At 63.1% G+C, this 56,521-nt stretch carries 51 protein-coding genes (2 of these 51 only partly in view); 18 read left to right on the top strand and 33 right to left on the bottom strand.

Features of this window, described 5'->3' with window-relative positions:
• Positions 1-367 carry the 3' portion of an MDR family MFS transporter gene (locus tag NKJ18_RS20055; RefSeq protein ID WP_023673505.1) on the top strand. The gene continues 1,118 nt to the left of window position 1, outside the view, so only the last 367 of its 1,485 coding nucleotides appear in the window; its start codon lies off the left edge, out of view; it ends in the stop codon at positions 365-367.
• A gap of 20 nt (positions 368-387) precedes the next feature.
• On the opposite strand, the gene NKJ18_RS20050 is transcribed toward NKJ18_RS20055, so the two are convergent.
• The 3 genes from NKJ18_RS20050 to NKJ18_RS20040 form a co-directional block, all read right to left on the bottom strand.
• The gene (locus NKJ18_RS20050; protein WP_023748746.1) at positions 388-1,419 is read right to left on the bottom strand and encodes an NAD(P)/FAD-dependent oxidoreductase; all 1,032 of its coding nucleotides are present in this window, start codon (positions 1,417-1,419) and stop codon (positions 388-390) included.
• 104 nt (positions 1,420-1,523) lie between these two features.
• The gene (locus NKJ18_RS20045) at positions 1,524-1,844 is read right to left on the bottom strand and encodes a 2Fe-2S iron-sulfur cluster-binding protein (protein ID WP_023673507.1); all 321 of its coding nucleotides are present in this window, start codon (positions 1,842-1,844) and stop codon (positions 1,524-1,526) included.
• A 157-nt stretch (positions 1,845-2,001) separates the two neighbouring features.
• Positions 2,002-2,340, bottom strand: coding sequence for an Hpt domain-containing protein (locus NKJ18_RS20040; protein WP_023700815.1), 339 nt, complete (start codon positions 2,338-2,340; stop codon positions 2,002-2,004).
• A 313-nt stretch (positions 2,341-2,653) separates the two neighbouring features.
• Between NKJ18_RS20040 and NKJ18_RS20035 the strand changes: the two genes are divergently transcribed.
• Positions 2,654-8,863, top strand: coding sequence for a kinesin (locus NKJ18_RS20035; RefSeq protein WP_352759351.1), 6,210 nt, complete (start codon positions 2,654-2,656; stop codon positions 8,861-8,863).
• Positions 8,864-9,178: 315 nt separating this feature from the next.
• Here NKJ18_RS20035 and NKJ18_RS20030 read toward each other — a convergent pair whose 3' ends face one another.
• Genes NKJ18_RS20030 through NKJ18_RS20015 form a run of 4 tightly spaced genes read right to left on the bottom strand, consistent with a single transcriptional unit; the run spans position 9,179 to position 13,253 of the window.
• Entirely contained in the window at positions 9,179-9,820 is a 642-nt protein-coding gene (locus NKJ18_RS20030) for an ABC-type transport auxiliary lipoprotein family protein (RefSeq protein ID WP_352759348.1), read from the bottom strand.
• A 37-nt stretch (positions 9,821-9,857) separates the two neighbouring features.
• On the bottom strand, positions 9,858-11,231 hold the full coding sequence (locus NKJ18_RS20025) for an MlaD family protein (protein ID WP_023690141.1): 1,374 nt from the start codon (positions 11,229-11,231) through the stop codon (positions 9,858-9,860).
• A 14-nt stretch (positions 11,232-11,245) separates the two neighbouring features.
• Positions 11,246-12,064: an ABC transporter ATP-binding protein gene (locus tag NKJ18_RS20020; protein ID WP_023706510.1), complete on the bottom strand. Its 819-nt coding sequence runs from the start codon at positions 12,062-12,064 to the stop codon at positions 11,246-11,248.
• A gap of 1 nt (position 12,065) precedes the next feature.
• Positions 12,066-13,253, bottom strand: coding sequence for an MlaE family ABC transporter permease (locus NKJ18_RS20015; protein ID WP_023708615.1), 1,188 nt, complete (start codon positions 13,251-13,253; stop codon positions 12,066-12,068).
• Positions 13,254-13,330: 77 nt separating this feature from the next.
• Between NKJ18_RS20015 and dgcA the strand changes: the two genes are divergently transcribed.
• Positions 13,331-14,314, top strand: a complete 984-nt coding sequence (gene dgcA, locus NKJ18_RS20010) for an N-acetyl-D-Glu racemase DgcA (protein WP_352759345.1) — start codon at positions 13,331-13,333, stop codon at positions 14,312-14,314.
• Here the strand turns inward: dgcA and NKJ18_RS20005 are convergent.
• Both NKJ18_RS20005 and NKJ18_RS20000 read right to left on the bottom strand, forming a co-directional pair.
• Positions 14,285-15,499 (bottom strand): MFS transporter, encoded by a 1,215-nt coding sequence (locus NKJ18_RS20005; RefSeq protein ID WP_352759342.1) that lies wholly within the window; start codon positions 15,497-15,499, stop codon positions 14,285-14,287. The genes dgcA and NKJ18_RS20005 overlap by 30 nt on opposite strands.
• 104 nt (positions 15,500-15,603) lie before the next feature.
• Complete coding sequence (locus tag NKJ18_RS20000; protein ID WP_023669040.1) at positions 15,604-16,419, bottom strand: UDP-2,3-diacylglucosamine diphosphatase; 816 nt, start codon at positions 16,417-16,419, stop codon at positions 15,604-15,606.
• A 120-nt stretch (positions 16,420-16,539) separates the two neighbouring features.
• Here NKJ18_RS20000 and NKJ18_RS19995 point away from each other — a divergent pair, with 120 nt between their 5' ends.
• Together NKJ18_RS19995 and NKJ18_RS19990 are read left to right on the top strand one after the other, a co-directional pair.
• Complete coding sequence (locus NKJ18_RS19995; RefSeq protein WP_031214781.1) at positions 16,540-17,319, top strand: SDR family oxidoreductase; 780 nt, start codon at positions 16,540-16,542, stop codon at positions 17,317-17,319.
• Positions 17,320-17,478: 159 nt separating this feature from the next.
• A complete protein-coding gene (locus NKJ18_RS19990; protein WP_023694169.1) occupies positions 17,479-19,803 on the top strand; it encodes an NADP-dependent malic enzyme in 2,325 nt (774 codons plus the stop codon).
• Between the two features lie 5 nt (positions 19,804-19,808).
• Here NKJ18_RS19990 and NKJ18_RS19985 read toward each other — a convergent pair whose 3' ends face one another.
• Entirely contained in the window at positions 19,809-20,429 is a 621-nt protein-coding gene (locus tag NKJ18_RS19985; RefSeq protein WP_352759339.1) for a DUF1287 domain-containing protein, read from the bottom strand.
• A 203-nt stretch (positions 20,430-20,632) separates the two neighbouring features.
• Here NKJ18_RS19985 and NKJ18_RS19980 point away from each other — a divergent pair, with 203 nt between their 5' ends.
• A complete protein-coding gene (locus tag NKJ18_RS19980; RefSeq protein ID WP_023690148.1) occupies positions 20,633-21,829 on the top strand; it encodes a DUF2865 domain-containing protein in 1,197 nt (398 codons plus the stop codon).
• Here NKJ18_RS19980 and gltX read toward each other — a convergent pair.
• The gene (gltX, locus tag NKJ18_RS19975; RefSeq protein WP_023690149.1) at positions 21,747-23,120 is read right to left on the bottom strand and encodes a glutamate--tRNA ligase; all 1,374 of its coding nucleotides are present in this window, start codon (positions 23,118-23,120) and stop codon (positions 21,747-21,749) included. The two genes, NKJ18_RS19980 and gltX, sit on opposite strands and share 83 nt — an antisense overlap.
• A gap of 730 nt (positions 23,121-23,850) precedes the next feature.
• On the opposite strand from gltX, the gene NKJ18_RS19970 reads away from it, so the two are divergent.
• The 3 genes from NKJ18_RS19970 (at position 23,851) to NKJ18_RS19960 (ending at position 28,943) form a co-directional block, all read left to right on the top strand.
• Positions 23,851-27,615 carry a vitamin B12-dependent ribonucleotide reductase gene (locus NKJ18_RS19970; protein WP_352759336.1) on the top strand — a complete coding sequence of 1,255 codons (3,765 nt, stop codon included), beginning with the start codon at positions 23,851-23,853 and terminating at the stop codon, positions 27,613-27,615.
• Positions 27,616-27,915: 300 nt separating this feature from the next.
• The gene (locus tag NKJ18_RS19965; protein ID WP_023736542.1) at positions 27,916-28,644 is read left to right on the top strand and encodes a hypothetical protein; all 729 of its coding nucleotides are present in this window, start codon (positions 27,916-27,918) and stop codon (positions 28,642-28,644) included.
• Positions 28,645-28,736: 92 nt separating this feature from the next.
• On the top strand, positions 28,737-28,943 hold the full coding sequence (locus NKJ18_RS19960) for a type II toxin-antitoxin system HicB family antitoxin (protein WP_023736541.1): 207 nt from the start codon (positions 28,737-28,739) through the stop codon (positions 28,941-28,943).
• A 23-nt stretch (positions 28,944-28,966) separates the two neighbouring features.
• Here the strand turns inward: NKJ18_RS19960 and NKJ18_RS19955 are convergent, their stop codons facing one another.
• The 3 genes from NKJ18_RS19955 to NKJ18_RS19945 are packed head-to-tail and all read right to left on the bottom strand — an operon-like array spanning position 28,967 to position 31,098.
• On the bottom strand, positions 28,967-29,572 hold the full coding sequence (locus NKJ18_RS19955; RefSeq protein WP_245260295.1) for a hypothetical protein: 606 nt from the start codon (positions 29,570-29,572) through the stop codon (positions 28,967-28,969).
• A 4-nt stretch (positions 29,573-29,576) separates the two neighbouring features.
• The gene (locus tag NKJ18_RS19950) at positions 29,577-30,113 is read right to left on the bottom strand and encodes a hypothetical protein (RefSeq protein ID WP_245274479.1); all 537 of its coding nucleotides are present in this window, start codon (positions 30,111-30,113) and stop codon (positions 29,577-29,579) included.
• 13 nt (positions 30,114-30,126) lie between these two features.
• Entirely contained in the window at positions 30,127-31,098 is a 972-nt protein-coding gene (locus tag NKJ18_RS19945; protein ID WP_352518826.1) for a DUF3592 domain-containing protein, read from the bottom strand.
• A 163-nt stretch (positions 31,099-31,261) separates the two neighbouring features.
• Here NKJ18_RS19945 and NKJ18_RS19940 point away from each other — a divergent pair, with 163 nt between their 5' ends.
• A complete protein-coding gene (locus NKJ18_RS19940; RefSeq protein WP_352759362.1) occupies positions 31,262-32,203 on the top strand; it encodes a phosphoribosylaminoimidazolesuccinocarboxamide synthase in 942 nt (313 codons plus the stop codon).
• A gap of 20 nt (positions 32,204-32,223) precedes the next feature.
• Here NKJ18_RS19940 and NKJ18_RS19935 read toward each other — a convergent pair whose 3' ends face one another.
• From NKJ18_RS19935 to NKJ18_RS19925, 3 genes are read right to left on the bottom strand one after another with little or no spacing between them, the layout of a single operon-like run.
• Complete coding sequence (locus NKJ18_RS19935; RefSeq protein WP_352759333.1) at positions 32,224-33,108, bottom strand: DMT family transporter; 885 nt, start codon at positions 33,106-33,108, stop codon at positions 32,224-32,226.
• Positions 33,105-33,713, bottom strand: coding sequence for a class I SAM-dependent DNA methyltransferase (locus NKJ18_RS19930; protein ID WP_352759330.1), 609 nt, complete (start codon positions 33,711-33,713; stop codon positions 33,105-33,107). The genes NKJ18_RS19935 and NKJ18_RS19930 overlap by 4 nt, the downstream gene beginning before the upstream one ends.
• A gap of 28 nt (positions 33,714-33,741) precedes the next feature.
• Positions 33,742-33,915 carry a hypothetical protein gene (locus NKJ18_RS19925; protein ID WP_352759328.1) on the bottom strand — a complete coding sequence of 58 codons (174 nt, stop codon included), beginning with the start codon at positions 33,913-33,915 and terminating at the stop codon, positions 33,742-33,744.
• 104 nt (positions 33,916-34,019) lie between these two features.
• On the opposite strand from NKJ18_RS19925, the gene NKJ18_RS19920 reads away from it, so the two are divergent.
• Positions 34,020-34,979 carry a LysR family transcriptional regulator gene (locus NKJ18_RS19920; RefSeq protein WP_352759326.1) on the top strand — a complete coding sequence of 320 codons (960 nt, stop codon included), beginning with the start codon at positions 34,020-34,022 and terminating at the stop codon, positions 34,977-34,979.
• Here NKJ18_RS19920 and NKJ18_RS19915 read toward each other — a convergent pair.
• The 6 genes from NKJ18_RS19915 to NKJ18_RS19890 form a co-directional block, all read right to left on the bottom strand.
• On the bottom strand, positions 34,969-35,475 hold the full coding sequence (locus NKJ18_RS19915) for a DUF2314 domain-containing protein (RefSeq protein WP_023669056.1): 507 nt from the start codon (positions 35,473-35,475) through the stop codon (positions 34,969-34,971). The two genes, NKJ18_RS19920 and NKJ18_RS19915, sit on opposite strands and share 11 nt — an antisense overlap.
• Positions 35,476-35,627: 152 nt before the next feature.
• A complete protein-coding gene (locus tag NKJ18_RS19910; RefSeq protein WP_352759324.1) occupies positions 35,628-36,692 on the bottom strand; it encodes a glycoside hydrolase family 25 protein in 1,065 nt (354 codons plus the stop codon).
• Between the two features lie 355 nt (positions 36,693-37,047).
• On the bottom strand, positions 37,048-37,245 hold the full coding sequence (locus NKJ18_RS19905; protein ID WP_023711466.1) for a hypothetical protein: 198 nt from the start codon (positions 37,243-37,245) through the stop codon (positions 37,048-37,050).
• 116 nt (positions 37,246-37,361) lie between these two features.
• Entirely contained in the window at positions 37,362-37,760 is a 399-nt protein-coding gene (locus NKJ18_RS19900; protein ID WP_023684918.1) for a GFA family protein, read from the bottom strand.
• 187 nt (positions 37,761-37,947) lie between these two features.
• On the bottom strand, positions 37,948-38,904 hold the full coding sequence (locus tag NKJ18_RS19895) for an alpha/beta fold hydrolase (protein WP_023756447.1): 957 nt from the start codon (positions 38,902-38,904) through the stop codon (positions 37,948-37,950).
• Between the two features lie 114 nt (positions 38,905-39,018).
• Positions 39,019-39,267: a ParB N-terminal domain-containing protein gene (locus NKJ18_RS19890; protein ID WP_023669061.1), complete on the bottom strand. Its 249-nt coding sequence runs from the start codon at positions 39,265-39,267 to the stop codon at positions 39,019-39,021.
• A gap of 169 nt (positions 39,268-39,436) precedes the next feature.
• On the opposite strand from NKJ18_RS19890, the gene NKJ18_RS19885 reads away from it, so the two are divergent.
• The 5 genes from NKJ18_RS19885 (at position 39,437) to NKJ18_RS19865 (ending at position 45,121) form a co-directional block, all read left to right on the top strand.
• A complete protein-coding gene (locus NKJ18_RS19885; protein ID WP_352759321.1) occupies positions 39,437-41,068 on the top strand; it encodes a N,N-dimethylformamidase beta subunit family domain-containing protein in 1,632 nt (543 codons plus the stop codon).
• Position 41,069: 1 nt separating this feature from the next.
• Entirely contained in the window at positions 41,070-42,443 is a 1,374-nt protein-coding gene (locus NKJ18_RS19880; protein WP_023825097.1) for an aminotransferase family protein, read from the top strand.
• A 10-nt stretch (positions 42,444-42,453) separates the two neighbouring features.
• Complete coding sequence (kce, locus tag NKJ18_RS19875; RefSeq protein ID WP_023816557.1) at positions 42,454-43,383, top strand: 3,5-dioxohexanoate:acetyl-CoA acetone transferase; 930 nt, start codon at positions 42,454-42,456, stop codon at positions 43,381-43,383.
• Positions 43,384-43,592: 209 nt separating this feature from the next.
• Positions 43,593-44,096: a GNAT family N-acetyltransferase gene (locus NKJ18_RS19870; RefSeq protein ID WP_031196820.1), complete on the top strand. Its 504-nt coding sequence runs from the start codon at positions 43,593-43,595 to the stop codon at positions 44,094-44,096.
• Positions 44,093-45,121, top strand: a complete 1,029-nt coding sequence (locus NKJ18_RS19865; protein WP_023748579.1) for a histone deacetylase family protein — start codon at positions 44,093-44,095, stop codon at positions 45,119-45,121. The genes NKJ18_RS19870 and NKJ18_RS19865 overlap by 4 nt, the downstream gene beginning before the upstream one ends.
• 4 nt (positions 45,122-45,125) lie before the next feature.
• Here the strand turns inward: NKJ18_RS19865 and NKJ18_RS19860 are convergent, their stop codons facing one another.
• From NKJ18_RS19860 to NKJ18_RS19850, 3 genes are all read right to left on the bottom strand, one after another.
• Positions 45,126-46,388 carry a cysteine desulfurase-like protein gene (locus NKJ18_RS19860; RefSeq protein WP_352759319.1) on the bottom strand — a complete coding sequence of 421 codons (1,263 nt, stop codon included), beginning with the start codon at positions 46,386-46,388 and terminating at the stop codon, positions 45,126-45,128.
• A 52-nt stretch (positions 46,389-46,440) separates the two neighbouring features.
• The gene (locus NKJ18_RS19855) at positions 46,441-47,508 is read right to left on the bottom strand and encodes an aldo/keto reductase (RefSeq protein ID WP_023745986.1); all 1,068 of its coding nucleotides are present in this window, start codon (positions 47,506-47,508) and stop codon (positions 46,441-46,443) included.
• Positions 47,509-47,627: 119 nt separating this feature from the next.
• Positions 47,628-48,170 carry a hypothetical protein gene (locus tag NKJ18_RS19850; protein ID WP_023706484.1) on the bottom strand — a complete coding sequence of 181 codons (543 nt, stop codon included), beginning with the start codon at positions 48,168-48,170 and terminating at the stop codon, positions 47,628-47,630.
• Between the two features lie 330 nt (positions 48,171-48,500).
• On the opposite strand from NKJ18_RS19850, the gene NKJ18_RS19845 reads away from it, so the two are divergent.
• Positions 48,501-48,665: a hypothetical protein gene (locus NKJ18_RS19845; protein WP_023690170.1), complete on the top strand. Its 165-nt coding sequence runs from the start codon at positions 48,501-48,503 to the stop codon at positions 48,663-48,665.
• A 75-nt stretch (positions 48,666-48,740) separates the two neighbouring features.
• Here NKJ18_RS19845 and NKJ18_RS19840 read toward each other — a convergent pair whose 3' ends face one another.
• Positions 48,741-49,247 (bottom strand): DUF1993 domain-containing protein, encoded by a 507-nt coding sequence (locus tag NKJ18_RS19840; RefSeq protein ID WP_023690171.1) that lies wholly within the window; start codon positions 49,245-49,247, stop codon positions 48,741-48,743.
• A gap of 124 nt (positions 49,248-49,371) precedes the next feature.
• Here NKJ18_RS19840 and NKJ18_RS19835 point away from each other — a divergent pair, with 124 nt between their 5' ends.
• Positions 49,372-50,430 carry a DUF1176 domain-containing protein gene (locus NKJ18_RS19835; RefSeq protein WP_352759316.1) on the top strand — a complete coding sequence of 353 codons (1,059 nt, stop codon included), beginning with the start codon at positions 49,372-49,374 and terminating at the stop codon, positions 50,428-50,430.
• Positions 50,431-50,466: 36 nt separating this feature from the next.
• Here NKJ18_RS19835 and NKJ18_RS19830 read toward each other — a convergent pair whose 3' ends face one another.
• The 6 genes from NKJ18_RS19830 to NKJ18_RS19805 form a co-directional block, all read right to left on the bottom strand.
• Positions 50,467-51,672: an epoxide hydrolase family protein gene (locus NKJ18_RS19830; RefSeq protein ID WP_352759314.1), complete on the bottom strand. Its 1,206-nt coding sequence runs from the start codon at positions 51,670-51,672 to the stop codon at positions 50,467-50,469.
• Positions 51,673-51,746: 74 nt separating this feature from the next.
• Positions 51,747-52,586 (bottom strand): alpha/beta hydrolase, encoded by an 840-nt coding sequence (locus NKJ18_RS19825; RefSeq protein WP_023711475.1) that lies wholly within the window; start codon positions 52,584-52,586, stop codon positions 51,747-51,749.
• A gap of 146 nt (positions 52,587-52,732) precedes the next feature.
• Positions 52,733-54,343 (bottom strand): NTP transferase domain-containing protein, encoded by a 1,611-nt coding sequence (locus tag NKJ18_RS19820; RefSeq protein WP_023694139.1) that lies wholly within the window; start codon positions 54,341-54,343, stop codon positions 52,733-52,735.
• Positions 54,340-55,044 (bottom strand): XdhC family protein, encoded by a 705-nt coding sequence (locus NKJ18_RS19815; RefSeq protein WP_023669076.1) that lies wholly within the window; start codon positions 55,042-55,044, stop codon positions 54,340-54,342. The genes NKJ18_RS19820 and NKJ18_RS19815 overlap by 4 nt, the downstream gene beginning before the upstream one ends.
• A gap of 2 nt (positions 55,045-55,046) precedes the next feature.
• Positions 55,047-55,385: an XdhC family protein gene (locus tag NKJ18_RS19810; protein WP_023690176.1), complete on the bottom strand. Its 339-nt coding sequence runs from the start codon at positions 55,383-55,385 to the stop codon at positions 55,047-55,049.
• A gap of 57 nt (positions 55,386-55,442) precedes the next feature.
• A protein-coding gene (locus NKJ18_RS19805) for a vWA domain-containing protein (protein WP_023690177.1) crosses the window boundary here: on the bottom strand, positions 55,443-56,521 show its 3' portion. The gene runs 187 nt beyond the window's last position; the window shows 1,079 of its 1,266 coding nt (coding positions 188-1,266); its start codon lies off the right edge, out of view — the gene reads right to left on this strand; it ends in the stop codon at positions 55,443-55,445.

The raw sequence follows: 56,521 nt of genomic DNA, 5'->3' as shown, positions 1-56,521 counted from the left end.
CGAGCTCTTGACCATCTGCATCGGCCTTGGAAGCGGCACCACTTTCCCGGTCGCCACCGTATCGGTGCAGAACGCCGTCGACCGCGCGCATCTCGGCGTTGCCACCGGCGTGCTGACCTTCCTGCGTTCGCTGGGCAGCGCGCTCGGCGTCGCCATGCTCGGCGCCGTCGCGCTCGGCTATGGCCTGCCGCTTGCCGGCGAAGGCGCGCCGGCTGCCGGACAGATCGTCTCGGCGACGCCCTTCATGATGATCTTCCTTGCCGCGGCCGTCACGCTCGTGCTGGCGCTGATGACGCTGGCGCTGATGCCGGAGAAGTCACTGCGCGGCCGCGACGACGCCGAGGCGCCAGTCGTTCTGGTGGAGTGATCCGGAAAGCCCTGTAGGACCTACTCCACGACGCCGAGCTTCTTCTGCAGGCTGGTCGACGACGTCGTGTACTGGAAGACGATGCGCTCACCGGGGCTGATGATGCGCTTGGCGGCCTGCGCCATCAGCGCCACCTCGTGAAAACCCGACAGGATCAGCTTCAGCTTGCCTGGGTACCAGTTGATGTCGCCGACGGCAAAGATGCCTGGCACCGAAGTCTGGAATTTCTCGGTATCGACCGGAATGAGGTTCTCATGAAGGTTGAGCCCCCATTCGGCGATCGGGCCGAGCTTCATGGTCAGGCCGAAGAACGGCAGCATGCGCGTGCACGGCACCTCGATGTCGCCGTCAGGCCCGCCCTTGATGGTAGCAGAGGCCAGCTCGCCGTCGGCGCCGGTCAGGCCGCTCACCTGGCCGACCCGGAACTCCAGCTGCTTCATCTCCTGCATGGCATACATCTTGTTGACGCTGTCGGGCGCCGCCCTGAATTCCGCGCGCCGGTGGACCAGTGTCACGCTTTTTGCCACCGGCTGCAGGTTCAGCGTCCAGTCGAGTGCGGAATCGCCGCCACCGACGATGACGAGGTCGTGGCCGCGGAATTCCTCCATACGGCGCACCGAATAGAAGACGCTCCTGCCCTCATAGGCCTCGATGCCGGGAATGGGCGGCCGCTTGGGCTGGAACGAGCCGCCACCGGCGGCGATCACCACCACCTTGGCTTCGAACACCTCGTTCTCGTCGGTGGTGACCCGAAATGAGCCGTCGTCCAGCTTTTCCAGGCTGGAGACCATGCGGTTGAAGGTAAAATCCGGCTTGAACGGTTGAATTTGCTCGAGCAGTTTGTCGACCAGCCCTTGCGCCGAGATCGAGGGCCAGCCTGGAATGTCGTAGATCGGCTTTTCCGGATAGAGTTCGGCGCATTGGCCGCCGGGCCGGTCGAGGATATCGATCAGATGGCACTTCATGTCGAAGAGGCCGAGTTCGAACACGGCGAACAGGCCGACCGGCCCCGCCCCGACAATGAGTGCGTCCGTCTTGATTATATCGGTCATGCCAGGCGAGCCTCATTGTCAAACTGGGCCGAAACTGGCGCGAGACTGCATGAGCATTGGCCCGCTGCCAAGCGGCGGCGGGAAAAATCAGATGCTACGGGAGATCAACCCTGGCGAGCCGGCACGCGCACGACGAGGCCGTCAAGCGCGTCGCGCACCTTGATCTGGCAGGACAGGCGCGAGTTCGGCTGGACGTCATAGGCAAAGTCCAGCATGTCCTCTTCCATCGCCTCCGGCTCGCCGACCTCGGCCGTCCAGGCTTCGTCGACATAGACATGGCAGGTCGCGCAGGCGCAGGCGCCGCCGCATTCTGCCTCGATGCCCGGCACCGCGCTACGGATCGCATTCTCCATGACGGTCGAGCCGTTTTCGGCCTCGACATCGAAAGGAGTGCCGTCATGGGCAATGAAGGTCAGCTTGGTCATTTGTCACCTGAAGGGAGTCCCAGCCGAGATAATCACTCCGCCGGACAAGTCAACTGCCGCGCGAAAGCGCCGCTTTGTGACGTTTTTTCGGAAAGCTGGCCAAAGCACGCCCTGGCCCCGTCGATTCATCCCGGTGGCCGCTGCCGAGCGGCAGCCATTACCGGCTGATGGCGGCGATGAAATCGCGCACTTCCTCGATCAGGGTGCCGAGGCGCTTGAGGATGCGCGCATCTTCCGGCTGCTGTTCGATCGAGGTGGCGCAGTCGGCGATGGCAAAGGCGCCGACCCCGCGCGCCGAACCTTTCAGCCCATGCGCCAGAAGCAGTCGCTCCCTGATGTCGGCATCGACTATTCTGTCGCGGACGGAAAGCGCCTGCTGTACGAACAGTGCCAATACCTCCTGTTCGAGGGCGCGATCGCCCATTGTCTGACGGGCCAGATGGGCCAGATCCACTGGGCGCGAACGGGCCGGTCCCGACGCATCGCCGCCCGGCATTGAGAAGGCAATGCCGCTTTCACCGCGTACCAATTTGAAACTCCTTGTGCCGATCGCCGAAAAAACTAGGCGATTTCCGTCGCCAACGCGTTAATGAATGGGCTGGAAAATTGTTGCCGCTGAGGCGGTTAGATCACGTTGTCGTTAACCTTATATTTAAAGTTTTACGTATCTCGCGGAATGCATGTTTTCTTTACCCCTGTGTGTCATTACGATACGAAGGTCCATTTTCAGCCTCCTGCGTGGGATAAGACGAGCCAGAATCAGGCAAAAATAAGAAGTCCCTCGGCAGCTAGTACAGGGTAGCGAAGGCATGGCGAAGAAACCAACGACGACCAGAACTCTCGACAGCGACGTAGCCAGGGAACTCGAAAAGGCGCTAGACCTCGATCTCAGCGGAGACGGCAGCGGCGATCTCGATATCGCGGCGTCGATGGAAGATCTGGAAGCGCAGATATCGCAGGCCGCGGACGAACTGGCGCGCGAAGGCCGCCCCCAGAAGCCCGCTCCCGCTCAAAACGCGTCCGTCCAACAAAACCAGAGTGCGAAGCCGGCAGCCAAGCCCGCCGAGCTGCGCCCGGTCGAATCGCGCAACAGCGCCCAGCCAGCCGGCTTCAAGCCGGCAAACGATGACCGCCAAAAAGATTACAAGACGCTGCTGCACAGCCTCAACCGGCGCGCGTCGAGCACGATCTATTGGGTCGTGGCGTTCGTGTCGCTGGCCTGGATCGCCGGCGCCGGCGGCCTTGCCAATCTGCTGTTTGGCCCCAGCATCTGGAAAATTCGTACATTCGATCAAATCCTGGCCCGCCCTGAACTGATCGGCCTGGCGATCGCGGCAATCATACCGGTCGTCCTGTTTTGGGCCTTCGCGGCGATGATCCGCCGCGCGCAGGAAATGCGCATTGCCGCGCAGTCGATGACGGAGGTGGCTTTCCGCTTGGCGGAGCCGGAAAACCTCGCCCAGGATCGCGTGATGATGATCGGCCAGGCCGTTCGCCGTGAAGTGGCGGCGATGGGCGAAGGCATCGAGCGCACGCTGGCGCGCGCCGTCGAGCTCGAAACGCTGGTCCACAGCGAGGTCAACCAGATCGAACGCTCCTATTCGGAGAATGAATCGCGCATCCGGTCGCTGGTCGACGGGCTGGGCAGCGAGCGCGAAGCCGTCGTCACTCATGCCGAGCGCGTGCGCGCCTCGATCACCGGCGCGCATGAAACGCTGAAGGACGAGATCGGCGCCGCCTCCGACATTATTCGCGACTCTATCCTCAACGCGTCGACCAAGCTGTCGATGACGATCACCAATTCCGGCGACACGCTGATTGACCGCATCAATGAAAGCTCGATGTCGATCTTCGATTCCGTCGAAACCCGGCTGGATTCAATCACCGACAGGCTGTCGACATCGGGCGAAGCCTTTGCTTCGCTGCTCGACACCCGCATCGCCAAGCTGACGGACACCACAGACGGCCTGACCCGGTCGCTGACCGACCTGCTCGACGACCGCACCACAGGCATGGTGTCGCTGCTCGGCGGCGCCGCCCGCACCCTGAGCTCGGAATTCGAGTCCAGCCTGAACGGCATCGAGCGGACACTGGCCGAGCGCGGCCAGGCGCTGATCAGCGAATTTCAGACCCGCGCCGAAGCACTCGATACCGGCACGCAGAAGCTCAACGCCGCGCTCGAGGCGCGCGCCCGCCAGATCAACGAAACGCTGGTCGAGCGCGCCCGCGAGATCGCCCACACCTTTGCCGAGAGCAAGGATCATTTGTCGGCCATGATCGATCAGGGCAAGACCCAGATCGGCGCCGACATGGCCGACATCGTCTCGTCGACCTCGTCGATGCTCGAAGCCCGCGCCAGCGATTTCGCCGGCCGCATGGAAGCCGCCCGCCATGTCGTGTCGCGCTCATTCGACACCGACATCCAGCGGCTTGCCGATGCCCGTGTCGGCATCGAGGACGCCGTCGAAACCCACAGCCGCAAGCTGTCCGAAAGCCGCGAACGCATGGCGGCTGCCATGCAGGCGGACCTGGCGAAGTTCGCCGAGGGCCGCGCCGGCATCGATGCGGCCGTAACGAACCAGGTGCAGAAGCTGGCCGAAGGCCGCAACCTGATCTCGCGCGCCCTGGAAGAGGATCTGCGCAAGGTCAACGAGTCGCGCGCCGCCATCGACGCGTCGCTGGGCAGCCATCTCGAGCGGCTTGAAGAAGGCCGCAACCGGCTCAACCAGGCTTTGCATGAAGACTCCGGAAAACTTGTGCAAGCCCGTACGATCATTGACGAAATGGTCGCCGGACATGTCGGTAAACTGGCCGAAGGCCGCAACATTCTGTCGCGCGCCCTGGAAGCCGATCTCGGCAAGCTCGCCGACAGCCGCGCCTCCATTGACGGGCTGGTCGCCGGCCAGGTTGAAAAGATCGCCGAAGGCCGCGCCATCCTGACCAAGGCGCTCGAAAATGACATTATCGGCATCAAGGGCGTGATCGAGAACCACTCGGCGAAACTGGCCGAGGACCGCACCGAACTCAGCAAGGCGCTGGAGAACGACCTGTCCGGCATCAGAGGCCTGCTCTCCGACCATTCGAGCCGGCTTGCCGACGATCGTGGCCTGTTGTCACAGACGCTCGAGGCCGACCTCGCCAAGCTCGCCGAGAGCCGGTCGAGCATCGACGGGCTGGTCGCCGGCCAGGTCGAGAAGCTGGCCGAGGGCCGCGATATCCTCAAGCGCGCGCTCGAAGCCGACCTCAACACCATCAAGGGCGCCATCGCGGGTCATTCCGACAAGGTGGCGGAAGAGCGCGGTCAGCTTTCCAAGGCACTGGAGGCCGATCTGCAGAATGTGAACAGCCTGATCGCCGACCACTCGAACCGGCTTGTTCAGGATCGTTCGACGCTATCCCAGGCGCTTAAGGATGACCTTCAGAATGTGAACAGCCTGATCACCGACCACTCGAGCCGGCTTGTCCAGGATCGTTCGACGCTATCCCAGGCGCTTCAGGACGATTTGCACAATGTCAGCGGCATCATGGCCGATCATCAAAACAGGCTCGTCCAGGACCGTTCGGCGCTCTCAAAGGCACTGGAAGACGACATCGCCAAGCTGGCGGAGAGCCGCTCCAACATCGATGGGCTGGTCGCCGGACAGGTCGAGAAGCTCGCCGAGGGCCGAGACATCCTCACACGGGCGCTCGAAGCCGATCTCAATGCGATCAGGAGCGCCATTGCCGACCAGTCGCAGAAGCTGAGCGAAAACCGTGGCGAGTTCGCACGGGTGTTGGAAGCGGATTTGGAAAATGTCAACAGCCTGATCGAGGGTCACAGCGACAAGCTCGTCCGGGATCGCGCGACGCTGTCGAAGGCTCTCGAGGACGACCTCGCCAAGCTGGCCGAGAGCCGGTCGAGCATCGACGGACTGGTCGCAGGCCAGGTCGAGAAGCTGGCCGAGGGCCGAGACATCCTGAAACGTGCGCTGGAAGCCGACCTGCAGAAGCTGTCGGCAAGCCGCGGTGAGGTTGACGACATCATCGCCGGCCATGTCGGCAAGCTGGCCGAAGGCCGCAACATGTTGACCCAGGCGCTGGAAGACGATCTGGCAAAGCTCGCCGACATACGCAAGGACGTCGACCGCTCTCTGTCGGGCCATATCGACCAGATTGCCGGCAGAAGCACCGATATCTCGGCGGCAATCGCTGCCGATGTCGAGAAAATCGAGCAGGCCTTCAGCAAGCAGACCGGCATCATCGAAGAGCGCGCCGGAACCATGGAGCGCGCGTTGTCGGTGGGTGTCGACAATGTCCGCAGCGTGCTTGAAAAGAGCGCCGTCTTCGTTGCCGGCGCGCTCCGCGAGAAGGTGATGGAAGTCACCAGCGCGCTGCACGAACAGGCCGGTGCTGCCTTCAGTGATGCCGACCGCAAGATCGCCGAGCGTGCCGAGCAGACCTCGGCCGCCCTTTTGGCCCGGGCCGAGGACATCGCCCGCACCTTCGAGGACGCGGATCGCCGTCTGCACGCACGTGCCGAGGACACATCGAGCGCCCTGCTTGCTCGCGCCGAGGATACGACGAATGCTTTGCTTGCTCGCGCCGAAGACACAACGAGCGTGCTGCTTGCCCGGCATGACGAGACGTCGAACTCGCTGCTCGCCCGCGCCGAAGAAACGGCTGGACGGCTGGCTGCCCGCGCCGGCGAGATCGCCGGCACGTTCGACGCCGCCGACCAGAAGCTGGTCGCCCGCGCGGTCGAGACGGCGCAGTCGCTGGCCGACCGCGCCGGCGACATCCTGCGTAACTTCGAGGGCGCCGACCAGCGGCTGAGCATGCGCATCGGCGAATCCGCCGAAGCGCTGGCCGCCCGCGCCTCCGACCTTGGCCGCATCTTCGACGCCGCCGACCAACAGCTGATCTCGCGCATCGCCGAGGGTTCGGACGCGCTGTCAGCCCGCGCCACCGAGATCAGCCGCATCTTCGACGAGGCCGATCACCGCCTGGTGTCGCGCATCGCCGACTCCACTTCGACGATCGGCGAGCATGCCGACAACATCGTTGGCGCCTTCGCCAGCACCGAGCAGCGTGTTGCCGAACGTGCACGCCAGACCGGCCAGGAACTTGCCGTCCACGCCCGCGAGATGGAGCAGGCTCTTGCCGGGGCCGACGAGCGGCTGGCCGCGAGCGTTGCGTCCGCAGCTTCGCGCGTCGAGGAACAGGTCGCCAGCGTCGAGAACCGCCTTCTTTATACGACGGAGACAATGGGCCAGAAGCTCAACGAGCAGGTTTCCAGCGCAGAAGCTCAACTGATCTCGCGCGCCAACACGATTGCGGAGACTTTTACCGCGGTCGGCCAGCACATCGGCCAGAGCACCAACGACGCTGCCAAGACCATCGGCACCAATACCCGCGAGCTCAATACGATGCTGGCGGCGCGTTCGGCCGAGATGGCGAAGATCCTGGACGAAACCGCGCGGCCGCTGGTGGAGCGCTTCGCCCAGGGCGGCTCGGAACTGCAAAAGAGCATGGAAGAGGTCACCGAACGCGCGACCGAGAAGCTGCGCAGCGAAAATGCCGCCCTCGTCAACGCGCTCGCCAGCCGCACCGCCGAAACGCTGTCGGCCGTCGAAGGCGCGCGCTCGTCGCTCGCCGATAGCGTCGCCGACCTCATCGGCCGCATGAGCGTCTCCAGCTCGCAGCTTGGTGAGCTGATCGAACAGGCGGCGATCAACCTCGGCCAGGTTGACGAACGTCTGAGCGGCAGCACGCAAAGCTTCGCGGCAACCACCGAAAAGGCGGCGCAGACCTTCGCCAGCTCGGCACGCCTGGTCGATTCGAACACGACGCGGCTTACCGAACTGTCGTCGTCGACCCTGCGCGAAGTGGCCTCGATCGCCACCAAGTTCGACGAGCACAGCCGCTTGCTGTCCTCGGCTTCGGATCTGTTGAGCTCGGCGCAGAGCAATCTGGAGCACACTCTTGAGCGGCAATCGTCGCTCGAAGATCTCGCCGTCGGCCTGGTCAAGAAGTCGGAAGACCTCGAGAAGGTGATGCGTTCGTTCGAAAACCTTGTCGGCCAGACGATGCAGAATGCCGAAGGTAAGACGCTGGAATCAGCCGACAAGATCCGCATCGCCATAACGGAAGTGGTCGATTCGGCAACCAGCCGGTTCGCCGATGCGACCGAGGAGATGCGGCGCACCGCAAGCTCGATCAAGAGCGAGCTCGACCTCACCCGCGCCGAGCTCAAGAAGGGCGTCATCGAAATGCCGGAAGAGGCCAAGGAATCGACCTCGGCGATCCGCCGTGCAGTTGCCGAGCAGATCAACGCGCTCAAGGAACTTTCGGATATCGTTGCGAAATCGGGACGTGGCGGCGACAATGCCGAACCGCGCGCCCTGCGCCCGGCGCCTCAGGCGCCAGTGCAGCGCCCGGCCGAGCCGGTACGCCGCCCGCCGCCGGCGCCACAGCCGGAACGCCCTGCTCCGCAGGCGCCGCTCGGCGGCCTGCGTGGCACGCTCGATATCGAACGCCCCGCCGAAGCACCGCGCCAGCGCGACGCCAACGCCCGCACGCCGCAAGGCGGCTGGGTGCGCGATCTCCTGACCGGAGCATCGCGCGAGGAGGAAGTCGCCACGCCGGCAGCGCCCGCGGAAGCACCGCGCGCGGCTCCCGCCCAGCGCTCGCCCCTGCATGTCATGGAGTCGCTCAACTCGCTCTCGGTCGATATCGCCCGGGCGATCGACCACGACGCCTCTATCGAGCTGTGGAACCGCTACCGGCGCGGCGAGCGTGACGTGTTCACGCGCCGCCTCTACACGCTCAAGGGCCAGCAGACCTTTGACGAAATCCGCCGCAAATATCAGGCCGAGGCGGAGTTCCGCGCCGCCGTCGACCGCTACTGCGACGATTTCGAGAAGCTGCTCAAGGACGTCTCGCGCAACGACCGCGACAACATCATGGCGCAGACCTACCTGACGTCGGACACCGGCAAGGTCTACACCATGCTGGCCCATGCGAGCGGCCGTTTGCACTGATTGAGGCGACACCACAGACACAGAAAAGGCGGGAAGTTCCCGCCTTTTCTTTGTGCAAAATCGTCGGTCTGCGCTGCCCCTCATCCGCCTGCCGGCACCTTCTCCCGTATAGCGACGGGGTGAAGGGAGATGGCATCAGCCTCGCCGCCATACTGCGACGGTGACAATTGGCGAAATCATTGGCGATGGCGTTCTTTCTCCCGTCACTATACGGGGAGAAATGCCCGGCAGCGCAATGAGGGTCAGCGCGGACCTGCGATGTTTGGTCGAGTGCTGGCTTAACGCGACGAACGATCGTTCGAAGCCTCGACCGGCTCAGATAACCGAATCCGTCCAGCCCACGATATCCTTCGCCGCCTCGCCGAAGGCGCTGTCGAGCGCGCTGACATAGGCCGGATTGCCGCCGCCCGAGACGGGAGCGGATGCGGTGAAGCTCTTCGAGGCGCGCACCTCGCCGTTGCGGTCGTTCAGGATGCGCACGAAGAGATTGACCTCGGCATGCTCGCCACCATTGACGCGGACTTCGAAGGAGCGGATCTCGACGATCACCTGGTAGTCGATCGCCAGCCCCTCGCCCGGCTTGCCGACGCCGGCAAAGCTTCCGGAGCGCTGGAAGGTTTCGGCGAGCCTCGCCTGCACGATCAGCGGCAGCCGGTCGGCCCATTGCGCGCCCTTGAGATACTGGATCGAGCGATCTGACGGCTTGATGACGATGTTCTGGCTGTCCAGCGCCTTGAGCGCGGATGGCTGGGCGATCAGGATCTGGCGGCGGCTGTGGCCATGGGCGTCGATCGACGGGGCGGACAGCTCGAACGTATCGAGTGGCGCCGGCTTGCCTCCCAATGCCGCGCAACCAGCCAGCGTCAGGCCAAGCAAAACGACTGCCGATCTATACCCACCCAACCCGAACGTCACGCGTGATCCCCACTGTCCCCGGATCGTATGATGAATCCGCATCCGCGGTCCATGTAATTGCTGCGGGCGGGCACGGAAGTCAACGCCGTGCCCTGCCGTCGAACTGCCGGACCTCGCCGTCGCCGCCCGACAGGATGCGCTGCGGGTTGCGGCTGAGATCGGTCACCGCCTCTTCGATGCGGCTGATCGAACGCCGGCTGTCCTGGACCAGCGCCTCGACATTCGACAGGCCCTGGCCGGAGAAGCGCGCAATATTGTCGGTGATCGTGCCAAGCCGGGCGTTCAGCGTGTCGGCGACCTGCTTGAACGACTTCAGCGTGTCCCTGGCATCGGCCATGACGCCGTCGGCCTGGCCCGAACCGAGCAGCGTATCGACCCTTTTCAGGATGCCGTCGACGCGCACCGAGGCATCGTTGAGGCGCGACGCAAGCTGTTTGGCGTCCTTGATCGTCTCGTCGATGTCGTCGGCCCGGTCGGCGAACTTGTCGGTCACCTTGGCGATGTCGGCGGCGGCCTTGTTGGCATTTTCGCTGGCCTTCTGAATGTTGGCGAGCGCCACGCGCACCTGCGCCGGATCGATGCCGTCGAGCACATTGTCGACCTTTGCCAGCGTGCCTTGCGTGCGCGTGGCGAAATCGTTGACCGAGCCGACCGCGGTATCGACGTTCTTGATCACGCCGTCGAGCTGTCCGCTGGTCTCCTTCAGATTGGCGGTGACGGCGTCCACATTGGCGACGATGCTCTTGATCTTGTCCTTGTCGACGGCATTGAGCAGGCCTTCGGCAGCCTTCAGCGTGCCGTCGAGCTTGCCGGAAACACCCTTCAGCTCATCCGACAGCGCGCTGACGGCGGTCAGGAACTTGTCGATGCCGTCGGCATTCCTGGCCAGCGCATCGGAAAATGTCTGGGCGTTCTTGACGGTCTGGGTCAGCGGCCCGCGCACATCCCTGGTGAAACCTTCTAGGTCGGAAAGCACCTTGTCGGCGCGGGTGAAGATGTTCTGCGCCGTCTGCAGCAGGTTGGTGACCGCTGACGGATTGGCGATGATCTCGGCCGTCCTGCCTTCCTTTGCCGCCTCTTCCAGCAGGTTCGGTTCCTTGGGATCGGCGCCCTTCAATTCGATGTTGACCTGGCCGGCAAGGCTGGCGATGCCGATATCGGCCTGCGTCGATTTGGTGAGCGGCGTTGTCTGGTCGATCTCGGTCGTAGCAATGGCGGCATTGGGGTCATTGCGGTCGAAATAGACGCGCTTGACCACCCCGACCTTGACGCCGTTGAACAGCACCAGACTGCCGGGGCCGAGGCCGGAGGCCGAACCCTGAATGCGCACGCGCAGCTCCGCCGTCTCGCCGCGATCACCGATCTGGGCGGTCCAATAGACGAACCCGAACGCCGCCAGGATCGCAGCCAGGGTGAAAATGCCGACAATTACGTAGTTGGCTCTGGTTTCCATTGCCCCACTTATGTCTATGCGCGCGCGGCAAGATCAAGTTGCCGAGCGCGTTTTCCGCGGAAATAGGATTTGACCCACGGTTCTTCGCTTTTCAGCATGTCGTCGATCGTGCCTTCGACCAGGATTTTCTTGTTGCCGAGCACCGCCACGCGGTCGCAAGCGGTAAACAGCGTGTCGAGATCGTGCGTCACCATATAGACCGTCAGATCCATCGTATCGCGCAACTTCACCACCAATTCGTCGAATTCGGACGCGCTGATCGGGTCGAGGCCGGACGTCGGCTCGTCGAGGAAGACGATGTCGGGGTCGAGCGCCAGCGCCCGCGCCAGGGCGGCGCGCTTGATCATGCCGCCCGAAAGCTCCGAGGGAAATTTTTGCGCGGCGTCCGGCGGCAGGCCGACCAGTTCGATCTTGAGCAAGGCCAGCTCGTCCATCAGTTTCTTCGGCAGATCGAGATATTCGCGCATCGGCACCTGCACGTTTTCCTGCACGGTCAACGCCGAAAACAGGGCGCCGTGCTGGAAAAGCACGCCAAGGCGCATGTCGATGCGCAACCGCTCGATGTCGCTGGCCTTTTCGAGGTCGAGACCAAACAGCTTAATCGTGCCGGACTGCTTGTGCAGCAGGCCGAGAATCGTGCGCAGCAGCACCGATTTGCCGGCGCCCGAGGCGCCGACGAAACCGAGGATTTCGCCGCGCTTGATGTCGAGCGCCAGTTTGTCGAGGATCAGCTTGTCGTCCAAGGCAACGGTGATGTCGCGCACCGACAGCACGATATCGCTTTCGCCCGTTCCCTGCACAGCCTTGGTCGCCTTTGAGTTTCTGCGCATCATGTCAGAACTCGATCGACGCGTAGAAGATGGCGAAAAGGCCATCGAGGATGATGACGACGAAGATCGACTTCACCACCGAGGCAGTGACGTGCAGACCCAGCGATTCGGCGCTGCCGCCGACCTTCATGCCTTCTACGGAAGCAATGGTGCCGATGATCATGGCCATGAACGGCGCCTTGATCAGCCCGGCGAAGATGGTGCTGATATCGATTGCCCCGCGCAGCCGGTCGATGAAGGCCGTCGGCGCAATACCGGAATAAAGCCAGGCGGCTAGGATGCCGCCGCCAAGGGCGGCAAAATTGGCGACGATGGTGAGACAGGGCAGCGCGATCACCAGCGCCACCAGGCGCGGAAACACCAGCACGCCGATCGGGTTGAGGCCGATGACCTTCAGCGCATCGACCTCCTCGCGCATCTTCATCGAGCCTATCTCGGCGGTGATGGCGCTGCCGGAACGGCCGGCGATCATGATGGCGGTCATCAGCACACCGAGCTCGCGCAGGATCAGCACGCCGACCAGATCGACAACGAAAATGTTGGCGCCGAAATAGTTGAGCTGGTAGGCGCCCTGCTGGGCGACGATGGCGCCGACGATGGCCGACATCAGCACCACCACGGGGATGGCGCCGACCCCCATGCGATCGATCTGGTTGAAGATCGCCGCAGGGTTGATGGCATGGCCGCGCCCGAGCTTCATCTGGGCGCCGCCGATGGTGGCGCCGAGGATGTTCATCGAGGCGAGGAAATCGTCGCGCATCTCATAGATGCGGCGGCCGACCGCCTCCAGCCCGCGGAGGATGATGTTGGGGCGCCGGACGCCGCGCGATTCGGGCTCGCGCCGGACAGCTTCGCCAACGGCGCCGAGCAGGATCGAGGCGACATCGCTTTGCCCCTGCATCTTGATCTCGACACCCTTCTTTTCGAAGACACTGACCAGGCGATCGATCAGCCAGGCTCCGGCGGTGTCCATCTTCTCGATGTGGGAAAGATCCAAAGCGAGCGTCTGGAAGCCTTTGCGCTGCTCGATCTTGCGCATCTCGGCGTCGATCAGCGCCACTGTCGTCGTCGTCCAGATGCCGGAGAAAGCGCAGCCGAGGACGCCGCCCTCCTCGCCGACCGCAACGCGGGGCTGGTGGTCGGCCTCCTTGGCGGCGTTGCCGCTTGCGTCGCGTTTGCCGATGGTCAACATGGCGTCCTGTTTAGCCTGACGGGTCGTACCTGTCGATTTGCCGACGACGCGTTGTCGCATAGCCGGAGCAGAAAATTATGGCGCGTGTCATTTCGGTTGAGGCCGAGCGTTTTCCCATTGCCGGCACCTTCACCATCTCGCGCGGGTCGAAGACCGAAGCCGAAGTCATTACCTGCACGATCAGCGATGGGGACAATCGCGGATGGGGCGAATGCGTCCCCTACAAGCGCTATGGCGAGACCATGGAGGGGGTGCGCGACGCCATCAAGGCCATGCGCCGGCAGATGGAAGGCGGCATCAGCCGCAAGGACCTGCTCGATGCGATGCCGGCGGGTGCTGCCCGCAACGCCATCGATTGCGCCTTGTGGGACCTGGAGGCGAAGATCAGCGGCGTTGCGGTCGCGGACGCCATCCACGCTGTGCCCTTGTCGGCGCTGGAGACGGCCTACACGCTGTCGCTGGGCGAGCCGGAGACAATGGCGGCGCAAGCCCGCGCCAATGCCGGGCGGCCGCTGCTCAAGGTCAAGATCGGCGGCGACAACGACTTGGCCCGCATCCGCGCCGTGACCGAAGCGGCGCCCGACAGCCGCATCATCCTCGACGCCAATGAAGGCTGGACCGATGCCAACATCATCGAGAATCTCGCTTTCGCCGCCGAACATGGCATAGCCCTGATCGAACAGCCGCTTCCCGCCGGCCATGATGCCATCCTGCGCCACATCGCGCATCCGGTGCCGATCTGCGCAGACGAAAGCGTCCACGAGGCGAAGGACCTCGAAGCGCTTGTCGGCCTCTATGACGCCGTCAACATCAAGCTCGACAAATCCGGCGGCCTGACCGCCGCCCTTACCCTTCGCAACCGCGCCCGGGAGCTGGGGTTCGGCGTGATGGTCGGCTGCATGGTCGGCACGTCGCTGGCGATGGCGCCGGCAGTGCTTTTGGCGCAAGGGGCCGACTTCGTCGACCTCGACGGTCCGCTGCTGCTTGCCCGCGACCGCCAGCCCGGCCTCGTGTACCAGGGGTCGCTGGTGTCACCGCCTGACAGGATGCTGTGGGGCTGAACGCGCGGCGAGCCCGATCAGCGCCAGGCCGATGATGGCGATCGGGATCATCGCCAGGAAGCCGTCGACGCCGTAGCGCTCATAAAGCGGGCCGGACGCCAGCGTCACCGCCGCCATGAAGAAGCCGTTGAAGAAATAGGCAATGCCTTGCGCCGCACCCGTGCGTTCTTCCGAAACCGTTTCGCCGATCATCTTCTGCAGGCCGATCAACACCATCGCCACCGACACCGAATGCAGGGTCTGGATGCCGAAGAAACCGGCGACGCCAAGCCCGAGTGGCCAGATCAGCGGAAAGGCGATCCAGCGCACGATGGAGCCGACGCCGGCGATCAGCATCACCTTGACGACTGAGACGGAGGCAAAAATACGGTTGAAAAACACGAACATGCAGACCTCGGCCACCACGCCCCAGGCCCACAGCAGGCCAACGACGGAATCGCTGATGCCGACCGATTTCCAGTAGATTGAGACAAAGCCGTAGAGGAAGGCATGGCTGGCGGTGATGATGCCGACGCCGAGGGTGAAATACAGGAAATACGGATTGAGAAGGCTCGGCGCCTGATGCTGGATGTCGGCGGCCGAAAGCGGCGAAGCCCGGCGCGGGCGGCCAAGCCGCGGCGCCAGCAATCCGGCGACGAGCGCGGCAGACAATGCCGCAAAGATGATTACCGGCACGGCCTGCGGGCTCGTCCAGGCCAGGATAAAGCCGCCTGCGACGTTGGCGCAGAGATAGGAGATCGAGCCCCATTTGCGCATCGCGGTGTAGTTCGAGCCGAAGCGGCGCACGCCCGACAGCGCGAGCGAATCGGCGATCGGCGAATGCGGCGTCCACACCACCGTCAGCGCCAGCGATACGGCAAGCACCGCCGCATAGGTGGGAGTGAGGAAATAGCCGGCGGAAAGCACCATCGTCGCGGCCACCAGCGCAATATAGACATCGGCCCTGTCCTTCGCCCGGTCCGCCAGCGCGGTCAGCAGCGGCGTCGTCACCACGCGCAGGAACATCGGCGCCGCCAGGATGATGGCGATCTGCTCGGCGTGGAAACCCTGGGCCTGCAGCCACAGCGGGAAATAAGGCACATGCGTTCCCAGCGACACGAATAATGTCGCGAAGATCAGACTCATGCGCAGTTCGAAATGGCGCGGCTTGACGAGTTGTTCGGGCGAGAGCGGCGGCAGCGACATGAATCGATCCAATTACGCTGCACAAAGGGCTGCAACGCAGATCGATCCCTTAACATGCGCGAAAGCGGTCCGAAACTGCCTGGGCCAGTCGATTAACAGGAGGGTTATGCCGCTTCGACGACCCTGTCTTCGATCAGCAAGGGGATGAGCGGCTCGTCCGGTGCTTCGGGCAGCACCAGCGCCCAGTGGATGATCTCCATCTTGCCGTCGAAATGTTCGACCACCGCCGTGCAGCTCTCCACCCAGTCGCCAGTGTTGATGTACTGCACATCCTCATAAGTCTCGATCGCGGCGTGATGGATGTGGCCGCAGATGACGCCGTCGACATGCGAGCGGCGGGCCTCCTCGGTCAGCACCGTCTGGAACGAGCCGATGAAGTTCACCGCCTTCTTGACCTTGACCTTGGCCCAGGACGAGAACGACCAGTAGGGAAGGCCGAGCATATGGCGGAGCCTCGTCACCACGCGGTTGACCACCATCGCGGCGTCATAGGCGTAGTCGCCGAGGTAGGCCAGCCAGCGTGCATTGTGGACGACGGTATCGAACTGGTCGCCGTGGATGACCAGCAGGCGCCTGCCATCGGCGGTTTCGTGGATGGCGCGGTCGGCAACGACGATGCCGCCGAAATGCACGCCTTGGAACTGGCGCGCGAATTCGTCGTGATTACCGGCGATATAGGTGATCGAGGTGCCCTTGCGCGCCTTGCGCAGCAGTTTCTGGACGACGTCATTGTGGCTCTGCGGCCAATGCCAGCTGCGCCGCAGCCGCCAGCCGTCGACGATGTCACCGACGAGATAGATGATATGGGCGTCGTGATAACGCAGGAAATCGATCAGGAACTCGGCTTTGGCCGCCTTCGATCCGAGATGCAGGTCGGATATGAACATGCTGCGGAAAGTGCGGGTTTCTGTACCGGACATCAGATCGTCACCGTTGCTTTCGCGCAGGCTATGCCCCGATTCATGCAACAACCGTATGACGGTTGCGATTGGGCCAGCCGAAGGGCTAGCGTGCCGCGCCATTCACAGGAGAAAATCGTCATGGATCTTGGCATCAAGGGCAAGAAAGCCATCGTCTGCGCATCGAGCAAGGGGCTGGGCCGCGGCTGCGCCATGGCGCTGGCCGAGGCCGGTTGCGATCTCGTCGTCAACGGCCGCAATGCCGAGCTGCTGGCAAAAACCGCAGCCGAACTGCGCGAACGCTACGGCGTGAAGGTGACCGAGATCGTCGGCGACGTCTCGAAACCCGACGTGCAGCACGCGCTCCTTGCCGCCTGCCCCGACCCGGATATCCTGGTCAACAACAATGGCGGCCCGCCCTTGCGCGATTTCCGCGAGCTCGACCGCGCAAAGATTCTCGAAGGCGTGACGCAGAACATGGTGACGCCGATCGAACTGGTGCAGGCCGTGATCGACGGCATGGCCAAGCGCGGCTTCGGCCGCATCGTCAACATCACCTCGCTGTCGGTCTACGTCCCGATCCCCGGCCTCGATCTGTCGTCCGGCGCGCGCGCCGGGCTGACTTCGTTCCTGGCCGGCGTGGCGCGCACGGTGGTCGACCGCAACGTCACCATCAACAGCCTGCTGCCGGGCAAGCTCGACACCGACCGGCTGCGCGGCCCGCATGAGGCCGGCACGATGGAAGACCCGGCAGCGGCCGCAGCGCGCAAGACCCGCATCAGCGCCGACGTTCCGGCCAAGCGGCTCGGCACGCCGGAAGAGTTCGGCCAGATCTGCGCCTTTCTGTGCTCGGTCCATGCCGGCTATCTCACCGGTCAGAACATCCCGGTCGATGGCGGCCTCTATGTCAGCGCGTTCTAAAGGGCTCCGTGCATCCTCAGCAGGATTTCCGCGCAACCGATTGAAATAATTCGGTCTTTTCGGCCCCGGTTGTTTTAGCCGCCCTTGCGTCATTTGGCGTCGCGAAAAACCATTTTTGCGTGCTAAAAGGCTGCAAAGCAGGTTTGAGGGAGCGGCCGCATGGAAGGCGAGAACAAGAAAACGGCACGTTCGGACCTCGACGAAGCCGCCCTCTACTTCCATAAGCATCCAAGGCCGGGAAAGCTTGAGATTCAGGCAACCAAGCCGCTCGGCAACCAGCGCGATCTGGCGCTGGCCTATTCGCCGGGTGTTGCCGCGCCCTGTCTTGAAATCCGCGACAATCCGGCGACCGCCGCCGACTATACGGCGCGCGCCAATCTGGTCGGCGTCGTCTCCAATGGCTCGGCCGTTCTCGGCCTCGGCAATATCGGCCCGCTCGCCTCCAAGCCGGTGATGGAAGGCAAGGCGGTGCTGTTCAAGAAATTCGCCGGCATCGACGTCTTCGACATCGAGATCGACGCGCCGGGCATAGAGCGCATGGTCGAGACGATCTCGGCGCTGGAGCCGACTTTCGGCGGCATCAATCTCGAGGACATCAAGGCGCCCGAATGCTTCGAGGTCGAGGCGCAGTTGAAGGCCCGCATGGGCATTCCCGTCTTCCATGACGACCAGCATGGCACCGCCATCATCGTCGCCGCCGCCGTGCTCAACGGGCTGGAATTCGCCGGCAAGACCATTTCCGACATCAAGATCGTCACCTCAGGCGCCGGTGCGGCAGCGCTCGCCTGCCTCAACCTGTTGGTCTCGCTTGGCGCCAAGGTAGAGAATATTTGGGTCACCGACCGCTTCGGCGTCGCCTACAAGGGCCGCACCGACGAGATGGATCGCTGGAAAGACCCCTATGTGAAGGACACCGAGGCGCGCACGCTGGCCGATGTGATCCCTGGCGCCGACGTTTTTCTCGGCCTGTCGGCCGCCGGCGTGCTGAAGCCGGAATTGCTTGATCATATGGCGCCTAAGCCGTTGATCCTGGCGCTGGCCAATCCCAATCCCGAGATCATGCCGGAGGTCGCGCGCGCCGCTCGTCCCGACGCGATGATCTGCACCGGCCGTTCCGATTTCCCCAATCAGGTCAACAACGTGCTTTGTTTTCCTTACATTTTCCGCGGTGCTCTGGATTGCGGCGCCAGCGCCATCAACGAGGAGATGAAGATGGCCGCGGTCCGGGCGATCGCCGCGCTTGCCCGCGAGGAACCATCCGACGTCGCCGCCCGCGCCTATTCCGGCGAGACGCCGATCTTCGGACCCGACTTCCTTATCCCCTCGCCCTTCGATCCCCGCCTGATCCTGCGCATCGCGCCGGCGGTGGCCAAGGCTGCCTGCGACACCGGCGTCGCGACCCGGCCGATCACCGACTTCGCCGCCTATATCGACCAGCTCAACCGCTTCGTCTTCCGCTCCGGCCTAGTGATGAAGCCGGTGTTTTCCTCGGCCAAGGCGTCGACCGCCAAGCGCGTCATCTATGCCGACGGCGAGGACGAGCGCGTGCTGCGCGCAGCCCAGGTGGTGCTGGAGGAAGGCATTGCCGAGCCGATCCTGATCGGCCGCCCGCATGTCATCGAGGTCAGGCTGAAGCGCTACGGCCTGCGTATCAAGCCGGGCGTCGATTTCGGCCTGATCAACCCGGAAGACGATCCGCGCTACCGCCATTATGTCGACCTGTTGATCGAGCTTGCCGGCCGGCGCGGCGTGACGACGGAGGCCGCGCGCACCATGGTGCGCACCGACAATACGGTGATTGCGGCACTGGCGCTGAAGCGCGGCGATGCCGACGCCATGATCTGCGGCCTCGAGGGCCGTTTCGAGCGGCATCTGCGCAATGTGACGCTGGTCATCGGACCACGCGCGGGCGTCAAGGACCGCGACCTGTCGACGCTGTCGATGCTGATCTCGCAGCGCGGCATCATCTTCCTCACCGACACCCATGTCTCGGTCGACCCGACGGCCGAGGAAATCGCCGAAATGACCATATTGGCGGCGGAGGAAATCCAGCGCTTCGGCATCGAGCCGAAGGCAGCGCTGCTGTCGCATTCGGATTTCGGCTCGCGTGATTCTCCCAGCGCGCTGAAGATGCGGCAGGCAGCGGCGATCCTGGCGCGCGTTGCGCCCGACCTGCAATGCGACGGCGAGATGCATGCCGATTCAGCCCTGTCGGAGCATCTGCGCCAGCGCGTCTATCCGCATTCGCGGCTGAAGGGCGAAGCCAATCTCCTGGTGTTCCCCAACCTCGACTCCGCCAACATCACGCTGACCGCGCTGCGCACGATGATGGACGCGCTGCATGTCGGGCCGATCCTGCTTGGCACCGACAAGCCGGCGCATATTTTGACGCCGTCGGTGACCTCGCGCGGCGTCGTCAACATGACGGCGCTTGCGGTGGTCGAGGCGGCGCACAAGGCACAGGCGGTGGTTCATTTCAACTGACGCCGTCAGGCAGGCACGAAACGGTAATGCCCGGTCTGCGTGAAGGCAAACAACGTGTCCTCCTCGCGGGCGCCCGCCCCGATATTGTGGATGACCAGCGCTCGTTTCGGCACGTCCGCCGAGCGTTCGGATGAGACGATGACGATGTGCGGCAGGTTGCCGGGCAGCATCTGGGTGACGATATCGCCCGGCTGAAAGTCGGGAGGATACTCGCTGGCGGGCAAGGAAACTCCGTTGCGCCCGAAAAAAGCGGCAAGATTGCCGACCCGTCGGTGGTCGATGTTGCGGTCGGTCGCTTTCAGGCCCCAGGTCTTGGGATAGGCGGCGAAATTGGCGGCCATATCCTCATGCACCAGTTTCTGCAGGTCGAGATTGAAGGCGCGGCGATAGGCGCGCACGATGACATCCGTGCACACGCCCCTATCCGGCGCGACGTCGCCGCCGGGATAGCCGAGGCGGACATAGGCCGGGTCGTAGAAGGTGGTGACGCCGACCTGCTCACGCGCGGCTTCGACCAATTTGCTGCGCCAGTCCGGAGCGGCTGGATTTTCCTGCGCCAAGGCTGCGGGCGCCGCCAGGCACAGGAGGCCGAACTGCAGTGCGGTTCGACGGGTAATCGCGGTCATGCCAGCTCCCCGGGGCATTGCTGGATCGTGGGATAATTCCGGGGCGATTGCGCCTTTTTCATGCAGCGGTGAGATCGCACAGTTGCCGCCCTATCCAAACGCCTCCTGCAACGCCTCTATGGGCTAAGACCATCTTTGGTTGTAGATTGAGGGAACGGTTAACCGCGAATCCGGTAGACAGGCAGGCAAGCGGGGTTCGGGCAATGACGGGCGGACGATGGAGGCTGAAGCACCTGGCTGCGCTGCTCGGCGCGCTTGTGCTTTCGGCCGTCGCCACCACTGAACCGCAGGCCGCCTCCCGCGTTTGCCGTCAACTGGAAGCCGAGCTTGCTTCTTCATCGAATGGCGGCGGCAATTCCAGCATGGTGCGGAAGTATGACAAGGCCATCTCCCGCCAGTTCGAACAGCTATCAAAGGTGCGCGGTCGTGCGAGCGATGCGAATTGCGGGTTTTCGCTGTTTTCGCGCAATGTCAGCCAATGTGCTGCGCTGAACAGCAGCATCGATCGCATGAACGCCAATCTCGATGCGTTGCAAGCCAAGCGCGCGCAGCTTGCCGGCGGCGGCTCGCGGGGCGACCGCGGCCGCATCCTGGCCGCGCTCGACGCCAATGGCTGCCGCGACGAGCCCGCGCCGCGCCGGGAGCCGCTGCAGGAAGCCAGCCGCGAACCCGACGACGGCAATCTGTTCGACCAGCTTTTTGGCGGCAACCGGCAGATCGACACGCTCGATCAGCCCGATGATCCCGGCGAGGAGCGCAATGTGCGCCGCGTCCTCAACCAGCCCGGCGTGCCGGATTTCCCGACGGTTGGCGGCGAGTTTCATACGAGCTGCGTGCGCACCTGCGACGGCTATTTCTTCCCGATGTCGAACTCGGCTTCGCTCGGCGATTTCGAGCGCGACCAGAAGAATTGCGAATCGAGCTGCCCCGGCACCGAAATGCAGGTGTTCTATTCGCGCGGCATGGAAGACGATTCGGCCAACATGACGTCGTCGGTGACCGGCAGGCCCTACAGCGAGTTGCCGACCGCCTATCTCTACAAACAGCCCAACATGTCGCGGCCGCTGGCTTGTGGCTGCAATGCGCAGGCCGGAAATTTCGAGATCATCGGCGGCAACCCGCCACCGCCCGAGCAATCGCAGCCTGATACCGAGACAACGCCATTCATTCCGGTGCCGGCGGCCAAACCCGATCCGGGCGCGGATCCGGAGACGCTGGCGAACGTACAAGGCGGGCTCGACCGCGCCGCCATCAAGCGCCTTGCCGTCAAGCCGGTGGTGTCGCCGGTGTCGCTGATCCCGCCGGACCAGCGCAAGGTCAGGGTCGTCGGGCCAGCGTTCCTTCCCGACCCAGCAGCGGCAATAGATCTGCAAGCTCCGGCCCGGAAGCAAGTCCGGTAAGCGCCAACCTGAGCGGCATGAACAGCGCCTTGCCCTTGCGGCCGCTGGCTTCCCTGATCCTGGCCGTCCAGTCTTTCCAGACCGTACCGGTCCACGGCTCTTCCGGCAACAGGTCGAAGGCCTGCTGCAGGAAGTCGCGATCCTCGTCGGAAAATTCCGGCGCCGGCTGCGGGCCGTCGGCAAGGATGCGCCACCAGCCGACCGCGTCGCTCAGCCGGTCGAGATTGCCGCGCACCGCCAGCCAGAACGGCTCGGCCTTGTCGCCGGAGATGCCGAGCACGATCAGCCGATCCCGCGCCTCGGAAAACGGCATGTGGTGCATGAGCGCACGATTGAGCACGAACAGCTCGTCCGGGTCGAATTTGGCCGCCGATTTCGACGTGGCGGCGGGATCGAAGCGCGCGGCCAGTGCCGGCATGTCATGCACCGCCGCGACATTTTCCGAGGTGCCGACAAGGACGGCCAGCGAAGCCACAGCCATCGGTTCGATGCCCTCCTCGCGCAGGCTTTCGATCGACAGCGCACCGCTGCGCTTCGACAGGCCCTCGCCCGAGGCCGTGGTCAAGAGATTGTGGTGGCCGAAGACAGGCGGCTCGGCGCCCAATGCCTTGAACAGCGCGATCTGCACGCCGGTGTTGGTGACGTGGTCGTCGCCGCGAATGACATGACTGACCCCCATCTCGATGTCGTCGACGACCGAAGGCAGCGTGTAGAGATAAGTGCCGTCCTCGCGCCGCAGCACCGGATCGGACAGTGAGGCCAGATCGACGGTTTCCTCGCCGCGCACCAGATCGTTCCAGTGGATTTCGGTGCGTTCGGGCTGCAGCGGATCGCTGCTGAAATTCGGCAGCAGAAAGCGCCAGTGCGGCCGGCGGCCATCGGAGCGGTATTCGGCGATCTGCTGCTGCGAAAGCGCCAGCGCCTCGCGGCCATAGACCGGCGGCAGGCCGCGCGTGCGGCGCACCTTGCGGCGCAGGTCGAGTTCTTCGGGGGTCTCGTAGCAGGGATAGACAACGCCGGCCCTTTGCAGCCGCTCCACTGCCGCGTCGTAAGTTTCGAAGCGCCGCGACTGGTATTCGGTGGCGTCGGGAAAAATGCCCAGCCAGTGCAGGTCGTAGAGGATGGCGTCGGAAAATTCCTGCCTCGAGCGGGCAATGTCTGTGTCGTCGAAGCGCTGGATGAAACGGCCCTTGTTGTTCATGGCAAACAGCCAGTTGAACAAGGCGGTGCGGGCATTGCCGATATGAATGCGGCCGGTTGGTGAGGGGGCAAAACGGACGGTAACTGTCATGGGCGGGGCGTAACGGATGCTCTTGGAATTGACAAGACGCGCCCCCGCGCGACGCCAAAGACATAATGCACGCCAGCTAAAATGAAAAGGCTGTGAGCCAGAATCCGGCCGGGCCTGTCTCGGGTGAACCGCTCACCAGCGGTCCACGCCGGCAGAATCGGGCTTCCCTCAGCCGCTTTTTGTCCCCGTTATCCACATATGTGACACACAAGATGTTGGGGTCACAAAAGCTACGCAAACGAATCCTTGACGACGCAAACCGAGTCGCCTTTTATGTGCCATGTGCTCTTGTTGAGGGCGCGACCGGAGAGTTTCGAGCCCGGTCATTTTCCCGGATTTTGTGCGTTTTGGCCATGATTTCCGCCTGTTTACGAGGCTGGCGGAAGCGTTGGATCGTGGGGCTTCGGGAGCGAAAAGGGAGATTTGTCGGACTGGAATAAATTGTCTGTTAACACTATATTTAGTGTTTGCAGGCAGGTTCGACGCTAGATAGTGTGAATTTCCCTCGGTCGAGGGAATCGAGGAAAAATTCAGTTTTGAGGGACCCGCAGGGTTCGGCGCAGAGTTGGAACAGCGGCTTCGTAAGAAGCTCGACCAGCAAGGCGACGAAGAGTGCGACAAGGAGAGCCGGTGTTTTCGAACGCCGGCAGACGGCGGACATGCGCGTTTCGCATTGGGGGCAGAAATCCCCGGGGAAAAGCGCTATATATAGACAAAAGGGACCGGACCAATGCGCATCGAGCGTCGTTTCACCAAGCCAGGCCAATCAGCTTACGCGGAGATCGAATTCCGCAAGGCGCTTTCGGAGATCAAGAATCCGGACGGCTCGGTGGTGTTCCGCTTGGACAATATCGATGTGCCGGCGCAGTTCTCGCAGGTTGCCGCCGACATCCTGGCGCAGAAGTATTTCCGCAAGGCCGGCGTGCCCGCGCGCCTGAAGAAGGTCGAGGAGAACGACGTCCCCTCCTTCCTGTGGCGCTCCGTCGCCGACGAGGCCGAGCTTGCCAAGCTGCCGGAAGCCGAGCGCTACGGTTCCGAAATCGACGCCCGCCAGGTCTTCGACCGGCTGGCCGGCACCTGGACCTATTGGGGCTACAAGGGCGGCTACTTCAAGTCGGAAGAAGACGCGAGCGCCTTCCGCGACGAACTCGCCTATATGCTCGCCACCCAGCGCGTTGCGCCGAACTCGCCGCAATGGTTCAACACCGGCCTGCACTGGGCCTACGGCATCGATGGTCCGAGCCAGGGCCACTATTATGTCGACCCGTTTACCGGCAAGCTGACCAAGTCGAAGTCCTCCTACGAGCATCCGCAGCCGCATGCCTGTTTCATCCAGGGCGTGCAGGACGATCTCGTCAACGAAGGCGGCATCATGGACCTGTGGGTGCGTGAAGCGCGTCTGTTCAAATATGGCTCGGGCACCGGCTCCAATTTCTCGATGCTGCGCGGCGAAGGCGAAAAGCTGTCGGGCGGCGGCCGTTCGTCCGGCCTGATGAGCTTCCTCAAGATCGGCGACCGCGCGGCGGGCGCCATCAAGTCGGGCGGCACCACGCGTCGTGCGGCCAAGATGGTCATTGTCGACGCCGACCATCCCGATATCGAGGAATTCATCGACTGGAAGGTCAATGAAGAGCAGAAGGTGGCGTCGCTGGTCACCGGCTCCAAGATCGTGAAAAAACATCTCGAAGCGATCATGAAGGCCTGCATCAACTGCGAAGGCCATGATGACGACTGCTTCGACCCGTCGATCAACACCGCGCTGAAGCGCGAGATCAAGGCGGCCAAGAAGTCGGCCGTGCCGGAGAACTACATCTACCGTGTCATCCAGTTCGCCAAGCAGGGCTACACCTCGATGTCGTTCAAGACCTACGACACCGACTGGGATTCCGACGCCTACCTCACCGTTTCCGGCCAGAACTCCAATAATTCGGTGTCGCTGAAGGACAATTTCCTGCGCGCCGTCGAGGACGATGCCGACTGGCACCTCACCGCCCGCAAGGACGGCAAGGTGCTGAAGACGCTGAAGGCGCGCGACCTGTGGGAGAAGATCGGCTACGCCGCCTGGGCTTCGGCCGATCCGGGCCTGCATTTCAACACGACGATGAACGACTGGCACACCTGCGCTTCGGCCGGTGCGATCCGGGCCTCCAATCCGTGCTCGGAATACATGTTCCTCGACGACACGGCCTGCAACCTGGCCTCGATCAACCTGCTGCCCTACCGCAATGCCGACGGCACGATCGACATCGCCGCCTACGAGCACACGGTGCGGCTGTGGACCGTCGTTCTCGAAATCTCGGTGATGATGGCGCAGTTTCCGTCGAAGGAGATCGCCAAGCAGTCCTACGAATACCGCACGCTCGGCCTCGGCTATGCCAACATTGGCGGCCTGCTGATGACGTCCGGCATTCCCTATGATTCCGACGAGGGCCGCGCCATCTGCGCAGCACTCACCGCCATCATGACCGGCGTCGCCTATGCCACCTCGGCCGAGATGGCCGGCGAGCTCGGCGCCTTCGCCGACTACGACCGCAATGCGCAGAACATGCTGCGCGTCATGCGCAACCATCGCCGTGCCGCCTATGGCGAAAAGCAGGGCTACGAGAAGCTCGCCGTCAATCCGGTGCCGCTGGTCGCGTCCGACCTGAAGCAGCAGGAACTGGCCGCGCACGCCAAGGCTGCCTGGGACCGCGCCATCGAACTCGGCGAAGAGCATGGCTACCGCAATGCGCAGGCGACCGTGATTGCGCCGACCGGCACGATCGGCCTGGTCATGGATTGCGATACCACCGGCATCGAGCCCGACTTCGCGCTGGTGAAGTTCAAGAAGCTTGCCGGCGGCGGCTATTTCAAGATCATCAACCGCGCCGTGCCGGAAGCGCTGCGCACACTGGGTTACTCAGAAAGCCAGATCGCCGAGATCGAGGCCTATGCGGTCGGTCACGGCAACATGAACCAGGCGCCGGCGGTCAACCCCGGCTCGCTCAAGGCGAAGGGCTTCACCGACGACAAGATCGCGGCGCTCAATGCAGCACTGAAGTCGGCCTTCGACATCAAGTTCGTCTTCAACCAGTGGACGCTCGGCGCCGACTGGGTGAAGGAGACGTTCGGCTTCACCGACGAGCAGCTCAACGACTTCTCGTTCGAGATGCTGCCGGCGCTCGGCTTCTCCAGGAAGGACATCGAAGCCGCCAACATCCATGTCTGCGGTGCGATGACGCTGGAAGGCGCGCCCTTCCTCAAGGCCGAGCATCTCGCGGTGTTCGACTGCGCCAGCCCGTGCGGCAAGATCGGCAAGCGCTCGCTGTCCATCAACAGCCACATCCAGATGATGGCGGCGGCACAGCCTTTCATCTCCGGCGCCATCTCCAAGACCATCAACATGCCCAACGATGCGACGGTGGAAGACGCCAAGGGCGCCTACATGCTGTCGTGGAAGCTGGCGCTGAAGGCCAACGCGCTCTATCGCGACGGCTCGAAGCTGTCGCAGCCGCTCAATTCGTCGCTGCTCGCCGACAGCGAGGACGACGAGGACGACGCGGTCGAGCAGTTGATCGCGGCGCCCGCTTCACAGCGTGCCGTGCAGGTCACCGAGAAGATCGTCGAGCGCGTCATCGAACGCCTCTACCGCGATCGTGAAAAACTGCCGAATCGCCGCAAGGGCTACACCCAGAAGGCAGTCGTCGGCGGCCACAAGGTCTACCTGCGCACGGGCGAATTCGACGACGGCCGCATCGGCGAGATCTTCATCGACATGCACAAGGAAGGCGCCGCTTTCCGAGCGATGATGAACAACTTCGCCATCGCCATCTCGCTTGGCTTGCAATATGGCGTGCCGCTCGAGGAATTTGTCGAGGCCTTCACCTTCACCAAATTCGAGCCGGCCGGCATGGTGCAGGGCAACGACGCGATCAAGAATGCGACGTCGATCCTCGACTACGTGTTCCGCGAACTCGCCGTGTCCTACCTCGGCCGCCACGACCTCGCCCATGTCGACCAGTCGGATTTCGACAAGACGGCGCTCGGACGCGGCATCAACGAAGGCAAGGCGACGCCGTTCTCGAAGGGCCTTACCCGCGGCGCCTCGCCGGTCAAGTTGGTGTCTGGCCTAGGTGGCGAACCCAAGGGTTTTGCCGGATCACCTGCCGCGGCCCCTGCCCGGGTCACCCCAACTGCGTTCTCAGGCTCCAATGTGCTGGCGCTTAAACCAGCAAGCGACGAAGCCATCGCCTACAAGCGCGACTATGAGGAGCGAGCCAAGGAATTGGTCGAAGATATTGTTTCCGAGGAGGCAGCCGATCCCACCGGGTTGTTCACCGACGAAGCAGCGAAAGAAGCGGCCGAGGCAAAGGCGCTTGCCTCTACGCGGCGTCAGCAATCCTTGATGCAAGGCTACACCGGCAACGAATGCTCGGAATGCCACAACTTCACCATGGTGCGGAACGGCACCTGCGAGAAGTGCGATACCTGCGGCTCGACGAGCGGGTGCAGCTGAGGAAACTGAGCGCAAAAGCGTAACATCACCGGCCCGGTCGTAAGATCGGGCCGAAATGGTATCGAGAACAAAAAGAGTACGCCACATAAGGATGTCTTTATGTAACATCCCTCAAAACACCAAAGGCCGCCCCTTTCAGGCCGGCCTTTGGTACCGCGATGCGCCGAAGCCCACGCGGGGCGACGAGATCGGAATCCCATCTCCTGTAGCAAGGTAGTTATATGGAGATTCTGATCAGAGAGTCGAGAAGGCATCGGCAGCTAGTGTGACTTTAACTGCTCCGGAAAGGGCTTTTTCGTTATGAAGATCGAACCGAGAATTAGCGCTAATAAGTTGGTTGAATATTGTTTCGCTCGCTCCACGCGGCGAACCGCGATCATTGAAGACATCATCAAACCTAAGAACTTCCTCCTCGACACTCGCTACAACGAGATAGAGCGAGCAATGATGCATTTCATTGAAACTCACGGGCGTGATGACAGCCGATTATCTCAACTCGACAGAGCCTTATTATCGCGCCAACCTGCCACCTCGCACGATGAACAAAGGCTTCTTACGGCTCACGATGCTATCGAACTTTGCCGGACTATGAGCTTGGACAAGCTGCCTACTGCTGCCAGAATAACCGGCATTTCAGATAGCCAGCCAAAATTCGTTCTTGCCGGTGTATCTCTTAGTGTTCGACCGACAAACTCGGTCAAGATGCCACAAACAGGAAAGGGGGAAGTCGGCTTCGGCTTGATCAAACCTTATCTCTGCAAAACACTACCGTTGTCGACAGAAACTTCGGCGCTGCATGGGGCACTTCTCCACTGGTACGCGGAGGAATGTTTCGAAGATGCTGGAGAGCCGCGCGCAGAATTTTGTTTTGTTGTTGACGTGTTCGCCCAGAAGATTTTCGCTGCACCCGGTAGCTTCAGCCAACGCAGAAAGCTGCTGGCTGCCTCATGTCAAGAGATCGCAGACAGGTGGCCGTCAATTCGGGCGAGGTTAATTGCTGACGAAGAGGCCAGCCGGAAACGGCGTTAATGGTCACCCGGTAGTGCTTATCTTCTCCCCTTGTTGTGGGGAGAGGATGAGCGGCACCGGAACACCGTAGCATCCTCTGAAGGAGTGATTGTATGCGTTATGCGGTAGTGATTGAAAAAGCGGCCGATAATTTCTCTGCTTATGTGCCAGACCTGCCCGGCTGCATCGCGACGGGCGCGACAGTGCCTGAGGTGGAAACGGAAATTCGCGACGCTATACGCTTTCACATCGAGGGCTTGCGTGCCGATGGGCTGGAGGTGCCCAAAGGAATCAGTCTCGCGGAATACGTAGAGGCATAAGCGGTAGCCTTCAGGACAACATCCTATCCCGGCACCCGCAGCGTCTGATCGTCGAACAGCGGCTCGTCCTGCCCCGCCCGAACGAACAGCACCCTCCGCCCCTCACCCGCCGGCGCCTCGAAATACTGAATACCATCCGGCATTTCGCCCCAGTCGCCGCAGGGCGGTTCGGGAACTTCGTCATTGGCTAGCGCCTTCAGCTCTTTCGCATAGGCAGCATCGGGGCTGAATGTGTAGCGTTTGACGCCGGCGGGCACGGTGCCCTCGGTGTAGGGCGTCAGCACGCAGCGGGCGCTGACTGATTTGTCGGTCTTTTCCAGCAACAGGCGCAACACCGCGGCCTCGGCGGTTTCGCCTGATTTGATGTCGAACACCTCGACCAGCGGATCGGGCGCGCCGCCATCGCTGTATTTGATGGCGAGCGCGTTGCCGACGAATTCGAAGTGGATCTGGCGAAAACCGAAATCGCAGCGCTGCACCCAGGCGGCCAAACCGACCGTCTTGTCGGCCAGTTTCTCCCAGACGCATTTGTCGATCGGCGGGCGCGATGGCGCCAGCTCGTCCGCCCGCGCTGCGGCTGATATCGTAGCCGAGGCAAACAGCGTGCAGATCCAGACAATCAGTCTCATGGCGTTATTCATCGCTGCATCCTGTCAAAGTGAAGGCGTCCCAGGCCGAGCCGTCCGGATTGGCATTGGCGAAATCGGCAAATTCGGTGAAGGCCGCGCCGAAATCGGGCAGCAACAGCCCTTTCGGCGCCGGTGTCGCTTCGCGCGAATTCAGCTGCTCGGCGCCGCCTCCGGTCAAGGCATAGACCTGGCCCATCCATATCCGGCAGCGACCGCTGCCATCCTCCAGCCCCGCTTCGCGGTCGTCGTCGGTGCAGGCATAGCGGATGGTGCCGAGCGGAAACGAATTTTTGCCATTGGTCCAGGTGATGTCGGCCGGCAAGCGCGTGTCGGTGTTGGGGACGGTCACCGAAAACACTTCGGCCGTCAGTGCCGCCGGCTCATTGTTCAGCGGCCGGAATTGCATCACCGCGCCCGAACGCGGCTCGCGGTAGGTGGCATGGCTGAGCAGACATTCTTTTGCGCTCGCTGCCTGCACGGCGCCGAGCAGAGCCAGGCAAACGACGGCCAGCCTGCGGACGATCATTGGATGTCTTGTCATGAAAGTGGGCGCCTCAGATAAAACCGACCAGCCAAGCCGCGCCGCCCAGAAACGCGGCCGAACAGACCCACAGCAGCCAAAGCCCGCGCACGCTGCATTCGAGCACTGCCGAGGCGGGGTTGGCTGGGTCGTAATGCACGTCGACCTTGCCGCCCTCGGCATAGCTGCGCGCCTGGCCGCTGACGAGGCCGGGCATTGAAGCGGTGACCGTGGCGCCGAAGGTGACGCGGTCTGAGGTGTAGTGCTGGCCTGCGACGCCGTAGCTGTACACGATGCGGGATTTGAAGACGGTGCTCCAGCGTCGATGGCCGCTGTAGTTTCGCAGCGCCTGCAGACCCGAGGAGTCAATGCGGCCGGGCGCGACCGGCCATTTTGACGCCTGCTCGGCAAGCGACTTCTGGACGAAGGCCATGCGCAGGATCATCAGGCCCATGAACAGCAGCAGCGCTCCGGCGCCGAGGTTCTGCGGCTTGGGCAGGTGCGGCCGGATCGCCTCCAGCACGCCACCGAGCAAAAACACCAGCACCACCGTGCCGATCACCAGCCCGGCCGAGAGCTTGACCATGAACTTGAAGGCGCCGTCCGGCAGGGTGCGTTCGATCACGGCCTTGCCCGGATCGGCCGGATTGTAGAAGACGGTCACTTCAGCGCCGGTGGGAAACTGCGCCAGGGTTTCGGTGACTTCGAAATTCCCCAGATTCTCCTTCACGCTGTAGCGCGAGCTTTGAAATTTCTTTTTACCGACCTTGTATTCGAAGGTGATCGCCGGAAAATTGCGCATCTCGGTGGTGTCGCTGCTGTCCGAGCCGACGCCCGACCTTCTGACTTCACGCGCCTCGACGCGCGACGAGATGATCTTGCCCGGCGCCGGCAGCCAGTGGCTCATCGCCTGCACCTCGCGCCATTTGACGAAGGTGATGAACGACAGACCACCCGCGATCGCGCAGGCAAATCCGACAATCAGAAATTTGAGCTCTACGTCCACCGCGTCCCCCAGGAGTGCAGGAAGCTGCAAATAGATAGCACGGCGAAGGCAATGTCTTGATTATTCGCAAAGGACGAACCGCCCTTCCTCGGGTATCGAAGCCCCGCCAACTTTGTTAAGAGTCGCCCAAACTGTTAGGAGCCACGAGACCAGGATGACAGCACTGCGCGTTCTCTCGGATGCCTTCATTCCGGAACTCCCGAACCACTACAAAGGCAAGGTCCGCGAGAATTACGATCTGCCGGATGGCCGCCGCATCATCATCGCCACCGACCGGCTGAGCGCCTTCGATGTGATCCTGACCGCAATACCGCTCAAGGGAGAGCTGCTGACGCAGACGGCGCGCTACTGGTTCGAGGAAACGGCGGACATCTGCCAAAACCATGTGCTCGATTATCCCGACCCCAATGTCGTTGTCGGCACCAGGCTCGACATTCTGCCGGTGGAAATCGTCGTTCGCGACTATCTCGCCGGCACCACCAGCACTTCGGTGCTGACGAAATACAAGAACGGCGAACGCGATATGTACGGCATCCGCCTGCCGGACGGACTGCGCGACAATGAGAAGCTGCCGCACGCCATCATCACGCCGACCAGCAAGGCGCTCGATGGCGGCCATGACGAGCCCTTGACGCGCGACGAGATCCTGACGCGCGGCCTGCTGTCGGAAGAGCAATGGGACACCGTCTCGCGCTATGCGCTGGCGCTGTTTGCGCGCGGCAAGGCGTTGGCCGCCAAGCGCGGCCTGATCCTGGTCGACACCAAATACGAGTTCGGCACGGACAAGGATGGCGCCATCGTCCTTGCCGATGAAATCCATACGCCCGATAGCAGCCGCTACTGGCTTGCGGCAAGCTATGAGGAGCGCTTCAAGGCAGGCGAGCGGCCGCAAAGCTTCGACAAGGACTTTATTCGCGCCTGGGTAACCGCGCGCTGCGATCCCTACAAGGACCGTATTCCGAAAATCCCCGCCGAGCTCATCGAGCAGACGTCGCGTGTCTATACGCAGGCCTTTGAGACCATCACCGGCAAGACCTTCACCGCTGATAGATCGGGAAAGACGGTGCTGGACCGCATTCGCGAGAACCTGCGCCCTTATTTCTGACGGCGGCTGGCGGCCGCCAGTCAACTTGCCGAGGTCGCGGACACGGACGGTTCTGGCGGAGCGCGCCACGTGCCGAGATATGATCCGCACAGGATGAGCGCGAAGGCCGCGACAATGCCGATATCGAGCGGCTCCGAAAGGACGAGCACGCCGGCTGCCACGGAGACGGCGGGCGCCACATAAGTGATGACGACCGCCCGTTCGGGGCCGATCTCCCGCACCAGCAGGAAATAGGTGGCGAAGGCAATCGACGTGCAAAACACGCCAAGACCGAGGATTGCGCCAACCACCGTTGTCGACGGCATGGCCGCCGGCCAGGCCAACGCCGCCGGCACGGCGTAGATCAGCGCGGCCCCTGCCAGACAGACTGCCGTCAGCGAGGTTGCCGGCACATCGTTCAGCCAGCGCGACGCGATGATCGAACCCGAGGCATAGCAGGCTGCGGCCATGAGAATCTCGACGACCGCGAGAAGTCCGCCACCCAAGGTCGGCAGCGCCAGCACGAAGACACCGGCAAAACCGAGGAAAAGGCCAGTCCAGCGGCGTATCCCCAGCCGCTCATCCGAGCCCATCAGCTTTGAGAGCGCGACGGTTACGGCCGGCGTCATGGCAATCAGCAGTCCGGCGGTGGAACTGTCAATGCTGACTTCGCCATGGGTGATCAGCCCCCATGGCAGGATCATCTCGACCAGACAGAATGCGGCGACCGCCCGCCAATGTGTCTTCAGCCATCCGAAACTGCGCTGGACAAGGACGAAGGGCAGCAGCGCCAGGGCGCCGACGGCTGTTCGGGCAAAGACCAGGAAGGGCACCGACACCTCGGCAACCGCCAGCTTGATCAACAAATAGGGAATGCCCCACAGGAGGCTGAGCAGCACGAACAAAAACAGTCCGCGGCGCGTCATGACGGCCTCACAGCCAGAAAGGTGGTCCACTCTTCGCGATCGCGGCCGACGTTGAATTCGTCTCCGACAAGGACCAGCCCGGCGTTTTCAAGGCGGGCCGCGAAGTCGTCCCTGCGCCAGTAGACCGTATGATATTCGCCGCTCTTCTCGCCATCGCCAATGCGCATCGAGACGAGGAAGGCGCCGCCCGGCCGCAGCGACCCGGCAATCTTGGCAAGCACCTGGTCGGCCTGCTCGCGCGGCACGTGGATCAGGACGCACAATGCGAGCACCGCGTCGTAGGGGCCGCCGAGATCGTCGGTGATGAGATCGAGAACCTCACCATGCTTGCCGCGTGCGGCCTGCAACTCGAGAAACCGCTTCGTTGCGTCTGTGCGCCGAACCTGGACACCGAGCCCTTCGACGAAGTCCGCATCGTATCCGGGTCCCGAACCGACTTCCAGAATCCGGCCACCTTTGCCGGCGATCTTCACCAGGCGCATTAGCCATTTCTGTTCTCTTTGGTTCGGAACGTGCCGCACCAGAGCGTCGTAGCGTTCGGCATAGTCCTCATAGGCGTTGATCGTTTCGCGGCTCTTCGCCAGATCCTCGGATGGCACAGTCATCTTTCCCTCCCCTGGTCAAAGAGCTTGCTTAGCCAATGGTGCCGGGAGGCACGCGTCCGTCAAGGATACCGATATCCCTGAGGAAATGATCCGACAGCGAGCGGCGGTCGAGCAGGCCGCGCTTGCGAGGCCTGAACGGCGCGGTGAAGAGGTCGAGCACCGGGCGGCGAAGCGTGTTGTAGAGAGCGATGGTGGTGGTCATTGCCGTATCCTCCAGGGTTTGATCCGATGAATGCAGCATGCCGTTTTCCGGGCTTGGTTTCCAATCGAACGTCGCGTAGTATGCATCAGCGGGATTGATGCGTCATGAGCTGGGAACTACCACCATTAGGAGCCATCAGGGTCTTTGAAGCCGCGGCCCGGCTGGGCAGTTTCACCAAGGCAGCCGAAGAACTCGGCATGACCCAATCAGCTGCCAGCTATCAGATAAAGGTGCTGGAAGAACGTGCCGGAACGCCGCTTTTTATAAGAAAAACAAGGCAGATCGCGCTGACCGAGGCCGGACAGCAGCTGGCGCCGCACGCAACAGGCGCGTTCTCGACCCTGGCCGACGCATGGGTCGCCACCAAGGGTGGAGCGACCGGGGTGCTGTCGGTGACGACCATGGAAACCTTCGCATCGAACTGGCTGGCCGTATGGCTTGGAACATTCCAGCTGATGCATCCCGATCTTGCCGTGAAGGTGAATACATCGCACGGGCTGGCCGATTTCACGCGCGGCGACATGGATGTCGGCATTCGCACCGGCAGTGGAAAATGGCCGGGCCTGACGGCTCACTATCTGTTCAAGGCGGACTATACGCCGATGCTCAGCCCGAGACTCGCCGAAAGCGTCGGCGGCATCCACCGCCCCGAGGATCTCTACCAAGTGCCGCTATGCTGTGCCGACGATCCCTGGTGGGAAATCTGGTTCAAGGCTGCCGGCGTGCCGTTCGAGCCCGATCGCGTCATCGCTGGCCCGAAGCTGGGTACGCAGGCCTATGATGCGATGGCGGCGCTGACCGACAAGGGCGCCGCGATCCTCACCAGAAACCTTTACAGCGCCCTGTTGGAAAAGGGCCAGTTGATACAGCCATTCGGCGTGCTTGGATCGGACGGCGATGGCTATTGGCTGGTGCATCTGGAGAGCCGCCGCAACGCGCCCAAAATCAAGGTGTTTCGCGACTGGGTGCTGGCGCAGACGGCAGAGATACGCGAACGCGAAAAGCGCGACAGCCCTCTAGGCACCGCGATAAAACTCGCCCCCGCCTCAACCCTCAATCCTTGAAGGTCAACCCGTATCTTGCAACCTGTTCCTTCGGCATATCCGCAAGCGCCTGGCGCGTGGTGTAGCCGCCATAGATCACCTTGCCGTTCTTGATCATCCAGTCCTCGACGTCGGCCTCGGTCACCGTCATCCTGTCGCCCATCTTGTACTTGTTGCCATTGACCGGGACGTCGGCGAGCAGGCCGATATAGGAGCCGTCGCTGTAGCCGACCAGCTGCAGCCAGATATGCTCGGTGGCGCCGTTCTGGGTCAGCGGGAATTTTACCGTGTAGGTGCCGGGTGTGCCGGCGTCCATCAGTTCGTGGAAGCGCTTGAGGGTCGAGCGGCCGCTGTCCTTGGCGGCCTGCATCGCCTTGTCCTCGGTGGAATAGGACACGACGTTCTGCTTCGACTCGGCCAGCGAAGTGCCACTTCCGCCCGGCATGTGGCCGAGCGAGCTGAAAAACCCGTAGCCGACAGCGGCGGCAAGAGCGACAGCCACAACTGGATTGCGCATGGACCCCTCCGAAACCCGATCACGGGCACGTTACCGGAAGGCTGTTGCGATACCGCTAAAGGACACAGTGAGCGGATCGTTAGCGAGACGCTGAAAATTCAACCCAAGGCGCAGCGGCAGGCAGCGCAGGCGCACCGGCACCGGCCTGACGTTCAGTCGGCGTCGGCGACGGTCGTCTGCCCGCCTGCCCATGCCCACCAGGCGCGCTCGTCGCCATGGAAGACGTTGAGGTCGATGCGGCCGGTCACGCCGTGCGACAGGCCGGAGCCGGAGTACTGCCAGAACAGCCATTTGCGGCCGGGATAGACTTTTGAGGGATGCCGCGCCACGGCGCGCAGCCAGAACGGATAATCGAGAAACGCACCCTTGAGATTGTCGCGATAGAAATCCGGTGCGGTGTAGATGATGGGCCGCTGGCCGTAATGGCGCTCCAGCTTGTCCATGAACACCTTCATCTTTTCCAGCACGGTGGCCCGCGACGGCCGCCGCTTGCAGGAAGATTCGCCGTTCCACTCGACATCGATTACCGGTGGCAGCGCGCCTTCGACCCTCGGCACATTGCGGATGAACCAGTCGGCCTGCTCGCCCGCAGTGCGGCACCAGTAGAAGAAATGATAGGCGCCGCGCTTCAGCCCGGCGGCGTCGGCATTGCGCCAGTTCTTCATGAACATCGGGTCGAGATGGTCGCCGCCATCGGTCGCCTTGATATAGGCGAAGTTGGCGCCCTGGGCACGCAGCTTGCCCCAGTTGACATTGCCCTGCCAGCGCGAGACGTCGACGCCGTGGACGGCAAGGTAGCGTGGCGAAGCCTTGCCGAAATTGATCGGCTTGGCGTCGCGGAAACCGTAGCGGGTGACCGGCGAGGCCAGCATGGCCGGCGCCGCGCGCGTCAACCGCTTCGGCGCAGACATCAGAGCGGCGGGCTCGAGCTGTGGTCTGGTGCTCCCCTGCGGCGTGCCCGCGACGATGGCCTCTTCTTCCTCGACCATGGAAAAGGGCGGCGCATTGTCGGCCACAGCGTTGTCGGCCACCATGTCGGACCGCATCGGCGCGAGGTCGGCGGTCTCCGCCGGAGCCGCTGTGACCGGCGCGCTCGGACGCACGACCGAACTGGTCGTCTCGTTCGACGGCTGCAAGCCATCGACGCCCGCTGTGGACGAACAGCCGGCAAGCCACAGCGATGCCAACATGAAACTGACGACGCCTGAAATCCGCATCTGGACCTGTACGCAAAACACAACAGACCGAAGGCAAACAGACGCCGCCGGACAAACCGGCCTCGATTACTAACGAGAAATTACCAACAAAGTTTGAATCAAGTTGTTAGGAATTGGCCGGGGTATGTTCGGCGGCCATAACCTACCTTCGTCATTCTAGGGCGAAGCAGTCGCGAAGCGACGTCGGGCAGACCCTGGAATCCATGCCGTTGCATCCATGGCATGAAGACGGTTCAAGATTGAGTTTGGGCGAAATGGGTCGAGCAAGGAAGCCATTCTCGACCGCGACATACTTCGGCCGACGTCACGGCGTGGATCCTCGGGTCAAGCCCGAGGACGACGAAGGATCATAGCCTTACCTTCCCAGCCATTGCTGCAAACAAGTCTTGGCCACCACATGCGCCGGCGGCACCGATGGTTCGTCGGCGGCCGGGCGGCGGGCACGTTCGAGCAGCAGGCGAACCTGTTCGGGGCGCACGCGGTCACGCTCCATCACGAGGAGGACCATCGGATCGCTCAAAAGCTCGTCCAGGGTGCTGATTCTGTCGCTCATCGGTCGTCTCCTCGATACCGGCCCGCAGACGATAGATAGGCAGGCAATCATGGCCCGCCAATGACGCTTTGCCGGCTATGTCGTGGTTTCGGGATTAATTTCCGGTAAGGCCGGCGTCAATTCGGAGGCGGCGCGCCTTCATGGTGCGGCAGGCCGTCATCGAGCTGCAGCCAGGGCTGCTTCGAGGCGGTCCACATATGCATTTCCGGCTTGAACAGCGAGGGATCGTCGAGCGAGCCGGTGGTGATGCCGACGATGCCGGCGGAGTCGCGTCGGGAAAACAGCGTGGTGCCGCAAGCGGCGCAAAAGCCGCGCTTGAGGTCCGGAGAGGTGTTGACCGTCGCCACCTCTCCCTCGACCGTGACATCGTCGATGCGAAACAAAAGGCGGGCGTTGAACGCCGCGCCTATGACCTTCTGGCAGCGCCGGCAGTGGCAGACGCGCTGGTTGAGCGGCGCCGCCTCGGTGCCGTAGCGCACTGCCCCGCAATGGCATCCGCCCTGGTATTTCGTCATCATTCGAACTCATCACACTGAAGGTCTCTTGATGATATCGACAGGTACCTTTCGGTCAATTGAAAAGCCCTGATGGCGCCATCGATTGCGCCGATAGGACCAATGGCTGCGCCAAGGCTCCGTAGCTTCGCAGGCACAAAAAAGCCGACCGCCTCTTCGAGACGGCCGGCATGTATTTTCAGGCAAGCTATTTCGTTTCGCTGAGGACTTCGTCCCAGGTCTTCACCTTGGTTTCGCCATTGAGGAAGGGCAGTGCCGCGGCCGTCAGCTCCGGTGCGAAGAAGACGTCGTAGTGGGTGCGATTGGGAATGATGGCCAGCCGGTTCTGCGACAGGTTCTCACGCATCCAGCCGGCATCCTTCAGCCCGCCGCCGATCATCTGGTAGAACCTGATCTCGTGCTCGGGCTTGTACATGTCGCTGTCGCCATAGGCCAGCATGACTGGCATCTTCAGCTTCGCCACATCGGCGGAATAGTCGTAATCCTTGCGCATGAAATTGCCCAGCGCATCGAGCAGTTTAGGGAAATCGTCGGGACGTGGGGCGACGGCGACGTAGGATTTGTACATCGGCGTGTCCTTCATGAAATCGGCGGCGGCCGCGCTCACCTGCGCCTGCTGGCCGCGCATCTCGTCATAGAAGCCATTGGCGGCGAAGCCGGTCGAGACCAGGACCAGCCGGCGCACCGTCTCGGGATGCTGAACGGCCATGCGGAAGGCGACGCCGCCGCCCAGCGAATAGCCAAGCACGTCGACCTTGTCATAGCCGAGCGCCTTGACGATACCAGCCATGTCGTCGCCCATCCCCTCCAGGCTGAAGGGTCGCTCGCCGAGCGCGGTGCGGCCATGGCCCTGCAGGTCGACGGCAATGATGGTGCGGTTTTCCGCCAGCTTCGGCAGCAGCGGCGCGAACATGTCCGACGTGCCAAGGCCGCCATGCAGCAGAAGCAGCGGTTCGCCCTTGCCATAGACGGCATAGTAGTAATTCAGGCCGTCGATCGGCAGCAAGCCGGACTTTTCCGGCTTCGGCATGGCTGTTGCCTCGGTGGTCATGGCGGGCTTGGTCTCCTCTGCATTGGCTGGGCCGGGCGCTGCAAACAAGGCAGCGACCGAGGCAAGAATGGCGAAATAGATTCGTCTGGACATGTCGGTCTCCTCAGGTTCCCCCCAAGGACGAGCGAGCACGCCGCGTGCCGACATGCCCTGCGAAAAATCCGCGGAAGAATGACCGGTTTGGCTGTTGTCGATCGGTCGCGCGCCTCAGTGGCGCTTGGCCTGCACCAGATAGGCGTCGATCTCGGTCTCGCCGAGCCATTTGGCGGCTTCCAGCCGGTGCAGGCCCTCGACCAGGATGTGGCGCTTGCCGTCATGGCGAACCTGGATCGGCGTCTTCATGCCGTTTTCCAGTATGTCTTCGGCCAGATGCCGGACCGTTTCGGGATGCAGCGTCTTCTTGCGCGCCGTCGGCACGTAGATTTCGTCGACCTTGACCTTCTGCACTCTCAGCATACCGGCTCCCGAGGCGGAAAATGCCGCCTCGCCTGAGATAGTCGGTTTGCCAGGTGCGGCCAAGAGCGGCCAAGCAATTGTGTCGTATGCAATTGCTGGCCCGATCGTTTCCATTTGACGCTTGGCCGGCAGATGGCCGAAATGGCGGCCTGTTACTTTTCCGGTGTTCATGACCCAACTGCCGACCGAATTTCCCGATTTCGGACTGACGCCCGAGCAGCGCCGCGAGGCAGTGCGCGGCCATTACTATGAATGGCCGGGAATGGACGGCGAGCGGGGCGAGATCTGGTGCTATTCTGATCGATTTTCCTACCGCGCCGGCGAGACCGTGACGCTGCATGTCAGCTCGACGGCGCCGCGCTTCAGCATTGTCATTGTCCGCGACGGCGGCAGCGAGACAAAGGTCTTCGAGCAAACGGGGCTTTCGGCGCGCTGGCAGGATACGCCCGACCAGTGCTCGGTCGAAGGCTGCGGCTGGGAGGCGTCTTTCGAATTTCGCATCGGCAAGGATTGGCCATCCGGCGCCTATCGGCTGACGCTGACGGCGGACGGGCGCGAGCCCATCCATTGCCATCACCTCATCATCGTCGCGCCCCTGCCCGGCAGAAAACCCGGTCGCGTGCTGCAGGTGGCGGCGACCGGCACGTGGCTGTCCTACAACACATGGGGCGGCTCCAACGCCTATCAAGGCATCACCGGCCCGGGCCGCGACCAGTATGCGCGCATGGTGTCGACGCAGCGGCCTTGGTGCCGTGGCTTCGTGGTGTTGCCCAAGGACGCGCCGCGCGTGCCGCTGGAGGTTGCCGTGCCGCCGAAAACAGTGCCGCGCTATCCGCACATGGAATGGGCGTACGCCACGGGACATTCGAAGAAATACACCTCCTCCGGCTGGGCGAGCTATGACAGCCACTTCTTCCGCTTTGCCGAGCGCGCCGGCTACGGCGTCGATCTCGCCAGCCAGCACGATTTGCACTTCTCGCCCGAGATCCTCGACGGCTACGACTGCGTCGTCTTCGTCGGCCATGACGAGTACTGGACCTGGGAAATGCGGGACGCCGTCGACAGCTACGTCGAGCGCGGCGGTCATGCGGCTCGCTTTGCCGGCAATTTCATGTGGCAGACCAGGCTCGAGGACGAAGGCCGCCGGCAGGTCTGCTACAAATACCGGGCGCGGGCCGAAGACCCGGCCTATAGCGGCGACGTCACCCGGGCCACCAACTCCTGGGAAGCGCCTGAGATCGGTCGTCCCGGCGCAATGACCTTCGGCCTCAACGCGACGCGCGGCGTCTATGCCGGCTGGGGCGGATGCGCACCGCGCGGCGTGCGCGGCTTTCCGGTCTATCGGCCCGAGCACTGGGCCTTCGCCGGCACCGGCATCTATTATGGCGACCTGCTCGGCGCCGACAGCCATGTCTATGGCTATGAGGTCGACGGGCTCGATTTCGAGATCCGCGGCGGCCTGCCCTATCCGACACCGGACAGCGGTGCGCCTGACGGGCTGCAGGTGCTGGCCGTCGGCATGGCGAGCCAGGTCGAGGAAAGCGCCGATATCCCGATCGAGGACCAGTTTCTCGCCGACGAGGATGGCCGCTTTACGGCCGAAACGCTGTTTGGCGAGGCGACCGACGCCAATCTGGAAAAGGTCAAACGCGGCAACGGCATGATCGTCAATTTTCCGCGCGGCAAGGGCGAGGTTTTCCACGCCGGAAGCTGCGAATGGGTCGCCGGCCTGCTCAGGCAGGATCCCATGGTCGAGCGCGTGACCAGGAATGTAATCGATCGCTACCTCGGAAAGTCCTGACATGCAGAAGCCCTCATCAACTGGTTCAGAAACGCGCGCGCCCTCGCACCTGTTCTACCTCTCCAGCCTGCGCCGGCCGCTGATCGACCGCGCCGAAGGCATTTATATGTGGACGCAGGACGGCCGCCGCTTCATCGACGGATCGAGCGGACCGATGGTCGCCAATATCGGCCATTCCAACCGCAACGTGCTCGACGCCATGAAGCGGCAGATGGACCGCGCCACCTTCGCCTACCGGCTGCATTTCGAGAACGAGCAGGCGGAAGAACTGGCGCGGGAGCTCGCCGGCAAACTGCCGGAGGGCATGGACCGAATCTTCTTCGTCTCCGGCGGTTCGGAGGCGACGGAATCCTGCATCAAGCTGGCGCGGCAATGGGCGGTCGCGACCGGCCAGCCGAAGCGCTGGAAGGTTATCACGCGTTTTCCCTCCTATCATGGCGGCACGCTGGGTTCGCTTTCGATAACCGGCGACGATGCGCTGGCCGAAACGTTCACACCGATGATGCGGGTGATGCCGACCGTGCCGGCGCCGACGGCATGGCGCGACCGCGACAATCTTTCGATGGAGCAGCGCGGCGTCCGTTATGCCGACATGCTGGAGGAGAAGATCCAGGCCGAGGGCCCGGACAGCGTGCTCGCCTTCATCATGGAGCCGATCGGCGGTGCGGCGACTTCGGCCCTCGTCGCACCGGACAGCTATTATCCGCGTATACGCGAGATCTGCGACCGCTACGGCATCCTGCTCATCCATGATGAAGTGATGAGCGGCGCCGGCCGCACCGGAAAATTCCTTGGCGGCGACCATTGGAACTGCAAGCCCGACATCGTCGCGCTGTCGAAGGGGCTTGGCTCCGGCTATGCGCCGCTCGGCGCGCTGGCCGCCCCGATGCGGCTGGTCGAGCCGCTGCTGGCGTCGGGCGGCTTCCAGCATGGCCACACCTATGCTGGCAATCCGCTCGCCTGCGCGGCCGGGCTCGCCGTGCTCGGCGAGATGGACCGCCTCGACCTGATCGCCAATGCCGCCGCGATGGGCGACGTGCTGATGGACGGGCTGAAAGCGCTGGCGAAGCGTTTTCCGTTCATCGCCGATGTCCGAGGCAAAGGCCTGCTCACCGGCGCCGAGATGGTTGCCGATCCCGAAACTCTACGGCCGATCGAACAGGGCAAGAAAGCCACGCAGCGCCTGCTCGACCTCGCCTACGAGCGCGGGCTGATCATCTACGGCCGCAGGGTCAAGGGCGGTGTCGACGGCGACAATTTCATGGTGGCGCCGCCGATGATCGTCACGGCTGAAGAGGTCGGCGAGATCATTTCCATCATCGGCGATTCGCTGGAAGTTCTGGCCGCCGAACTCGACCTGCCGGTCGAAGGCTGAGGGCTAAAGAATGGCGCCGAGGAAAGTCATCATCACCTGCGCGGTCACTGGCTCGGTGCACACCCCGTCCATGTCGCCCTATCTGCCGGTGACGCCGGACCAGATCGCGACCGACGCCATCGCGGCGGCCGAGGCTGGCGCCTCAATCCTGCATCTCCACGCCCGCGATCCCAAAGACGGCCGGCCGACCGCCGATCCTGAGGTGTTCATGCAGTTCCTGCCGCGCATCAAGCAAGCGACCGATGCGGTGATCAACATCACCACCGGCGGTTCGTCGCTGATGACGCTCGACCAGCGGCTGGCGGCACCACTGCGGGCCGAGCCGGAAATGTGTTCGCTGAACATGGGCTCGATGAATTTCGCGCTGTTCCCGATGCTCGACAAGCCAAGGGAATGGCAGCACGAGTGGGAACCAAAGCTGCTCGAAGCCACCCGCGACACCATCTTCAAGAACACCTTTGCCGATATGGAAGGCGTGCTCGAAAAGCTCGGCAAGGGCTGCGGCACGCGCTTCGAGTTCGAATGCTACGATGTCGGCCATCTCTATTCGCTGGCGCATTTCCGCGACCGCGGGCTGGTGTCGGGGCCGCTGTTCATTCAATTCGTGCTCGGCATTCTGGGTGGCATCGGTGCCGATCCCGACAATCTCATCCACATGAAGCGCATTGCCGACAAGCTGTTCGGCGACAGCTACCAGTTCTCGGTGCTCGCCGCCGGCCGCCACCAGATGCCGCTGATCTCGATCGCAGCGGCGATGGGCGGCAATGTCCGCGTCGGGCTGGAGGACAGTCTCTACGACGGACGCCAGCTGGCGAAATCCAACGCTGACCAGGTGCGCAGGATACGTGGCATTCTCGATGGCCTGTCGTTGGAGGTGGCCACACCGGCGGAGGCGCGGGAGATGCTGGCGCTGAAGGGTGGGGACCGGGTGGCGTTTTGAGATGATTGATCTGCGATGATGGCGTTCTGGCACACCCCCCTCTGGCCTGCCGGACATCTCACCCCCAAGGGGGGAGATCGGATGTCACTGCGGCCTTCGCCAATCTCAATCGTTGCAAAATGGATGGCAGCGCCAAAGCTGCCAATCTCCCCCCTTGAGGGTGAGATGTCCGGCAGGACAGAGGGGGGTGCCTGGGCGCCTTGCCTATCGTGAGTACAGTCACCCTCCGCCCCGGCACCATCGACGACGTCGACACCATCCATGCCGCGCTGCTCAAGCTCGGCACCCATATCGGCGCGCATCAGGAGATCACGTCCACTGCCGACGATCTCCGCCGCTACGGCTTTGGCGACAAACCCGCCTTCTCCACCCTGATCGCCGAGATCGGCGGCGATTTTGCGGGGCTCTGCCTGCATTTCCCGATCTTCTCGACATGGATGGGGCGGCCCGGCGTCTATATCCAGGACCTCTATGTCGAGGACCGGTTTCGCGGCCGCAAGATCGGCGAAAGACTGCTGCGCCGGGTCGCGCGCGACTGCCGCCGGGATGGCGGCGCCTATCTCAGGCTGTCCGTCGACACCGACAATGACGGCGCCAAGGCTTTTTATGAGAGACTGGGCATCGCCTGGTCGAGCTACGAGCAGACGCAGAAGATTGTTGGCGATGCCTTTTTCGCCTTTGCCGATGCAGCGCAGGATGGGGACGCGGAATGAAAGCCTTCTTTGCCGAGGAGCAGAAACGCCACGACCCGAAGGCCTTTCTGTCCAGCGGTGCGCCGCAGCCCAATCCCGAACAGCCGGAGCGGGTAGAGCGATTGTTAGCCGGCGCAAAATCCGCCGGATTGATGATCGAGCGGCCCAGGGAACATGGCCTAGGCCCGGTGGCGGCCGTGCATACGCCGGAGTATCTCGCCTTCCTCGAACACATTTTTGCGCGCTGGCAGCGCATCGAGGGCGCATCCGCGGAAGTCATCCCCAACATCCATCCACTGGCCCGCACAGGGTCCTATCCGGCCTCGGCGGTCGGCCAGGCCGGCTACCACATGGCCGACACCGCTTGCCCGATCTCGGCCGAAACCTGGCACAGCGCGCTGTGGAGCGCCTGGAGTGTAGTCGAGGCAGCCGAAGCGGTGATATCGGGCGCGCCTGCCGCTTATGCGCTCTGCCGGCCGCCCGGCCATCATGCCTTTGCCGATGTCGCCGGCGGCTTCTGCTTCATCAACAATTCAGCGGTCGCGGCCCAGGTGTTGCGCAAGCAGGCAGCGCGGGTGGTGATCCTCGATGTCGACCTGCATCACGGCAACGGCACGCAAGGCATCTTTTATACGCGTTCCGACGTCCTGACGGTGTCGCTGCACGCCGATCCGGTGCGCTTCTATCCGTTCTTCTGGGGCCATGCCGATGAGCGCGGCGAAGGTCCGGGCCTCGGCTATAATTTCAACCTGCCATTGCCGCGCAAATCAGCCGACGCGGCGTTTCTGGAGGCGCTCGAAGTGGCGTTCCAGCGTATCCGCGCCTTTTCGCCGGACGCGCTGGTCGTGGCGCTCGGTCTCGATGCGTTCGAGGGCGATCCGTTCGGCGGGCTTTCGGTGACCACGCCCGGTTTCTCGCGGATCGGCGAGGCAATTGCCAAGCTTGGCCTGCCGACGATTATCGTTCAGGAAGGCGGCTATCTCTGCGACGCGCTCGGCGACAATCTCACGGCGTTCCTCACCGGTTTCGGCGGCAAACAGCGATAGCTGACTAGCGCTGCTGCCTCAGCATGGCGATCACCCGGTGCACGCTTTCCAACGTCTCGTCGATCTCTGCCGCCGTGTTGTAGTGCGCAATACCGATGCGCACGACTCCCTGCTCGGCCGGAATGCCGAGATGGTGGACGATCTCCCAGGCGTAGTTGTGACCCGACCATAGAAAAATGTTCTCGGCATTCATCTGCCGCACGATCGTCTCTGGCACGATGCCGTCGACGGTGAAGGACACGGTCGGCACGCGCTCAATGACACGCTTCTGATCTGTGATGCCGCGGATGGTCAGGCCCTCAATGGCGGACAGCCCATCGATCAGCCTCAGCGCCAGCGGGTTTTCGTAGGCGATCGACACTTCGTATGCCTTTGCGATCTTTTGCCTTCGCGAACCGCCCTCGCCGGCCGCAGCACCGAGTTCGGCGAAGTAATCGACCGCTGCGGTAAGTCCGGCCATCAGTTCGATCTGCGGCGTACCGAGTTCGAAGCGCTCCGGCAGGCCATTGGACGAGCAACGGCATTTGTAGGGTTGCAGCGCATCGATGATGTCGCGGCGGCCCCAAAGAATGCCCATGTGCGGGCCGAAGAACTTGTAGGCAGAGCAAACCAGGAAGTCGCAGCCGAGGTCCTGCACGTCGACCAGCCCGTGCGGCGCGAACTGCACGGCGTCGACATAGACCACCGCGCCGGCCTGTTTGGCGATGGCCGTCAGCGCTTTCACCCGATTGATCGAGCCGGTGAGGTTCGAGGCATAGTTCAGCGCCACGAGCCGAGTCTTGTCGGTGAGCAGGGCGCTGAGCGCCGCCTCCTCGACCTGCCAGCTCTTTTCGTCGAAGGGCAGGAAGCGCACGACGAGGCCAAGATCTTCGGCCAGCTGCAGCCAGGGCGAGACGTTGCCCTCATGATCCATGCGGGTGACGATGATCTCGTCGCCCGGCTTGAAGCCGCGGCCGAGCGTGCGCGACATGTGATAGGTCAGCGTCGTCATGTTGGCGCCGATGATTATTTCCTCCGCGCTCGCTGCACCCAGGAAATCGGTCATCGCCGCATGGGCGTCGTCGAACACCTTTTGCGCGGCACGCGTGGTTTCGAAATAGCCGCCGAGATTGGCGTTGGTGGTGAGGAGGCAGCGCGCCACCGCGTCGGCAACCGCTTGCGGCACCTGGGTGCCGGCCGGATTGTCGAGATAGATGCGCCGGCGGCCCTTGTCGGTCAGGTCCAGCGCCGGAAATTTTCCCCTGACGGTCTCGATCGGAAAATCCATGGCTGTCCCCTTCCCCTTGTCTTTGCTCGGCAATCCCGGCCAAACGGTCTGCTTATGGGCACGGATTGCCGACGCGCTGGTGGATCGCATCCACGCCCTTCTGCATCTCGTCGGTCCAGGTCACGTCGGCTGACGACAGCGCCATCTCAAGCTGGGCAATCGTCGTCGCGCCGATGATGCTGGAGGTGACGAACGGCCGGCTGGCGACATAGGCGTTGGCAAACAGCGCAGGTTCAAGGCCGAAGGAGCGCGCCAGTTCGTTGTATGCGAGCTGCGCTTCCGCGGCATTCGGCGTCTCGTAGCGCTGGCCGCGGTTGAACAGCTGCGAGCGCGAGCCTTGCGGTCGCGCGCCATGGTCGTATTTGCCGGTGAGATAGCCTTGCGCCAGCGGCGAATAGGCGAGAAAGCCAACCTCTTCGCGGTCGCAGACTTCGGCGAGGTTCACCTCAAAGGTGCGGTTGACCAGATTGTAGGCGTTCTGCAGCGAAACGATGCGCGGGCCGACGCCCTTGTCGGCCTCGGCAATGAAGCGCATGACGCCCCAGGAGTTCTCGTTCGACAGGCCGAGATGGCGGATCTTTCCCGCCTTCACCAGCTCCTCGAAGACGGCGAGTGTCTCGGCGATCGGCGTCTCGCCGGCCGGCGCGCCAACGGCGTCGGCACGGCGCGGCACAGCACCCACGCGGGTCGGATTGGCGCCCCAGGGAATGTCACGTTCCGGCCAATGGATCTGATAGAGATCAAGATAGTCGGTGCCGAGCTTGGCCAGCGATTTGTCGATGGCGTCAAAGATGTCGGCGCGCACCAGCTTCGACGGACGGCCGCCGCGGAACCAGCTGTTGGCGGTGCGGCCGACCACTTTCGAGGCCAGGATGACCTTGTCGCGGTTGCCGTTGGCCTTCATCCAGCTGCCGATGAACTTCTCCGTCCGTCCTTGAGTCTCCTCTTTGGGCGGGATCGGGTAGAGCTCGGCGGTGTCGATGAAATTCACACCGCGCTCAAAGGCCAGATCCATCTGCGCATGGCCTTCGGCCTCGGTGTTCTGCTCGCCCCAGGTCATCGACCCCAGGCAGATCTGGGTAACAAGAAGATCGGTCCGACCGAGACGGCGTTTGTGCATGGGGTTTCTCCGGCGGGAGGTTTGCGCGGACAGCGCGGGAAGGAAGCCGCATGTATAGGGAAAGCGGCGCCGCTCTCCAACCCTCAGGGAACCCGACTTTTGCGTGAACCCTGGAAAAGTCAGCGCCGGACGCCGGCCAGCGCGCGCCGCTTGGCCTCATCGATCAGCATATTGGCCACCTGCATGCGGATCATGGCGCGCTGGCGCAGATGCGGCGCGACGCGGTCGGGGTGGTTGGCGAAGGCGAAGCTGCGGCGCATGCGGCCGAGATCGGCGTTCTTGACGGGATGATCGAGGCCGAGCTCGACGGCGATCGCGTCAGGGTCGATCGGCGGCAGCTTTTCCTCGGGCTTTGCCTCCTCGCCGGCCAGCGCCAGCTTGGCATGATCGAGAAGGGCCGCGAATTCTGCGGCCAGATCGGCTCCCGCCTCGCGGTATTCGGCGGCGAATGTTTCGCCCGAGACCTTGATGCGGCCGGAATGAAGCTCGTCGGCCACGGAGAGATAGTCGAACGGGATCGACGGCCGGGCGCTCGTCTCTTCCGCCGCCTCATCCTTGTCGGAGGCAACGAACAGATCGTCGAGCAAGGAAGCGAAATCCCGCTTGGCGCCGATGTCAGCCTCCCCCTCGTTTAAGCGTGCGAACAGAGCCGGTCGCAGCATAGAACCGGCTCGTTAAAAATGAATGCCGCTGATCTTAACCAGTTTAGGCGTTTGCGAGGTTTGGGCGGGCCCGGTTGGCGATGCGCAAGACCCAACAAAAAGCCGGACTGCATTTGCATGCAGTCCGGAAATTCGCCAGGAGTGGCGAGGAAAAGCCGGCCATGTGCCAGCGTCTATGCATACGGTGGGGATGCGCCACAAGTTTCAGCGCACGCGGCAATTGTGCCGAAAAAAAATCGCTTGGCATGGCTGCCATGCAAATGCTGCACTGCACAATCTTCACAATTTTCCTATACTCGGCGCCGTGGAGGATCAACAAGGGGCCGAATCATGGGGTTCTTCACTGAAATGTTTGCCCGTCCGCGTCCGCAGGAGCATCAGCGTTATCGTTCCGCCCTGGCACTGCTGCACTCGATGAGCAATGCCGACCGCGCCGACATCGGCGTCAAGCCGGCCGATTTCCCACGCATCGCGCGCGAAATGTCACTGCGTTGAGTAAGCCTTGGCGCTGAACCAGCGTCATACGAGGTTTCCCGGCAGCGGCCGGGAAACCTCGCAACGCGCAATTCGTCAACGATTACCGAGATAGGCGCCCTTGGTCAGCGGCACGCCATTGTGGCGCAGGATGTCGTAGGCGGTGGTCACGTGGAAATAGAAGTTGGGCATGGCGACATGCAGCAGATACTGCATGCCTGGCATCGAGGCTTCGCGCTGGCCAAACTTCAGTTCGACCACCCTTTCATCCGAACCCTCGAATTCGGCGGCTGAGAATGACGCCAGCAGATCGAGCGTCTTGGTCAGGCGCGCCTGCAACTCGGCGAAGGTCGCTTCATTGTCTTCGTATTTCGGCACTTCGCGACGGGCCAGCCGTGATGGCGCGCCCTTGGCGTGGTCGGTGGCAACCTGCACCTGCCTGACCAGTGCGTACATGTCGGGCGCCAACCTCGCGGTCAAAAACACCTGCGGGTCGATCTTGCGTTCAGTTGCATTCTGTTCGGCGGCCGACAGCACGCCGGACAGCGCCTTCAGCCTGGCCGAAAACACCGGCACCGAGGCTTCATACATCGATAGTGTCACGTCAAATCTCCATTGCGGCTGAAGCGCCGACCGCGGGACGTAGCGCCTTCCCGGGCGATTCTTCAAGCGTCACCACGTCGCCGCAATCTCTATGATAGGCTCCTTTCGTGGTGGAGATTCTCCGATGAGACGCGTCTTTCTGGCAGCGGCCGCCTTTTGCTCCCTTGCCGCATCCGGCCAGGCTGTGTTCGCCGACGATGAACCGGCAGCCGATGACCAAGCCCCTTACGTCGATGACAGGTCGGATGCCGCAGCCGTCATCCGCTCGCTCTACAGCGCCATCAACCGGCACGAATTCGCCCGCGCCTGGGCTTACTACGGCGATACCAAGCCGGCAAAGGATTTCGATACCTTCGTCAAGGGCTATGACGGGACCGGCAGGGTCGACGTCGAAACCGGTGCTGTTTCCGACGAGGGCGCAGCCGGCAGCATCTATTACAGCGTTCCGGTCGCCATCCGCGCCACCGACAAGAACGGCAATGAAGCGGTCTTCGCCGGCTGCTACACGCTGCGCCAGGTCAGCGCTCAGATCCAGGCCCCGCCGTTCCGACCGATCTTTATCGACAAGGGCGCGCTGAAGCCGTCCAAGGCCGATTTCGAGGAGGCGCTGCCGCCAAGCTGTGGTGACGGGCCGCCGCCGCCGAAGAAGGACACCGCACTCGAGCACGTGAAGAAACTGTTCGCCGCCGATTATGGCGATCAGTGTGACAAGCAGTTTCTCGGCGAGGAGCCGAACATCTTTTCGATCAAATACAAGGCAAAGGACGCGGCTGCCAGCGATCCCGACAAGGAAACGCGGCTTTTCGAGTTCTACTGCCAAGCGGCAGCCTATAACGCAAGTTCGGTCTACTACATGACCGACGAAGTATCGGGCGTGCGGCAGTTGCAGTTCACCGAGCCCGAAATGGATATCCGTTACGAGAACAATGACAGCGACGGCAAACTGCTGGGCATGGATATCATCGGCTTCCGCACCACCGGCTGGGCGGCCAATTCCGAATATGACGAAGACGCCAAGACGCTGACCACGTTCAACAAATGGCGCGGCATCGGCGACGCCTCGGACAAAGGGATATACCTGTTCCGTAACGGCGATTTTTCCCTCGTCCAATATGATGTGGACGCGTCTTACGATGGCGAGGAGAACCCGCAGACGGTGGTCGACTACAACACCGCGCCGTAGGGATCTTATCAGGAACCGCCGCGCTCAAGCAGTCCTTCACATTCGCCTTCTCGTTTCAGGCCGGGAACGCATCGGCCGGAAGAAGGCGCGAATGTCCTCGACCAGAAGACTCGGTTCCTCCAGCGCAGCGAAATGGCCGCCTCGCGGCATCGATGTCCATCGCTGAACGTCAAAGACCCGCGCCACCCAGGATCGAGGCGGCATCGGCAACTCGCGAGGGAAAAGCGCTACCCCAAATGGCGGCGAAACGCGTTCCAGCGTCTCGAACGCAAGAGGGAACAGTCGATTCTCCTTGTAGAGCCGCAAGGACGAGGTGAGCGCGTTGCTGAACCAATAGAGCGAAACATCCGTAAGGAGCGTGTCCATGCCGAAGGTGCGCTCCACGTCACCGTCGCAATCGCTCCAGCTACGGAACTTCTCGATCATCCAGGCTGCGAGACCGATCGGCGAGTCTGTCAGCGCATAAGCAAGCGTCTGAGGCTTCGTGCCCTGCAGATGGGCATAGGCGCCCTCCGTTGCCGTCCAGGCCGCGGCCTTGTCCAGGAAGGCCTGCTCCTCAACGGTGACAGGTGGCAGACCTGCACCCAAAGGTGGCCGATAGCTCCCGGGAATGTAATTGACGTGGACGCCAAGCACGCTTTCGGAATGGAGCCGTGCCATCCAGGCGGAAACGCCCGCGCCGATGTCGCCTCCTTGGGAAGCGAAGCGGTCGTAGCCGAGCCCGCGCATCAACTGTACCCATAACTCCGCGATGCGGCCGGAATGGAAGCCTGGTTCCGTCGGCGCCTGCGAAAAGCCGTATCCGGGCAAAGAGGGAACTACCACGTGGAAAGCGTCGGCCGGGTCACCACCATGGGCAGCTGGGTCTGCCAGCAATGGAATGACGTGTTCCATTTCGATGAAGGAGCCGGGCCAGCCATGCGTTATGATCAGCGGCAGCGGCGCCGGTCCGTTGCCTGGCTGGTGGACAAAGTGGACATCTAGGTTGTTCAGCCTCGTCAGATATTGCGGCAGCCGGTTCAGCCGCGCCTCTTGCACTCTCCAGTCGAAGCGGTCTCGCCAGAAATCCGCAAGACGCTTGATGAACGGCAGGTCGGCCCCATCGCTCCAGCCCGCTTCGCTTAGCGGAATTGGCCATCGTGTTGCGCTAAGCCGGCGCTGGAGATCTTCAAGTTGTTCGTTCGGAATTTGGATCTTGAAGGGGTGAGCGTCCATCGCTGTGCTTCCGATCTGTTGGATCATATCAGCCTACACCAGCAAGGATATCGGCCGAACCATGATCGCCAAAACCAACGGGCACCTCTGGGCGATATGCGTCAGGGCGCTTTCGACAGCATCCAGTTCAGCGTTTGGCGCCAGTCGACCATGCGGATCGGCGTGCCATGGGTGCCGGTCTCGAACCGGACGAACCGGGTCGGATAGGCTTTCGAGTTCGCAATGATGGAGCGGAAGAAGGCTTCCTGCTTCTCCACGGGAAAGACCGGGTCCTTGCTGCCCTGGCCGAAGAACACCGGCACATGGCGCCTGTAGGCGGGGCTCGACAGGAAACTGTCATCCCATAGCGAGCCGAGCAGCAGCAGCCCGTTTATCCGCCGTCCCGTATCGTTGCGGCCGGCCAGCTTCCAGCACAGCATGCCGCCCATCGAGCCGCAGGCGACGAAGATTTTCGCGTCCGGCGAAGCCTCGGCATAGTGGCCGATCAGCGCCGCGACCTGGGCCGCGCCCTTGTCGCCGAAATCGGTGAAATCCGGTGAGAGGTAGAGGCCGCCATTGCCGGCCATCAGGTTCTTGATGCGGTTGAAATTGCCGCCGAAGGTGAAGTCGTCGACGCCCTGCTTGCGGCTGCCGCCCTGCCCGTGCAGGTAAAGCACGATGATGCCGGCGCCTTCGGTCTTGCCGACGGCGACATGCCTGACATCGCCGGCATCGGTTTTCAGCATCAAATCCCGCTGCACCTTGCGCACGCCGGTGTCGGTATACTTAGCCTGCACGCGCTTTTCCGGCACCTCGTCGCGGTCGTTGATGTCGCGCATCTCGCGATAGTCGATGACGGTGTAGGCGCCTTTGTCCGTGGACGAGAGCGTCGCCGGATAGGCGAAGAGGTCATCCTTGTAGGGTTTTAGTTCGAGCGCGTCCGCGTGGGCGGCGGAGAACAAGAAAAGAAGTGAAACCAGAAGGGTATGGAACGCGGCTACCCCCCTCTGGCCTGCTGGCCTGGCCGGCAGGCCAGAGGGGGGTAGAAGCGCTGAGGCAAGTAAAGAGAGAGCCATGCTAAAGGCATGCGTTTTTCGGCTTCGCTTTGTCAATCCTGCAGCACGCCGCCGGCGTCTTCGAGCGCCTCGCGGGTGTCGACGTCGACCGACGCGCCGTCGCCGATCTCGACGTCGATGACATCCAGTCCCTCGGCCTCGACCAGATGGCGGGCGCCGGTGTCGCCCTCGAGGTGAGCGATGCCTCCAAACAGCGCGCGTGGCAGCAGCACCGGATTGCCGCGGCGGCCGTCATGGGCGGCACGCACCACTGAGCGGCCGCCGTCCCTACGGAAGGCCTCGATCAACCGGTCGAGATCGGCCGATGAGATACCCGGCATGTCGCCGAGGACGATCATGGCGCCGGCCGCCTCGGCTCCAACGCGGGCAATGCCGGCTTTTAGAGACGAGGACAGGCCGTCGGCAAAATCCGAATTGTCGGCGAAGATCACGTCGAGGCCCGAGAGCGCGGCGTGCACCCGCTCGCGCTGATGGCCGGTGACGACAACGGTGGCAGAAGCCTTGGAATCGAGCGCCCGTTCAGCGGTGCGGCGCACCAGCGGCTTGCCGTCGAACAGCGCCAGAAGCTTGTTCGGCCCGCCCATGCGGCTGGAGCGACCGGCGGCCAGAAGCACGATCTCGACCTTCAGCCCGGCTCTCGCCGGCAGCGGCTCGCGCGGCTGCGGCCTGGTCGGGATTTCCATCAAGAGGCCGCCAACGCCCATGCCGGCGATGTCCTTGGCGGTGACGTCGAGACCGGCGATCAGCCTGTCGAGCACCCAATCGAAACCGTTCTCCTTGGGGCTGCGGGCGCAACCGGGCGCGCCGATGACGCGCTTGCCGTCCAGCGTGCCCAGCACCAGCAGATTGCCGGGATCGACCGGCATGCCCGCGCGGATCACCGTGCCACCTGCTGCCTCGATCGCCGCCGGAACGACATCGTTGAAATCGCTCATCGCCGAGGCGCCGAAGATCACCACCATGTCGTTGTCGCGCGCCAGCGCGGCCGCTGCCTCGGCTACAGGCGCGATCTCGTGCGGCGTGCGGCGCTCCGTCGTCAGCCGACCGCCGGAGCGTGCCAGCCGGGCCTCGGTGACGCGCAGCGTTTTGTCGAGCACGCTGGGCTTGATGCCGGGCAGCATCGTCTGAATGACGCCGATGCGCACCGGATGGTAGGCGTTGACGGCGAAGATCTCGCCGCCGGCGCAGATCTTTGTCACCGCATCGACAAGGGCCGAGGCAACGGCGAACGGGATGATCTTGACCGTCGCCACCATCTGGCCCTGCTCAACCGGCGCGTGCTGCGCCAGCGTGGCGATGGTGATGGTCGGGTCGACCGCATTGATGGCGTCGATCATGGCGGCATCGACGGTGAAGAGACCGGCGGCCTTGGCATGGAGGTTGACGCGGCCGGTCGCGGCCGGTTTTGCCTCGATGTTGCGGTGGGCCATGCTGGCAGCAATCTTTTCGGCCGCCGCATCCTCGCTGAGGTCATCGGCGGCAAGCACCGCCACGACGATCTCGGTAATGCCGGCCGCCTTCAGCACCGCCACGTCCTGCGTGCTCAGCCTGTGCGCCTTGCGGAAACGCCGCTCGCCCGCCGTCGTGGCATGCGCCAGCACCGCGCCTTGCGCCTGATCGATCGGGATCGGCCCGAACTTCACGCCGCCGCGCCTTTGGCTTCGAGACCGCGCGAGCGAAAGGCGTGGATCGTCTGCGCCAGGATGGCGACGGCGATCTCGGCCGGGCTCGCCGCGCCAATGTCGATACCGATCGGTGCGTGGATGCGGGCGATCTGGTCGGCGCTGGCGCCGAGCGCCAGCAGGCGCTCGACGCGCCTGGCGTGTGTTTTGCGGCTGCCGAGTGCGCCGACATAGAAACAGTTGGCGTCGAGCGCGGCCTTCAGTGCGAAATCGTCGATCTTCGGATCATGGGTGACGGCGGCCAGCGCCGTATAGCTGTCGAGCGGCTGGCGTTTCAGCACATCCTCCGGCCATTCGGCATGGAGTGCTACATCGGGAAAACGGTCCGGGGTGGCGAAGGCGGTGCGCGGATCGACGATCTCCAGGGGATAGCCGGCGATCCTGGCCATCGGCGCCAGCGCCTGACTGATATGGACGGCGCCGACTACCACCAGGCGCGGCTGCGGCAAATGCGCGTTGAGGAAGAAGGTGCGCCCTTCAGCCTCGACCGAACCCGAATTGCCGGTGCGGAAAGCCTTGGCGATCGCTTGGCCGAGATCGCCGGCAACCTGATCGCCTTCTCGCACGATGCGGTCGCGGCCGTCGCCGAGATCGGTCACCAGGATCGCCGCACGGCGGGCACGGCGTTCGGCATTGAGGGCTTTGAGAGCGTAGGGATCCATGCCTAACCGAGCCGCTCCACATAGACCTTGATGCGGCCGCCGCAGGATAGGCCGACCTGCCAGGCGGTTTCGTCGGCAACGCCGAATTCCAGCATCTTGGCTTTCCCCGAGTCGATGACGTCGATCGCCTCGCTCACCACCGCGCCCTCGACGCAACCGCCCGAGACCGAGCCGTGGAAATTGCCTTCGGCGTCGATGATCAGATGGCTACCGACCGGCCTCGGCGCCGAACCCCAGGTCTCGACCACAGTGGCGATGGCGACATCCTTGCCGTCCTTCATCCAGCCTTCCGCGATGATCAAGGGGTCGCGGGCCTCATCGAGATAGATGCTGTTGTCCATGATCGCTTGCCTCAAAGTCTGTTTTCTCTGGGAGCCTGTTTTCGGAATCCAATATGGCTATGCGGCGCGCCTGACACCAGCGTCCTGCCAGCGACGCGGATCGACCGAAGCGGCGGATTTCTTGTCCAGCGAGGCGCAGAGGTCGGCCAGCGCATCGAGATTGTGTACCGAGCGGAACTCGTCGACATGAGGCAGCATCGCCTTGACGCCGCGGGCGCGGGCCTCGAAACCGTCAAAGCGCAGCAACGGGTTGAGCCAGATCAGCCGCCGGCAGGATTTGTGCAGGCGATCCATCTCCTCCGACAGGCCGGAAACATCGTCGCGCTCCAAACCGTCGGTGATCAAAAGCACCACCGCGCCCTGCCCGAGCACGCGGCGTGACCAGTGCTTGTTGAACTCCGCCAGCGTATCGCCGATGCGGGTGCCGCCCGACCAGTCCTTCACCGCCGCCGAGCAGTCGGCAAGGGCGGCATCGGGGTCGCGATGGCGCATCTGCCGCGTGAGATTGGTCAGTCGCGTGCCGAAGACGAAGGTGTGCACGCGCCGCCGTTTTTCGGTCAGCGCATGCAGAAAGTGCAGGAAGATGCGCGTGTACTGGCTCATCGAACCGGAGATATCGGCGAGAACCACCAGCGGCGGATGCACTTCGCGGGCTGAGCGGAATTTCGGCAGGATCAGTTCGCCGCCGGTGCGCGCGGCCGAGCGCATCATGGCGCGTGGATCGATACGGCGGCCATGCAGGTCTGCCTTGAAGCGTCGGGTACGGACCATGTCGAACGGCAGCCGCAGCCGGGCAATCGCCTTCTTGGCGTCTGCCATCTCGTCGGCATTCATCTGGGCAAAGTCCTTGCCGCGCAGCACTTCATTCCCGGAGAAGGTTAGCCGGGCGTCGACTTCGATCTCCGGGATTTCCCTGACCGGCCGATTCTTCTCGTGGCCTTCGAACATGGCCTGGCTGACGCGATTTTCTGCCGCGCGCGGCTTTTGCTTCTCCCTGGTGTCGGGCGCCACAGGCGAGAACATCGCCAGAAGTTTCTCGATCAGCTCGCGCGATTTCCAGAACAGCCGGAAGGCTTCGTCGAAAACAGGGTGATCCTCGTGCCGCGACACCAGCACGGCATGCAGCGTCCAGTAGA

Origin of the sequence: Mesorhizobium sp. M0217 (assembly GCF_040321955.1) — a bacterium.
Taxonomy (GTDB): domain Bacteria; phylum Pseudomonadota; class Alphaproteobacteria; order Rhizobiales; family Rhizobiaceae; genus Mesorhizobium.
Note: the sequence above shows the minus strand (reverse complement) of the source record. Positions and strands in the feature narration are given on the sequence as shown.

Bases quoted from the DNA above. Each gene is read 5' to 3' on its own strand.
- NKJ18_RS20050 (WP_023748746.1), bottom strand. From the start codon at position 1,419: ATGACCGATATAATCAAGACGGACGCACTCATTGTCGGGGCGGGGCCG.
- NKJ18_RS20045 (WP_023673507.1), bottom strand. From the start codon at position 1,844: ATGACCAAGCTGACCTTCATTGCCCATGACGGCACTCCTTTCGATGTC.
- NKJ18_RS20040 (WP_023700815.1), bottom strand. From the start codon at position 2,340: ATGCCGGGCGGCGATGCGTCGGGACCGGCCCGTTCGCGCCCAGTGGAT.
- NKJ18_RS20035 (WP_352759351.1), top strand. From the start codon at position 2,654: ATGGCGAAGAAACCAACGACGACCAGAACTCTCGACAGCGACGTAGCC.
- NKJ18_RS20030 (WP_352759348.1), bottom strand. From the start codon at position 9,820: ATGCGGATTCATCATACGATCCGGGGACAGTGGGGATCACGCGTGACG.
- NKJ18_RS20025 (WP_023690141.1), bottom strand. From the start codon at position 11,231: ATGGAAACCAGAGCCAACTACGTAATTGTCGGCATTTTCACCCTGGCT.
- NKJ18_RS20020 (WP_023706510.1), bottom strand. From the start codon at position 12,064: ATGATGCGCAGAAACTCAAAGGCGACCAAGGCTGTGCAGGGAACGGGC.
- NKJ18_RS20015 (WP_023708615.1), bottom strand. From the start codon at position 13,253: ATGTTGACCATCGGCAAACGCGACGCAAGCGGCAACGCCGCCAAGGAG.
- dgcA (WP_352759345.1), top strand. From the start codon at position 13,331: ATGGCGCGTGTCATTTCGGTTGAGGCCGAGCGTTTTCCCATTGCCGGC.
- NKJ18_RS20005 (WP_352759342.1), bottom strand. From the start codon at position 15,499: ATGTCGCTGCCGCCGCTCTCGCCCGAACAACTCGTCAAGCCGCGCCAT.
- NKJ18_RS20000 (WP_023669040.1), bottom strand. From the start codon at position 16,419: ATGTCCGGTACAGAAACCCGCACTTTCCGCAGCATGTTCATATCCGAC.
- NKJ18_RS19995 (WP_031214781.1), top strand. From the start codon at position 16,540: ATGGATCTTGGCATCAAGGGCAAGAAAGCCATCGTCTGCGCATCGAGC.
- NKJ18_RS19990 (WP_023694169.1), top strand. From the start codon at position 17,479: ATGGAAGGCGAGAACAAGAAAACGGCACGTTCGGACCTCGACGAAGCC.
- NKJ18_RS19985 (WP_352759339.1), bottom strand. From the start codon at position 20,429: ATGACCGCGATTACCCGTCGAACCGCACTGCAGTTCGGCCTCCTGTGC.
- NKJ18_RS19980 (WP_023690148.1), top strand. From the start codon at position 20,633: ATGACGGGCGGACGATGGAGGCTGAAGCACCTGGCTGCGCTGCTCGGC.
- gltX (WP_023690149.1), bottom strand. From the start codon at position 23,120: ATGACAGTTACCGTCCGTTTTGCCCCCTCACCAACCGGCCGCATTCAT.
- NKJ18_RS19970 (WP_352759336.1), top strand. From the start codon at position 23,851: ATGCGCATCGAGCGTCGTTTCACCAAGCCAGGCCAATCAGCTTACGCG.
- NKJ18_RS19965 (WP_023736542.1), top strand. From the start codon at position 27,916: ATGAAGATCGAACCGAGAATTAGCGCTAATAAGTTGGTTGAATATTGT.
- NKJ18_RS19960 (WP_023736541.1), top strand. From the start codon at position 28,737: ATGCGTTATGCGGTAGTGATTGAAAAAGCGGCCGATAATTTCTCTGCT.
- NKJ18_RS19955 (WP_245260295.1), bottom strand. From the start codon at position 29,572: ATGAGACTGATTGTCTGGATCTGCACGCTGTTTGCCTCGGCTACGATA.
- NKJ18_RS19950 (WP_245274479.1), bottom strand. From the start codon at position 30,113: ATGACAAGACATCCAATGATCGTCCGCAGGCTGGCCGTCGTTTGCCTG.
- NKJ18_RS19935 (WP_352759333.1), bottom strand. From the start codon at position 33,108: ATGACGCGCCGCGGACTGTTTTTGTTCGTGCTGCTCAGCCTCCTGTGG.
- NKJ18_RS19930 (WP_352759330.1), bottom strand. From the start codon at position 33,713: ATGACTGTGCCATCCGAGGATCTGGCGAAGAGCCGCGAAACGATCAAC.
- NKJ18_RS19925 (WP_352759328.1), bottom strand. From the start codon at position 33,915: ATGACCACCACCATCGCTCTCTACAACACGCTTCGCCGCCCGGTGCTC.
- NKJ18_RS19920 (WP_352759326.1), top strand. From the start codon at position 34,020: ATGAGCTGGGAACTACCACCATTAGGAGCCATCAGGGTCTTTGAAGCC.
- NKJ18_RS19915 (WP_023669056.1), bottom strand. From the start codon at position 35,475: ATGCGCAATCCAGTTGTGGCTGTCGCTCTTGCCGCCGCTGTCGGCTAC.
- NKJ18_RS19910 (WP_352759324.1), bottom strand. From the start codon at position 36,692: ATGCGGATTTCAGGCGTCGTCAGTTTCATGTTGGCATCGCTGTGGCTT.
- NKJ18_RS19905 (WP_023711466.1), bottom strand. From the start codon at position 37,245: ATGAGCGACAGAATCAGCACCCTGGACGAGCTTTTGAGCGATCCGATG.
- NKJ18_RS19900 (WP_023684918.1), bottom strand. From the start codon at position 37,760: ATGACGAAATACCAGGGCGGATGCCATTGCGGGGCAGTGCGCTACGGC.
- NKJ18_RS19895 (WP_023756447.1), bottom strand. From the start codon at position 38,904: ATGTCCAGACGAATCTATTTCGCCATTCTTGCCTCGGTCGCTGCCTTG.
- NKJ18_RS19890 (WP_023669061.1), bottom strand. From the start codon at position 39,267: ATGCTGAGAGTGCAGAAGGTCAAGGTCGACGAAATCTACGTGCCGACG.
- NKJ18_RS19885 (WP_352759321.1), top strand. From the start codon at position 39,437: ATGACCCAACTGCCGACCGAATTTCCCGATTTCGGACTGACGCCCGAG.
- NKJ18_RS19880 (WP_023825097.1), top strand. From the start codon at position 41,070: ATGCAGAAGCCCTCATCAACTGGTTCAGAAACGCGCGCGCCCTCGCAC.
- kce (WP_023816557.1), top strand. From the start codon at position 42,454: ATGGCGCCGAGGAAAGTCATCATCACCTGCGCGGTCACTGGCTCGGTG.
- NKJ18_RS19865 (WP_023748579.1), top strand. From the start codon at position 44,093: ATGAAAGCCTTCTTTGCCGAGGAGCAGAAACGCCACGACCCGAAGGCC.
- NKJ18_RS19860 (WP_352759319.1), bottom strand. From the start codon at position 46,388: ATGGATTTTCCGATCGAGACCGTCAGGGGAAAATTTCCGGCGCTGGAC.
- NKJ18_RS19855 (WP_023745986.1), bottom strand. From the start codon at position 47,508: ATGCACAAACGCCGTCTCGGTCGGACCGATCTTCTTGTTACCCAGATC.
- NKJ18_RS19850 (WP_023706484.1), bottom strand. From the start codon at position 48,170: ATGCTGCGACCGGCTCTGTTCGCACGCTTAAACGAGGGGGAGGCTGAC.
- NKJ18_RS19845 (WP_023690170.1), top strand. From the start codon at position 48,501: ATGGGGTTCTTCACTGAAATGTTTGCCCGTCCGCGTCCGCAGGAGCAT.
- NKJ18_RS19835 (WP_352759316.1), top strand. From the start codon at position 49,372: ATGAGACGCGTCTTTCTGGCAGCGGCCGCCTTTTGCTCCCTTGCCGCA.
- NKJ18_RS19830 (WP_352759314.1), bottom strand. From the start codon at position 51,672: ATGATCCAACAGATCGGAAGCACAGCGATGGACGCTCACCCCTTCAAG.
- NKJ18_RS19815 (WP_023669076.1), bottom strand. From the start codon at position 55,044: ATGGATCCCTACGCTCTCAAAGCCCTCAATGCCGAACGCCGTGCCCGC.
- NKJ18_RS19810 (WP_023690176.1), bottom strand. From the start codon at position 55,385: ATGGACAACAGCATCTATCTCGATGAGGCCCGCGACCCCTTGATCATC.